We start from the raw sequence: 56256 nt of genomic DNA on the forward strand, positions 1-56256 counted from the left end.
TGCGCCATGCGCCCATGTACCATTGAGCTAGTACAAAAGAACCCGTCCCCCAGGAGCACGCATGTCTACGGACACCATCCAGAAGCTGGCCCGCCCTTCCGTCCTCGGCGGCGCGATGATCATTGCCGGAACCGCCGTTGGCGCCGGCATGTTTTCCATTCCGATCGTCACTTCCGGTGTCTGGTTCAGCGGCTCCGTCGCGCTACTGGTGTATACCTGGGCCTGCATGTTACTTTCCGGCCTGATGATCCTCGAAGCCACGCTGCACTACCCGAGCGGCGCCAGCTTCAACACCATGGTCAAGGATCTGCTGGGCAAAGGCTGGAACGCCGTGAACGGCCTGTCGGTGGCGTTCGTGCTGTACATCCTGACCTACGCCTATATCTCCGCCGGCGGCTCGATCATCGCCCACACGCTGGAGGGCATCGTCGGCGTCGGCCAGACCACCGCCGGCCTGGTGTTCGCGCTGGTCGTGGCGTTTATCGTCTGGCTCTCCACCCGCGCGGTCGACCGCCTGAGCACCATTTTAATCGGCGGTATGGTGATCACCTTCGTGATGTCGGTGGGCGACATGTTCACCCACGTGCAGCCCGCGGTGCTGTTCAACACCGGCGATGACCAGGCCAGCTATCTGCCTTACGCCCTGGCGGCGCTGCCTTACCTGCTGACCTCGTTCGGCTACCACGGCAACATTCCCGGGCTGGTGAAGTATTACCACAAGGACAGCGGCTCCGTGGTGCGCAGCTTGGTGTACGGCACCCTGCTGGCATTGGCTATCTACATCCTTTGGCAGTACGTGATTCAGGGCAATATCGCGCGCGACGCCTTTAAGCAAGTGATCGCCGAGGGCGGCAACATCGGCAGCCTGCTCAAGCAAATGGGCAACGTCTCCAGCAGCCAGACCGTCAGCCAACTGCTGAACGCCTTCTCCTATATGGCGCTGGCCAGCTCGTTCCTCGGCGTGTCGCTAGGCCTGTTCGACTACCTGGCAGACTTCTGCAAGTTCAAGGACGACGCCGTCGGACGCAGCAAGACCGCGCTGGTGACCTTTGTGCCGCCGACCTTGGCCGCGCTGCTGTTCCCGAACGGTTTCCTGTACGCCATCGGTTTCGCCGGGCTGGCGGCCACCGTCTGGGCGGTGATCGTGCCGGCGCTGATGGCGCGCGCCAGCCGCCGCCGCCACCCGCAGGCCGGTTACCGTGCACCGGGCGGCAACGGCGTGATCCTGTTCGTTATCCTGTTCGGCCTGATCAACGCCGCCGCGCATATTCTTTCGCTGTTCGGCCTGCTGCCGGTCTTCCGCTAATCCCCGACGGGAGGGCGAGCGCCCTCCCTTTCCCGCACTGTTTTTACGCCGGGCTATTGCCTGAAATCGGCGGCGCGAGTACCTTGTCGCAACTTCACTAATACTCTTCATTGCGGATGAATTGAAATGGCAAGAGCTAACGAAATTAAGCGCGGCATGGCGATCAGCTACAACGGCAAGCTGCTGCTGGTAAAAGATATCGACGTGCAGAGCCCGAGCGCCCGCGGCGCCAGCACCCTGTACAAAATGCGCTTCTCCGACGTGCGCACCGGCTTGAAAGTGGAAGAACGCTTCAAGGGCGACGATATCCTGGACACCATTTCCCTGTCGCGCCGCAAGGTGAACTTCTCGTATATCGACGGCGAAGAATACGTGTTCATGGATGACGAAGACTACACCCCGTACATCTTCAAGAAAGACCAGATCGAAGACGAGCTGCTGTTCATTCCGGAAGGCGGCCTGCCGGGCATGCAGGTGCTGACGCTGGACGGCCAGGTGCTGGCGCTGGAGCTGCCGCAGACCGTGGATATGGAAATCGTCGAGACCGCGCCGGGCATCAAAGGCGCTTCCGCCAGCGCCCGCAACAAACCGGCCACCATGGCGACCGGCCTGGTGATCCACGTGCCGGAATACCTCAGCGCCGGCGACAAAATTCGCATTCATATCGCCGAACGCCGCTACATGAGCCGCGCCGACTAGTCGACGCCAGCGGGGCCGGAACGCGGCCCCGTTTCATTTTCCGCTACGGCAACTCCGGGAAAAAACGCCGCTTGAGCGCCAGCTCGACGCCGCGCAGCTCCGCCAGCCCTTTCAACCGCCCGATGGCCGAATAGCCCGGATTGGTTTTCTTTTTCAAGTCGTCCAGCATCTGATGCCCATGATCGGGGCGCATCGGGATCGGCCGCCGATCGCCCGCCCGCTGCCGACGCAACTCTTCGGTCAGGATCGCTTCGATCACCGCCACCATGTCCACATCGCCCTGCAGGTGCGCCCCTTCGTGGAAGCTTTTCGGGTTCTCCTCGCGGCAGGTGGCGCGCAGGTGGGTAAAGTGAATGCGATCGCCAAAGGTTTCAATCATCCGCACCAGATCGTTGTCGGCGCGCACGCCGTAGGAACCGGTGCATAGGGTGAAGCCGTTATAGATGCTGTCGACGGTCTGCTTCAGCCATTGCATGTCTTCAATCGTGGAGACGATGCGCGGCAGGCCGAGGATCGGCCGCGGCGGATCGTCGGGGTGCACCGCCAGCCGGATGCCGACCTCTTCCGCCACCGGCACGATGGCGCGCAGAAAGACCGCCATGTTCTCGCGCAGCCGCGCCTTGTCGATGCCGTCGTACTCCGCCAACCGGCGGCGGAACTGTTCCAGCGTGTAGCCCTCTTCCGCCCCCGGCAGCCCGGCGATGATGTTGCCGGTCAGCCGGTTTTTTTCCTCCTCGCTCATGGCGGCGAAATAGGCCGCCGCCTGACTGCGCTCTTGCGGCGTATAGTCGGCCTCGGCGCCGGCGCGCTGCAGGATATGCAGCTCGAACGCGGCGAAGGCGATCTGATCGAAGCGCAGCGCTTTGGAACCGTCCGGCAGCGGATAGGCCAGATCGGTGCGCGTCCAGTCGAGGATCGGCATGAAGTTGTAGCAGACGGTGTCGATGCCGCAGGCCGCCAGGTTGCGCAGCGACTGTTGATAATTGGCGATGTACCGCCGCCAGTCGCCGCTGTGGGTTTTGATCTCCTCATGCACCGGCACGCTCTCCACCACCGACCACACCAGCCCCTTTTCCGCCAACAGCGCCTGTCGCGCGCGGATCTCATCGATCGGCCAGACGTCGCCGTTCGCGATATGATGCAGCGCCGTCACCACCCCGGTCGCCCCGGCCTGACGCACGTCGTCCAAAGAGACCGGATCGTTCGGGCCATACCAACGCCATGTTTGTTCCATGTTTTGTCCTTATGCCTGTCTCGCACCGCGATGCTGTTATACCAGTTTAATTTAGATGTCAGTTACCTTTAACTTACTCTTTCGCCCTGCGCTGTCAAAACCGAACCCCTCATTGGTTGATCCACTTCACGATTCTGGCTTATTTTGGACTGACCAATTCCTTTATCTGGCCGACATCCCTACACTGATCGCAGTTTTTTATCGCCGGCGCCACCCTGCCGATGTGGCAGAAAACTGGTCTGCTAACTTGGCGCAACTGGCCCGCCAGCTGTCTTACATGCTTTGGAGATGAGATGAAAACGATCGCCAACACCCCATTGCCGGGCGCCGTCCGGCAGCCGGGCTATGACCGCCGGGATCTGCGCAGCCGCATCGCGCACCTTGGCTTCGGCGCGTTCCACCGCGCGCATCAGGCGCTGCTGACCGATCGGGTGCTGAACGCCCACGGCGGCGACTGGGGCATCTGCGAGATCAGCCTGTCCGGCGGCGTGCCGCTGTTTGAGGCGCTGCGGCAACAGGATCATCTGTACAGCGTGCTGGAGAAAGGCGCGGACGGCCATCAGGCCATCGTGATCGGCGCGGTGCATGAGAGCCTGCACCGCAAGCTGGAAGGCATCGCCGCAGTGCTGGAGAAACTGGCCGAGCCGCAGGTGGCGATCGTCTCGATGACCATCACCGAAAAAGGCTACTGCATCGAGCCCGGCAGCGGGCGATTGGATCGGCAGCATCCGGGGATCGTCGCCGATCTGGCGTGGCCGCATCAGCCGCAGACCGTGCCCGGCATTTTGGTGGAGGCGCTGCGGCTGCGGCGCGAACGCGGCCTGCCCGCCTTCTCCCTGCTCTCCTGCGACAATATTCCGGAGAACGGCCACGTGCTGCGCCGGGCGGTGCTCGATCTGGCGCAGGCGCGGGATCCGTCGCTCGCCGATTGGATCGCCACCGCCGCCACCTTCCCCTGCACCATGGTGGATCGCATCGTGCCGGCCGCCACGCCGGCCACGCTGGATGAGATTGCCGCCGCGCTGGGCGGCGTGCGCGACGACTGCGCCATCGCCTGCGAGCCCTTTATTCAATGGGTGGTGGAAGACAACTTCGCCGCCGGACGCCCGGCGTGGGAGCTGGCCGGCGCCCAGCTGGTCAGCGATGTGCTGCCGTTTGAGCACATGAAACTGCGCATGCTGAACGGCAGCCACTCGTTCCTGGCTTACCTCGGCTACCTGGGCGGCTACCGCTATATCAACGAGTGCATGGCGGATGAACACTACCGTCGCGCCGCCCTGCGGTTGATGCTGGACGAACAGGCGCCCACCCTGAGCGTTACCGGCATCAGTCTGACCGACTACGCCGCACAGCTTATCGCGCGCTTCAGCAACCCGGCGCTGCAACACCTCACCTGGCAGATCGCCATGGACGGTTCGCAGAAGCTGCCGCAGCGCATGCTGGACGCGGTGCGCTGGCATCTGCGGCACGGCGGCGACTATAGCGGGCTGGCGCTGGGCGTGGCGGGCTGGATGCGTTACGTCGGCGGCGTCGATGACGCCGGTCAGCCGATCGACATTCGCGATCCGCTGGCAGACGCGCTGCAACAGACTATTGCCGCTACGCCGGACGATCGGCGGCGCGTAACGGCGCTGCTGGCGCTGAAATCGGTGTTCGGCGAATCGCTGGCAACGCATGCGGCGTTTGCCGACGCGGTGACGCAAGCCTATTTGTCGCTGCGCGATCGCGGTGCGCGTGAAACGGTGAAGGAGTGGGTGCTGCGGTGAAAAGCCTGCAGGGCCGAGAATAACCATGCCGGCGTAACGTTACGCCGGCATGGCGGAACGACTTAACGATAAACGACCGTCATAACAGCGAGTTTCTTCTGTTGGTCTACCCACTTCATTTCGGTTGTGCCTAGATTTAGCGGAAGTTCTTTGCGTGTAGTATCAAAACCTGACAACGCTTGCTGGGCCTGATAACGCTGGCCGTTGCGGTAACATTGCGTATTCGCCTTAGAATCTGCAATATTGACCGTGCAAGGACTTTCAACGATAGAACCGACGAAGCGAATTACCCCGCCGGCCACTCCTGCATGACTCACTGCCGTCCATGAAAACAACATTCCTACGATCAAAAATAACCGAAAGGTATTCATGGCAACCTCATTTTTAGTTAAGCCAATTTAACCATAGAGGATCTTGTTAGGAATAATCGCAAGGAAAGGGACGAGATTTGATCGTTAATCGCGTCATTAACAATGTAAAAACAAGCTACTAACAAAAGTTAACCGCATCTAATACAGGGTTTTATCTAAGAATTTTCTTGTTATGAACGGTGGATTTTGTCGGTTGAAAAGCGCATGGTGACGTGCAAAATTTGCGAGATAGAGCACAAATTAAATCGCGGCGGTTTCACCGATAAGGCTGCGTAACTCATTTATTAAGCAGGTTAATTTTTGCTCCAGGAATTATTAATGACCAAAACCAATTTGATTACCGGTTTCCTCGGCAGCGGTAAAACCACCACTATCCGCCATTTGCTGGCTCATAAGCCCGAACATGAGCGCTGGGCGGTATTGGTCAATGAATTCGGCGAGATCGGCATCGACGGCGCGCTGCTGGCAGACAGCGGCGCGGTGCTCAAAGAGATCCCCGGTGGCTGCATGTGCTGCGTCAACGGCCTGCCGATGCAGGTGGGCTTGAATATGCTGTTACAGCAGGCCAAACCGGATCGGCTGCTGATCGAGCCGACCGGGCTCGGGCATCCGAAACAAATTCTGTCGCTGCTGACCCAGGAGAGCTATGCCGGCTGGATCGATCTGCAGGCCACCCTGTGCCTGCTGGATGCCCGCCAGCTCAGCCAGCCCCGCTACCGCGACAACGAAAACTTCCGCGATCAGTTGGCCGCGGCCGACGTTATTTTGGCCAGCAAAAGCGATACCTATCAGCCGGAAGACAGGCGGGCGCTGGAGGCCTGGAGGGCGCAAGATCCGCTGCGGCGGCCCTGTTATGCCATCGCGCAAGGCGAAGCGGATGTCGCGCTGTTGTCACTTCCGCGCACGAATCGTACAGAATTGCCGGACGCGCAGCATCATCATGGTCAGGCGAAAACGCAGGGGCTGGCGGCGCTGCGGCTGCCGGAGCACGCCCGCTGGCGGCGAGCGTTGAACGAGGGGCAAGGCTTCACCAGCTGCGGCTGGATTTTTGACGGCGACACCCAATTCGACACCGTCGGCTTTATGGAATGGGTGCGACTCGCGCCGGTAGAACGCGCCAAAGGCGCGGTGCGCATCCCCGAAGGCACATTGCTGATCAATCGTCAGGGACAGGATCTCAACATCGAAACCCGCCCGGTCGCGCCGCTCGACAGCCGAATTGAGCTTATCCACAGCGAAAATGCCGATTGGAACGCCCTGCAATCCGCCTTGTTTAAGATTCGTTTAAGTTAGACCCCGTACCGTTGCCCCCCGGTTGCCGCAGGGCGGCCGGGTTTTATTTCGTTTTCATTTTGCCAACAGGTTATGTCATGACACGCCGCAATTTACCCCTCATTCTCCTCTTCAACTTACTGGGCGTTGCGCTGTTTTTGTCCTGGTTCCTGCCGGCCAATCACGGCGGCTGGTATACCCTGGACTCGGCGATCTTTTTCTTCTTTAACCGCCATCTGGCCACCGACCCGGCGTTTTTGCACCTGGTCGCCATCACCAACAACCGCGCGTTCGACGTGATTTCGCTGCTCGCCATGGGCCTGCTGTATTTGTACTTCTACCTGAAGCAGGACGCCGCCGGCCGCCGACGCCTGGTGATCACCGGCGTGGTGATGCTGCTGACCGCCGTGGTGCTGAACCAGCTTGGCCACCTGCTGCCGGTGAAGCATCCGAGCCCCACCCTGACCTTCGACAATATCTATCGCGTCAGCGAGCTGACCGGCATCCCCACCAAGGACGCTTCCAGCGACAGCTTCCCCGGCGACCACGGCATGATGCTGATTATTTTTTCCTGCTTTATGCTGCGCTATTTCGGCCGCCGCGCCTTCGCCGTCGCCCTGCTGATTACGCTGCTCTTCTCATTGCCACGCGTGATGATTGGCGCCCACTGGTTTACCGATATTGCCGTCGGCTCTCTGTCCGTGGTGCTGGTTGGCGCCAGCTGGGTGCTGATGACGCCTTGCAGCGACTGGATCGTCGATCGGTTGAATCGCCTGTTGCCCGGCAAGCATCGCCCCGGCCAACCATAACTTGCGTCTATGACTCATGCCGGGAGGCGCTCGCCTTCCGGCCTTAATCCCTTCGCTGAGCGCAAAATATCGTCACCGCCCGTTAACGCTTTTGCAACCTGATTTCACGCCAGATTCATACATCGGACAATTGGCGTTTTTTATATGAAGATTTACATTATGTTACATCACAAATTCATATAAAAAAGACGGGAAAAAGGCTCGCAATCCCCTATTTGTTCCGGTAATCTCAGATGCGTTTGTGCCTGGTTTAAGTCGAATCAGTATGGAATCCGATAAAAATGTGCGTTCTCGCACGTTTTCAACGGTAACTGGTTGTCGATGCAACAGGTGCGGACTAGGCTCGTTTCGTTTGGCATTTTTCAGGTAGCGACTTTCGTCGTTAAGGACTTCAAGGGAAAACAACAACAATGGTCAAATCTCAACCGTTTCTGAGATATTTTTTGCGGGTAGTCCCTGCAATTGCCGCTGCGGTTATGCTCTCCGCATGCAGCTCGACTCACACTTCGAACTTGAATAACGCACAAACTGAGATGCGTGCAGTTAATGACAAAGACGGTCTTTTACTGCAAGCCTCTCAGGATGAATTCGAAGCGATGGTCCGCAACGTTGACGTCAAGTCAAAGATTATGGATCAGTACGCGGACTGGAAAGGCGTTCGCTACCGTTTAGGCGGTGACAGCAAGCGCGGCATCGATTGCTCGGCGTTTGTTCAACGCACCTTCCGCGAACAGTTCGGCATGGATTTACCGCGTTCTACCTATGAACAGGAAGATCTCGGCAAGAAAATCCAGCGCACCAAGCTGCGCGTCGGCGATTTGGTGCTGTTCCGCGCCGGTTCTACCGGGCGCCATGTCGGCATCTATTTAGGCAACGATCAGTTCGTTCACGCCTCCACCAGCAGTGGGGTCATGATTTCCAAGCTGACCGATAACTATTGGAATAAACGTTATCGAGAAGCGCGCCGGGTGTTGACCAACGGTTAACGGCGCAATGCCTTGAAGATCCTGAATACCAAACGAGCGATAAGCGCCGCCTACGGGCGGCGTTTTTTTTGGTTGTCTAACAGATATCATCAAGATTGCTCCCTGCCTTATCGCCATCTTTCTCCGCTTAACGCTGCCGCACGCCATTATTTTGATAAACTGTTGGCAGGAAATCGCGCCATCGAGGAAAAACTCGCCTATTATCGTCAGATGACGGCAACGGCGCCCCGGCGTTATTTAAAACGTTTCCGCTTAAAATAGGCGCATTATATTTCTGTCGGCGACGCCGCATATTTAAACAACGCCGCCGGTTGGTACGGGATAAAAAGGCAAAAATGAAAAAAAAGCCGTTGGCACAATCCATTAAATGGCTGCGCGACACCCCTGACGCCCTGTTGCAGAGGACTCGGTTATGGGCTTGAAAAGAGCTTTTGCCCGCAGCGTGTCTCACCGACAGCGCAGCCTGGCTAAAAGCGGCGTCGCCGCCCTGGTATTTTTTACGCTCTTCACCGCGGTCACGCTTTCTTTGATTAACCACCAGCGCACGCAATATCAACATAAGGTCGAAGCGCGCACGCAAAAGTTCACGCTGGGTTATATCTCGCACCTGAAGACGGTGATGCAGCAAATGATGCCGCTGCTGGCCAAGCCTTGCCTCTCAAGCCAGTCGGACATTACCTACCAAGCGGCCTTTACCAGTGGCGTGCGCACCTTCCTGTTGGTGAAAGACGGCTACGCCTATTGCTCTTCCGCCACCGGCGACATGATGTTGCCGATGAAAAATCTCTACCAGGATATCGACTGGAATCTGGCCCTGGATCTCAAGCTGCAGCAGGGCACGCCGATCGTGCCGAACAAACCGGCGGTTGCGGTTTGGCTGCGGCATCCCGACGAAAAGGCCACCGGCATCCTCGCTACGCTGGACATCGATCTGATGCCTTATCTGCTGTTCACCTCGCACGACGAACAGGCGCCGGGCATCGCCATCGTGATGGGCAACCGCGCGCTGACCACCTTCAGCCCGAACCTGATGCCGGTCGATCAGTTGCCGAAGGGCAAGGCGGATAAACTGACGCTGCCCAATCTGCCGCTGACCATCCTGTTCTACAACGAGAAACTGACCCCCAACGACATTCGCCTGACGCTGCTGGGCAGCCTGGTGCTGTCATTGATGATCGGCGTACTCTGCTATTACATGCTGCTGCTGCGGCAAAGCCCGGAACGCGCACTGCTGCGCGGCATCAAACGCAACGAGTTCTTTATCGAATACCAGCCGGTGTTCCATACCGACAGCAACAGCATCGGCGGGCTGGAAGCGCTGATCCGCTGGCAGCATCCGATCGAAGGCCGCATCCCGCCCGACGTCTTTATCCCCTACGCCGAAAGCAACGGGCTGATCGTGCCGCTCACCCGCCACCTGTTCAGGCTGATCGCCGAAGATGCGCCGCAGCTCGCCAAAGCGCTGCCGCGGGGAGGCAAGGTCGGGCTCAACATCTCCCCCGCCCACCTGAGCGCGCCGTCGTTCCACCAGGACGTGTATGAACTGTTGACGCAGCTGCCGGGCGATTACTTTACGCTGGTGTTTGAAATCACCGAGCGCGGCATGGTGGAAGAAGAGAGTGCGCTGGCGGAGTTTGACTGGCTGCACAAACAGGGCATCGAGATCGCGGTGGACGATTTTGGCACCGGGCACAGCGCGTTGATCTATCTTGAGCGCTTCACCATGGATTACCTGAAGATCGATCGTGGCTTCGTCAACACCATCGGCCAGGACACGGTCACCGCGCCGGTGCTGGATGCGGTGATCTCGTTGGCGAAAAAGCTGAAAATGCTGACGGTGGCCGAGGGCGTGGAAACCGCCGAGCAGATGCAGTTCCTGCAAGAACACGGCGTTAACTTCATGCAGGGCTACTACTTCAGCAAGCCGCTGAGCATCGACAATTTCGTCGCTTACTGCAATGCTCATCAGGTCTTTGATTATCAGGCAAATAAATAGTTAGTCTTTAAGCATCTTTACCCTGCGCCCGCCCGAAGAATGTTATGCTGGGCGCAGGTTGTACTTTATTCCACAGCAGGAGCTTACCGTCTGATGTCCGTGCGCATTTTCGCTGCTCTGGTGCTCTCGGCACTGAGTTTCGGTCTGCGGGCCGAAGCCCTCAACGAAAGCTACGCTTTCGCCCTTCTCGGTGAACCGAAATACGCCACCGACTTCAGCCATTTCGACTACGTCAACCCGGCGGCACCCAAAGGCGGCGACGTGCGGCTGGCGGCCATCGGCACCTACGACAACTTCAACCGCTTCGCTACCCGCGGCGTGCCCGGCGAACGTACGATGGAGTTGTACGATACGCTGTTCACCAACTCCGACGACGAACCCGGCAGCTATTATCCGCTGATTGCCGAATCGGCCCGTTTCCCGGCCGACATGCGCTGGATGGAGTTGGATATCAACGCCCGCGCCCGCTTCCAGGACGGCAGCCCGATCACCGCCGCCGATGTGGCCTTTACCTTCAATAAATTCATGACCGAAGGCGTACCGCAGTTTCGCTCCTATTACAAAGGCGTCACGGTCAAGGCCATTTCCCGGCTGACGGTGCGCATCGAGCTGCCTAAAGCCAACCGTGAGCAAATCCTCAGCCTGCTCAGCCTGCGCGTATTGCCGGAAAGCTTCTGGAAAAACCATAAGCTCAACGAACCGCTCAGCACCCCGCCGCTCGCCAGCGGCCCGTATAAAATCGCCGATTACCGCCTCGGCCAGTACATCACCTACCAGCGAGTGCGCGACTACTGGGCCGCCAACCTGCCGGTGAACCGCGGCCGCTACAACTTCGACAGCATTCGCTACGATTATTACCTGGACGATAAAGTATCGCTGGAAGCCTTCAAGGCCGGCGCTTACGATTTCCGCATCGAGCCGTCGCCCAAAAGCTGGGCCACCCAGTATCAGGGCGGCAACTTCGCGCGCAACTACATCATCAAGCAGGATGAGACCAATCAGGCGGCGCAGAATACCCGCTGGCTGGCGTTCAACCTGCAAAAACCGCTGTTCGCCGATCGTCGGGTACGGGAAGCGATCGGCCTGGCTTTCGACTTCAACTGGATGAACAAGGCGCTGTATTACAACGCCTATCAGCGCGCCGACAGCTATTTCCAAAACACCGCCTACGCCGCCCGCGGCTACCCGGACGCCGCCGAACTGGCCTTGCTGGCGCCGCTCAAAGGCCAGATACCGCCGGAGGTGTTTACCAGCATCTACCAGCCGCCCTCCTCCGACGGCAGCGGCAACGATCGGCAAAACCTGCTGAAGGCGACCCAATTGCTGAAAGAAGCCGGTTGGGTGGTCAAAAATCAAAAGCTGGTCAACGCCAAAACCGGCCAGCCGTTCACCTTCGAACTGATGCTGCTGAGCGGCAGCAACTTCCAGTACGTATTACCCTTCCGCCACAACCTGCAGCGGCTGGGCATCGAGATGCAAATTCGCGAAATTGACGCCTCGCAGTACACCCGTCGCATGCGTGAACGCGATTTCGACATGATGTCGACCGTATATATGGCGATGCCGTTCCCCAGCGCCGATCTGCAAATCCTGTGGGATTCGCAGTACATCGATTCCAGCTACAACACGGCCGGCGTCAAAGATCCGGCGGTCGACAGCCTGGTGAGGCAAATCGCCGCCCATCAGGGCGACGAAAAGGCCCTGTTGCCGCTCGGCCGCGCGCTGGATCGGGTGCTGACCTGGAACAACTACATGCTGCCGATGTGGTACTCCAACCACGATCGCTACGCCTATTGGGACAAGTTCTCCACGCCGTCGATCCGCCCGGCCTATGCGATCGGCTTCGATAACTGGTGGTACGACGTCAACAAGGCGGCGCGTTTACCGGCTCAACGGCAATAAGGAGTCGGAATGGCGGCCTATCTGATACGCAGACTGTTACTGGTGATCCCCACGCTGTGGGCGATCATCACCATCAACTTTTTTATCGTGCAAATTGCGCCCGGCGGCCCGGTCGATCAGGCCATTGCCGCCATTGAGCTGGGGCACGGCAGCGGTTTTGGCAGCGGCGGCGTCAGCGAAGGCCTGGGCCATGCCCGGGCGGGCATCGCGGCAAGCGACAGCCAATACCGCGGTTCGCGCGGTCTGGATCCGGAGGTGATCGCCGAGATCACCCAACGTTACGGTTTCGATAAACCGCTGCACGAGCGCTACTTCACTATGCTGTGGAACTATATGCGCTTCGACTTCGGCGACAGCCTGTTTCGCGGCGCCTCGGTGATGCAGCTGATCGGCCAAAGCCTGCCAGTCTCCATCACGCTGGGCCTTTGGAGCACGCTGATCATCTACCTGGTGTCGATCCCGCTCGGCATCCGCAAGGCCGTCTACAACGGCAGCGCGTTCGATACCTGGAGCAGCACGCTGATCATCATCGGCTACGCCATTCCGGCTTTCCTGTTCGCCATCCTGATGATTGTGCTGTTCGCCGGCGGCAGCTACCTCGACTGGTTCCCGCTGCGCGGCCTGGTCTCCAGCAACTTCGACACCCTCTCGTGGCCGGCGAAGATCGCCGACTACCTGTGGCACATCACGTTGCCGGTGCTGGCGACGGTGATCGGCGGCTTCGCCACCCTGACCATGCTGACCAAAAACTCGTTCCTCGACGAGATCCGCAAACAGTACGTCACCACCGCCCGCGCCAAGGGGCTGGATGAGAAAAAGATCCTGTACCGCCACGTGTTCCGCAACGCCATGCTGCTGGTGATCGCCGGTTTTCCGGCCACCTTTATCAGCATGTTCTTCACCGGCTCGCTGCTGATTGAGGTGATGTTCTCGCTCAACGGCCTGGGGCTGCTGGGCTACGACGCCACGCTGCAGCGCGACTACCCGGTGATGTTCGGCACGCTGTATATCTTCACCCTGATCGGCCTGCTGTTGAATATCCTCAGCGATATCACCTACACCCTGGTCGATCCGCGCATTGACTTCGAGGCCCGCCAATGAGCCGCCTTAGCCCGATCAACCAGGCGCGCTGGGCGCGCTTTCGCCGCAACCGCCGCGGCTACTGGTCGCTGTGGATCTTTTTGGTGCTGTTCACCCTGAGCCTGGCCGCCGATCTGATCGCCAATGACAAACCGCTATTGGTGCGTTATGAAGGCCGGCTGTACCTGCCGTTTATGATTAGCTACAGCGAAACCGCCTTCGGCGGCGAACTGAATACCGAAGCCGACTATCAGGATCCGTTCGTGCAGCGGCAGATCGAACGGCACGGCTGGGCGGTGTGGGCGCCGATCCGCTTCAGTTACGACACCATCAACTTCGCCACCGAAGTGCCCTTCCCCTCGCCGCCTTCCCACCAAAACCTGCTGGGCACCGACAGCAACGGCGGCGACGTGCTGGCCCGGGTGCTGTACGGTTTTCGCATCTCGATGCTGTTCGGCCTGGCGCTGACGCTGTTTTCCAGCCTGATCGGCGTGTGCGTCGGCGCGACGCAAGGGTATTACGGCGGGCGTTTCGATCTGTGGGGGCAGCGCTTTATCGAAGTGTGGTCGGGCATGCCGACGCTGTTTCTGATCATTCTGCTGTCGAGCATCGTCCAGCCCAATTTCTGGTGGCTGCTCGGCATCACCATCCTGTTCGGCTGGATGAGCCTGGTGGGGGTGGTGCGCGCCGAATTCCTGCGCACCCGCAATTTTGACTACATCCGCGCCGCGCGCGCCATGGGCGTGCCGGATCGCGTTATCATGTCCCGCCATATGCTGCCCAACGCCATGGTGGCGACGCTGACCTTCCTGCCGTTTATCCTGTGCGGCTCGATCACCACCCTGACGTCGCTCGATTTCCTCGGTTTCGGTCTGCCGATCGGTTCGCCGTCGCTCGGTGAGTTGCTGCTGCAAGGCAAAAACAATCTGCAGGCGCCGTGGCTCGGCATCACCGCCTTCCTGGTCTTGGCGGTGCTGCTGTCGTTATTAATCTTTATCGGCGAAGCGGTGCGCGACGCCTTTGACCCCAGCAAGGCGCATTGATATGGCCACTCCTTTGCTCGCTATTCAGGATCTCAGCATCGCCTTCCGCCAGGGCGACACCGTCACGCCGGTGGTCAACGAACTCTCGCTGCAAATCGCGCCGGCGGAAACGCTGGCGCTGGTAGGGGAATCCGGCTCCGGCAAAAGCGTCACCGCCCTGTCGATACTGCGCCTGCTCCCCGCGCCGCCGGTGGTTTACCCTGCCGGCGACATTCTGTTCAACGGCGACTCGTTGCTGCATGCGCCGGAAACGGCGCTGCGCAAGGTGCGCGGCAATCAGATCGCGATGATCTTTCAGGAACCGATGGTGTCGCTTAACCCGCTGCACACCATCGAGAAACAGCTGGCGGAAGTGCTGATGCTGCACCGCGGCCTGCGGCGCGATGCCGCGCGCGCGGAGATCGTCGAGTGCCTGGAGCGCGTCGGCATCCGCCAGGCCAAAAGCCGGCTGCAGGACTATCCGCATCAGCTGTCCGGCGGCGAACGCCAGCGGGTGATGATCGCCATGGCGGTGTTGACCCGACCGAAACTGCTGATCGCCGACGAACCCACCACCGCGCTCGACGTCACTATCCAGGCGCAGATCCTGACGCTGCTGCAAGAATTGAAACGAGAGATGGACATGGGGCTGCTGTTCATCACCCATAACCTGAATATCGTGCGCCGCCTGGCGGACAACGTGGCGGTGATGCGCCAGGGGCGCTGCGTGGAGCAAAACGCCCGCGCGCGGCTGTTCAGCCGGCCGCAGCATCCTTACACGCAGCAGCTGCTGGCCGCCGAAGACGTCGGTGAACCGCTGCCGTTGCCTGCCGCGGCCAACGGGCGCCCCGGCGACGAGCGGCCGCTGCTCAAGGTGGAGAACCTGCAGGTGCGCTTCCCCATTCGCCGCGGCCTGCTGCGCCGCACGGTGGATTATCACTATGCATTGAAATCATTGAGTTTCGAGCTGCGGGCCGGGGAAAGCGTGGGGCTGGTGGGGGAATCCGGCTCGGGCAAAAGCACCACCGGGCTGGCGCTGCTGCGCCTGTTGGCCTCACAAGGCGCCATCTGGTTCGACGGCGAACCGCTGCATCCGCTCACGATGAAGCAGATGCTGCCCTACCGCAGCCGGATGCAAATCGTCTTCCAGGATCCCTATTCCGCCCTGAACCCGCGCCTTAACGTGCAGCAAATCATCGCCGAGGGGCTGGAAGTGCACCAGCAGCTTAGCGCCGAGCAGCGGGAACAGCGCGTGATCGAGGTGTTGCAGGAGGTCGGCCTGGATCCGCAGCTGCGCCACCGCTATCCCACCGAGTTTTCCGGCGGGCAGCGCCAGCGTATCGCCATCGCGCGCGCGCTGATCCTGCAGCCGCAGCTGCTGATCCTCGACGAGCCGACCTCTTCGCTGGATAAATCGGTGCAGGCGCAGATCCTGGCGCTGCTGAAATCGCTGCAGCAACGTCACCGGCTGGCTTATCTGTTCATCAGCCATGACCTGCAGGTGGTGCGTTCGCTATGCCACCAGGTCATCGTGCTGCGACAGGGAGAAGTGGTTGAACAGGGAGACTGCCGGGCGATTTTCGCGGCGCCCGCCGCCGACTATACCCGTCAACTGCTGCAGTTGGCGGATTAGCGGCGAATTCAGAAGGGGTACTGCGCGCTGAGCGGTTCGGCGATCGCGGCGCCGACGTTTTTGAGGCGGCACATGGTGGCGCTCTCGTCGCTGCGCTGCACGAACAGGCAAGGCTCTCCTTCCCATTCGACAATCGCGCAGTCGACCTGAATCTCCTGCAGCGACAGATTGAGCTGTTGCATTACCTGCCAGGCCTCGGCCCCTTCATGGCTGAGCAACTTCAGCCCAATCAGGTTGTTATCTTCGTCTATTCCGTTAAACGGAATCGGTTCGACCTTCACGCCGGTGAAACCGGATAGCCAACGATAACTTTGCGGCAAGCGATGCACTACCGAAAGTTGGATACTCTCCACATGAAATCCCTAGTTTGAAAAGGTGAAACACTTTTACCTGACAGGGTTACTAAGTTATAGCCGTTGACTCCCGACTCTGCCGCGCACAAATGTTATTTAAATGTAAATTTTGCCGCAAACCATTAACCTGACCCCGTGCTTGCCGATGCCGCGCCATTTTTTGGCGCGCCGTGCGGTGTTATTTCACGGCATTTTGCGACTCAGCTCGCATTTTTGCGTTATATGTAACCCTTTCCCGCAGCGATCTCAACTCTTTTTTCTTGCAATGCGACTACTTTTCCGTCGCCATATTTTTACATTGAAGAAACATTTCACCCGCCACGTTAGCGCAGCCTCTCCTGCTAATGCCTTGATTTACATCAATCCTAATACAAACCACTCGCGCGGCGCAGCCGACAGAACGCCGCGCCTCCCGGGGAATATCGGGCGGCACGATGGCGGAGTTTTTTAACAAAAAGCACACAGATGGGAAAATGACCGGTTAATTAGCAGGCATATATTTAGCAACAAATTATTCATTGCCGGTTGCACCCTGAAATGGCAGGGCGCAACCCCATGACGCTGCGGGGCGGAACGCCCCGAGTCGGGAGAACGTCAGGCTGCGCGATCGCGCGGCCGGCTGGCGTAAACGTAGAACAGCACCGCCACGATGCTGCACAGCGCCATCGAGGTGACCATTGGCCAGGCGCTTTTGCCCGGCGCCATCGACAGCACCGCCCCCACCAGCGCGCCGATGCTGAAGCGCAACGTGCCGGCCAGGGAAGACGCGGTGCCTGCCATATGCGGAAAATCATCCAGGATCACCGCCATGGCGTTGGAGGAAATCATCGCGATGCACCCCAGGTAGACCGCTACGCCGATCACCAGCGCCCAGAAGCCCAGGCCGACGGCGCTTACCGCCAGCAGCCACAACCCCATCGCCAGCTGCACCAGCAGCCCCAGCTTGAACATCTTGACCGCGCCGAACCGCCGCACGTTGCGGCTGTTGATCAGCGTCGTCAGGAACAGGAAGACGATGTTCAGCGCAAAATAGTAGCCGAAGTGCTGCGGCGAAACGTGGTTCAGTTCGATGTAGACGAACGGCCCGGCGCTGAGGAACGAGAACATGCCAGCAAACGAGAAGGCGCTGGCCAACATGTAGCTCAGCACCCGCTTGTGGCGGAACAGCGAACCGAAGTTGCCCAGCGTGGTGCGCAGGTGGAACCGCTGACGCCGCTCTTTCGGCAGCGTCTCCTTGATGAACAAGGCCACCAGCAGTGAACCGATCAGCGCCGCGGCACCCATGGTCCAGAAGATGGCGTGCCAGCTGAACCACAGCAGCAGCGCACCGCCGATCATCGGCGCCAGCAGCGGCGCGATGGTCATCACCAGAATGACGAACGACATCATGCGCGAGAACTCATCCTTGGTGAACATGTCGCGCATCAGGGCGTTAATCACCACGCTGGCGGCGGCGGCGGCCAGACCGTGCAGGAAACGCAGCCCGATCAGCTGATCGATAGACTGCGCCATGGCGCAGGCGCAGCCGGCGATGGCGAAGATCAGCGTTCCCCACAGGATCACCGGCTTGCGGCCGATGCTGTCCGACATCGGCCCATAGAACAGCTGCCCGAAGGCAAAGCCGAGCATATAGGCGCTGAGCGTCATCTGCACGCTGCCGGACTCGACGCCAAACTGGGCGGCGATCACCGGCATACTGGGCAGGTACATGTCGATCGCCAACGGCATCAACATGGACAACAGGCCCAGAATGAAAATCAAACCGAGATGAGAGGTTCGGTTCTGTTGCACGTTCCACGACTCCTTAATCGGCCGCAATCAATGATCGGTTATCAGTCCTGCAGGTGCGGCGCGCCCACGCTGGCGATCTCTTCTTCGGTCAGTGGGCGGTATTCGCCCGGCGCCAGATCGCCATCCAGCACGATGGCGCCGATGCGCTCACGGTGCAACTCGATCACCCGGTTGCCGACGGCGGCGAACATCCGCTTCACCTGGTGGTAGCGCCCTTCGCTGATGGTCAGGCGCACCACGCGCTCGTCGACCTGCTCCAACGTCGCCGGCCGCGTCAGATCTTTCTCGTTGTGCAGTTGCACCCCTTCGGCGAAACGCTGCGCGGTGTCTTCCGCCAACGGGTGCTCCAGCGTGACCAAATAGGTTTTCTCGCAGTGGTGGCGCGGCGACGTGACGCGGTGCGACCACTGGCCGTCGTCGGTCATCAGCACCAGCCCGGTGGTGTCGATATCCAACCGCCCGGCGGCGTGCAGCTTGTACGCGACCGGCTCATCGAGGAAATACAGCACCGTCGGATGATCGGGATCGTCGGTGGAGCAGACGTAGCCCTGCGGTTTGTTGAGCATGAAATAGCGCGGGCCGTTCTGCTGCTGCAGCGGATTGCCGTCGAACGCCACTTCTTGCTCCGGGGTCAGTTTGATCGCCCCGCTCTTCACCACCTCACCGTCAACGGTGACGCGTTTAGCCCGAAGTTCGCGCGCGACCAGCGCACGGCTGATGCCTAACTGCTGAGATAAAAACTTGTCCAATCGCATGGGATCTGCTTTGCCTGTCGTTATTATGATCGCATTGATCGTATTGCCAAAATATGACGCCCGCCGTTGCACCGGGTGCAAATGGCAGGTTCAGGGGGGAAATCGCGTGGGGGAACAGCGATTGCTGTCACACGAGTATAGCGGCACAACGCGTTGCCCGACAGGGGTAATTTTCACGCTTCTCGCACCGCGCGCGCGCAGAAGGCATAATAATGGAAATTTTTCGGCCGCCCGGACGTAAAATGTCACGCTTTCTGTGGGAACAGAGGTGACAAAACCGCTTCCCGGCGGCCCATTCCAACCTACGGCGTTCATTTATGGCCTTTACCCTACGCCCCTACCAACTGGAAGCGGTCGAAGCCACCATCAATCATTTCCGGCGGCACCCCGAACCGGCGCTGATCGTGCTGCCGACCGGTGCCGGCAAAAGCCTGGTGATCGCCGAACTGGCGAAGCGCGCCCGCGGGCGGGTGCTGGTGCTGGCGCACGTCAAGGAACTGGTGGCGCAAAACCACGCCAAATACTGCGCCTACGGCCTGGAAGCGGACATCTTCGCCGCCGGCCTGCAACAAAAAGAGAGCGCCGGCAAGGTGGTGTTCGGCAGCGTGCAGTCGGTGGCGCGCAACCTGCCGCTGTTCGACGGTGCCTTCTCGCTGCTGATCGTCGATGAATGCCACCGCATCAGCGACGACGACGACAGCCAGTACCAGCAAATCATCCAACATTTGCAGAAAACCAACCCGCAGCTGCGGCTGCTGGGGCTGACCGCCACGCCCTATCGCCTGGGCAAGGGCTGGATTTACCAGTATCACTACCACGGCTTCACCCGCGGCGACGGCGCCAGCCTGTTTCGCGACTGCATCTACGAGCTGCCGCTGCGCTACATGATTAAGAACGGCTTCCTGGTGCCGCCTGAGCGGCTGGACATGCCGATCGTGCAGTACGATTTCAGCCGGCTGGAGGCCAGAAGCAACGGCCTGTTCAGCGAAGCGGATCTGAACCGTGAGCTGAAGCGGCAAAACCGCGTCACGCCGCATATCATCAGCCAGATTGTAGAGTACGCCCAAGATCGTAAAGGGGTGATGATCTTCGCCGCCACCGTCGAGCACGCCCGCGAGATCCACGGCCTGCTGCCGAACGGCGAGGCCGCGCTGGTCAGCGCCGAAACGCCGCCCGCCGAGCGCGATGCGCTGATCGAGGCGTTCAAACAGCAGCAGCTGCGCTATCTGGTCAACGTAGCGGTATTGACCACCGGCTTCGACGCGCCGCACGTCGATCTGATCGCTATTCTGCGCCCGACCGAGTCCGTCAGCCTGTATCAGCAGATCGTCGGCCGCGGTCTGCGGCTGGCGCCCGGCAAGGAGGATTGCCTGATCCTCGACTACGCCGGCAACCCGCACGATCTGTTCACGCCGGAGGTCGGCGTCAGCAAGCCGCACGGCGACAGCCAGCCGGTGCAGGTGTTCTGCCCGGCCTGCGGCTTCGCCAACCTGTTCTGGGGCAAGTGCACCGAGAATGGCGACATCATCGAGCACTACGGCCGCCGCTGTCAGGGCTGGCTGGAAGACGACGACGGCCACCGCGAACAGTGCGATTACCGCTTCCGGTTCAAGAGCTGCCCGCACTGCGGCGCGGAGAACGACATCGCCGCGCGCCGCTGCCATCAGTGCCAGGAGGTGCTGGTCGATCCCGATGACATGCTGAAGGCGGCGCTGAAGCTGAAAGACGCGCTGGTGCTACGCTGCGGCGGCATGGAATTGCAAAGCGGCCGCGACGACAAAGGCGAATGGCTGAAGGCCACCTATTACGACGAGGACGGCACCAGCACCAGCGAGCGCTTCCGCCTGCAGACGCCGGCGCAGCGCAAAGCGTTCGAAATGCTGTTCCTGCGCCCGCACCAGCGCGCGCCGGGCGTGCCGTTCGCCTGGCACACCGCCGCCGACGTGCTGGCGCAACAGCAGGCGCTGCGCCATCCGGATTTCGTGGTGGCGCGCAAACGCGGGCAGTTTTGGCAGGTGCGCGAGAAAGTGTTCGATTATCAAGGCCGTTTCCGCCGCGCCAATCAGTTGGCCTGAGCGAACGGCCCTCAATCTGGGCAGGTTTTCGTTGCCCTGCAGGCGGCTTTCCGTTAAAATGCCGCGCGCTTTACCTGGGCCTGCCCAGCGTTAAAGCGGAATTCCGAACTTGCTACTTGGGTCGCCTGTAGCAGGGTAAATTTTCTTTTAAGAGAAAAAACAATGTTCACTATCAATGCAGAAGTACGTAAAGACCAGGGTAAAGGTGCGAGCCGCCGCCTGCGTGCAGCAAACAAATTCCCAGCTATCGTTTACGGTGGCAAAGAAGCTGCAGTTTCCATCGAATTGGACCATGATTCTGTCAAGAACATGGAAGCTAAACCAGAATTCTACAGCGAAGCAGTAACTCTGGTTATCGACGGTAAAGAAACCAAAGTTAAGGTTCAGGCTGTACAGCGTCACCCGTTCAAGCCAAAACTGGCTCACATCGACTTCGTTCGCGTTTAATCGCTACGTTTTCGAACCTTTCGGGACGCCGAAATAAAGAACGCCGCAATTGCGGCGTTTTTTATTGTCTGCGATTCGGCGCGCTTACTTGCCGCTGCCGGTCCGGCGCTGCAGCTGATCGCGCAGATTCGGCGGCGTGCCTCTGATGGTCAGCGTGTCGGTGGCCGCATCCCAGAAAATGCGCTCGCCCAGCAGCATGGCGTCGAAGTTCAGGCTGATGCCGCCGCCGCTGCCGGCGAATTTGGTTAGTTGGCGCAGCGTGCCGCGATCCGCCGGGAAGCTTTCTTCCAGCTCATACCCTTGCTCGCTTGAGAACTGCATGAAGTCTTTCTCGCCGAGCGGCGACAGCTCCTGCGACAGCGCCTGCAGCTCAATCTCTTCGCCCGCCTGCAGCTGTTCGTTGCAGTAGCTGTACACCTGCTGGCGCACTGACTGGCGCTCGTTCTTGTCCAGCTGCGCATCGGCGCAGTAGTCGTCCACCGCCTGCAGCAGCCCACGGTTTTGCGCCTTGGCGTCCAACCCTTCGGACGCCGCCAGGAAATCCATGAAGAAGTCGGCGACCTTGCGGCCCACGCGCCCGCGCAGGAAGGTCAGGTAGCGGGTCGATTCCGGGTTGGTTTCCCATTCGGTCAGATCGATGCGCGCGACGATATCGGCGTTGTTGATGTCCAGATAGTGCGTGGTGTTGATATCCAGCTCTTCGTTGACGCGCATGCTGTTACGGCTGTTCAACACCGCGATCAGCAGATACTCCACCGCCAGATAACGGTATTGGCCAAACAGCACCACGCCGCCTTCGGCGAACGGATACTTCGCCAGTTCGTCGCGCAGGCGGCCAGTCGCCGCGCGGCTGAAGGCCAGAAAGTCCTTATCGTCCTTGCGGCAGGTGCGCAGCGCTTCCGCCAGCTCGCTGCCTTCGTTGAACAGGCCCAAGGCCTTGCTCTTGGCGCTATAGACGCGATGCAGTTCCGTCATCATTTCTTCCACCGCCGCGTTGGTGGGAAGCAAGGAATCGCGCAGCACCACGTCCAGCGTTTGCTCGTCGCGTTTCACCAACTGGTGCAGAGCGATCTGGTCGATATCCAGACTCATGGTAAATCCTCCTGTTCTTTAGGCGCGTATTCAAACACTGAAGGCCCCGCCCTGCAATACTAAAAACCGCGGCAAACCGGAAAGGCGCTGCGAGGGGCAGCCCCGGCGCGGGCGAACAATTTCCCGAATGACAGGAAGTGATAAAAGAGCGGAAAATCACTGCCCTATACGGTAAGATAGGGCACTTTGCAGATTACTAAGCGCAATTTTATGCCACAATCATCCCGTTACAGTGACGAACACGTTGAACAACTGCTCTCAGAGCTGGTCAATGTTCTGGAAAAACACCATACCCCCACCGATCTTTCCCTGATGGTGCTGGGCAATATGGTCACTAATTTGATCAACACCAGCGTTGCCCCCGCGCAGCGGAAAACCCTGGCGAGATCGTTCGCGGAAGCCCTGCAGGCTTCTGTCCGTGAAGATAAAGCACATTAATATTGACTTATGGTGACAAACCGTCAGCGTTATCGTGAAAAAGTCTCCCAGATGATCAGCTGGGGGCACTGGTTCGCCTTATTCAACATTTTGCTCGCCCTTGGGCTGGGCAGCCGTTACCTGTTTGTCACCGACTGGCCCGCATCCCTGCTGGGCCGGGTTTATGCCTTTGTCAGCCTGCTGGGGCATTTCAGCTTTATCGTGTTCGCCGGCTATTTGCTGGTGATCTTCCCGCTCACCTTCGTGGTGATGTCGCAGCGGCTGCTGCGATTTATTTCCGCCGCGCTGGCCACCATCGGGCTCACGCTGTTGCTGGTCGACAGCGAAGTGTTCTCCCATTTCCACCTGCACCTCAATCCGGTGGTGTGGGATCTGGTGGTCAACCCGGACCAAAGCGAGCTTTCGCGCGACTGGCAACTGATGTTCATCTGCGTGCCGGCGATCTTCCTGGTGGAGATGCTGTTCGCCACCTGGAGCTGGCAGAAGCTGCGCAGCCTGAACCGCCGCCGCTTCGGCAAACCGCTGGCGGCGCTGTTTATCAGCGCCTTTTTTGCTTCGCACCTGATTTACATCTGGGCCGACGCCAACTTCTATCGCCCGATCACCATGCAGCGAGCCAACCTGCCGCTCTCGTACCCGATGACCGCGCGCAAGTTCCTCGAAAAACACGGCCTGCTCGACCAGCAAGAGTATGAGCGCCGCCTGATGCAACAGGGCAATCCGGAAGCGGTGGCAGTAGAGTATCCGCTCAGCGATCTCAGCTACGGCGATAAAGGCAGCGGCTATAACCTGCTGATGATCGTGGTGGACGGCATTCGCGCCAAAGACGTGGCGCAGGATATGCCGGCGCTGACGCGCTTCGCCCAGGAAAACGTGCGTTTCAGCGATCATTACAGTTCGGGCAACCATGCCGATACCGGGCTGTTCGGCCTGTTCTACGGCATTTCTCCGACCTATCTGGACAGCGTGCTCGCCGGCCGCAAGCCGTCGGCGCTGATCGCTGCGCTCGGCGATCGGGGCTACCAGCTGGGGCTGTTCTCCTCCGATGGCTTCAACGCCAGCCTGTACCGTCAGGCGCTGTTGACCGACTTCTCGCTGCCGACGCCGGCGCCGCAAAGCGACGCGCAAACCACACAGCAATGGCAGCGTTGGCTGGCGGATCAGGGTAGCAAAGAGCCGTGGTTCTCCTATATCAGCTTCAGCGGCGCCGAGGCTGTCGAAGGCGACAAAACCCCGACGCCGGCCGACTTTATTCGGCGCTATCGCACCGGCGCGCAAGACGTGGACGCCCAGATAGCCCAGGTGCTGGACACCCTGAAACAGCGCGGCCTGCTGGATAAAACCGTGGTGGTGATCACCGCCGAGCACGGCGTCGAGTTCAACGACAGCGGCAAAGGCCAATGGGGCGCCGGCACCGGCTTCAACCAGGCGCAGCTGCAGGTGCCGTTGGTGATCCACTGGCCGGGCACCCCGGCGCAGACCATCAGCAAGCTGACCGGCCATAACGACGTGATGCGCACCCTGATGCAACGATTGCTGCACGTGAAGACCGCGCCGAAAGACTATTCGCAGGGCGAAGATCTGTTCACCGCCCAGCGCCGCAACGACTGGATCGCTACCGGCGATGGCAATCAGCTGGTGATCATCACGCCGACGCAGACGCTGATGCTGGACAACAGCGGCAACTATCGCGTCTACGATCAGAACGGCGATGAAATAAAAGACGAGAAACCGCAGCTTGCTCTGCTGTTGCAGGTGCTGACCGATGTAAAACGCTTTATCGCCAACTAACTGCTTAAAACTAAAGCAATCAAGAGGCGAGGCGCTTGCATTAACATCGGGAATCGGTAGTATGATTTTTCATAGCGTCGGCATGTAGCGCAGCCTGGTAGCGCACCGTCATGGGGTGTCGGGGGTCGGAGGTTCGAATCCTCTCATGCCGACCAAATTCAAAAAAACCTGCTGTTACAGCAGGTTTTTTTTCGTCCGTCGTTTACGCGGAAAGTTTGACGATCGCCGCTGGAATCCCCTGTCGCACTGCCGCACCGGTCACCCAGTCCAGCCAAGTGTTCGGCACTTCGCGCGTCGGATCGGCAAACCCCAGATCGTTGAGATTGATGCCGGCGGCAATGCGCTTATCCATCGCCAGCGGCTCGCCGTCCAGGTAGTGCTGGCTGGCGCCCATCTCCCGGTGGCCGTAGCCGTGTTCCACCGCGATCACGCCGGGCATCACCCCCGCCAGCAGACTGATCTGCGCCTCCCGGCTGCCGCCCGGGGTGCTGATGCTCACCCAATCACCGTGTTGAATGCCGAAACGCGCCCCGTCCGCCGGGTTCAGCGCCACCAGGTTCACCGGCTTCACGTCGTGCAGGCGCCGGATCACCGCGGTGGAGCTGCTCATCACATTGGATTTGAAGGACATCAGCCGCAGCGGCCACTGCCGCTCAGGGTAGAGTTCTTCCACCGCACGGCCGTCAGACAAACGCGCCGGGTAGCAGGTTGGGCAGCCGCTGAAACGCTCGCCGGTAATCGCATGCCGGTGCTTCGCCACTTCCGCATTCCAGATCTGCAGCGGCTTCTCCCAGCGGTTGCCCACGCTGCCGTCGCGGCGGCCGCTGTCATGACCGGCGAAGCGGCCGCCGCGGCTGTAGATAAACGCCACGCGGCCGATCTCATCGGCGCGCAGCGTCTGCGCAAGCTGCGGCAACAAGCGATCGACGCCGCTCAGCGCCAGCTCTTCCTCCCTCACGGCCGGCACCGGCGCCTTGCCGGCAAACGCCACGTTGGCGGCGGCGCGCAGATAATAATCCTCGGCGCGGTTGAGCGGCAGCAGCCCGCCCCGGCCGTCGCCGATAGCGCGATCGCCGAACCCCGGCAGCGCCAGGCGTTTGGCGACGGCGATGCAAAACGCCTCCATGGAGATCGGCTGCCCTTGCGCCGTTTTCGCGGTCGCCGGCGTCACTATCGGCCAGCGCGCAGTGGTGGCCTTGCTGGCGACGCCGCCCCAGGGGGCGCTGAATCCCCAGCTCTCAAAGTTATGGGTGTCCGGGACGATATAGTCGGCCAATGCCGTCGTTTCGTTGATAAACGCATCGATGGCGATAAACAGCGGCAAACGCGCCGGATCTTTCAGCCGCTCTTCCGCCACGCCGCGCAACCCGGCGATACCGTACAGGGGGTTGGTCATGTTCGAGATCCAGGCTTTCAGCCCGTACGGATATCCCGCCAGCGCCGACGTCAGCAGCTCGGTCAACTGCCCGGCGACGAACGGATACCAGGGCGCCCTGGCCGGCCAGGGCGAAACGCCCGCCGCCACTTTTTCGCGGTATTCGTCGGAGGTTTCATAGGCGGCCTTGCTGCGCGCGATATTCAACCCCTTCGGTTTTACCAGGCCGGGAAACTCGACCAGGTTATAGCGCGGCCCCTCGGCGAAACCGTTGAATTTGCCGCCGCCGACGAACACCCCGCCCGCCAGGCTCAGGTTACCGATCAACACATTGAGCATCATCACCGACCAGGTATTGTAAAACCCGTTCGCCGCCATCATCCCGCCATGGGCGATCACCGCCGCCTTGCGCCCGTGGGCGGTAAAGGCCTCGGCCAGCGCCGCGATGCGCGCCACCGGTACGCCGCATTCCCGGCTGTAGGCTTCCGGCGACAGCTTGTCGGCCGCCTCTTTCAGACACTGAAAGCCGCTCTTCACCGCCACCTGCGCGCCGTCGTGCAGCGTCACCGTGCGGGTTACCCACAGCTCGGCGCTGTCGCACGTCTCGGCCGCCACCAGTTCCCCCGCACCGTTGACCACCAGCGGCGACGCCGACTCCGCGCCGTTCAGATGGGCCAGCGTCAGATGCTGCCCCGCCAACGGGTGCTCGCTCTCGGCGATCACCAGATGCGTGGCGTTGGTCCAGCTCTTCTCGCCGGCGCGTTGCATGGCGGCCTCCGACGGGATGGCGAGATAACCGGCCTGATAACGCCGATTGTCGAGGATCCAACGGATCATCGCCATCGCCAGCGCCGAGTCGGTGCCCGGCAGTATCGGGATCCAATGGCCATGATCGTCCGCCAGCGTGGTGGTCAACGGCAGCGCCGGCGCCACTACCGCGTAGCGGAATTCGCTGCGCAATCTGGCGCTGGCCAACTGCCGGGCCTGACGCTTGAACGGGTTGCCGGACTGCGCCGGCGAGGTGCCCATAAACAGCGCGAATTCGACCTGTTCCCAGTCCGGTTTCACGTGCGGATTCTTGTCCAGATCGTTCATCAACGCGCCGGAACCGGCGCGGTAGGCCAGCCCGCAGTAAGCGCCGTGCGCGCCGAAATTTTTGCTGCCGAAGCTGTTCTGGGCGAAGCGCCGCAGGAAGCTGTCGCGCCCGTCATCACCGGCGTTGGTCACCAGCAGCTGGTTGGCTTTCGGCCCCAGCCCCGGCTGTCGGGCATCGATCGGCGTTTCCAGATCGCGGATCGCCCGCAGGCCGTCCACATGCCCCTCGCCGAACAGATCGCCGCCCTCCACCACTTCGGCGATCAACTGCTCGAAGCTGATGCGCTGCCACTTGCCCTCGCCGCGTTTGCCGACGCGTTTCATTGGCTCCAGCACGCGCAGCGGGCTGTAAAGCCCCTCCAGCAGCGTAGCGCCCCGCGCGCAGGCGGTGGAACGCGCGTCGAGGCCGCTCTCCCCGCCCAGCTGCGCCAACGCGTCCTGCAGCGGCAACGCAGAGTCGAGGTGCCGCTCCTGAGACAGCGGATGATACGGGTTGCCGGCGATACGCAGTACCCGGTCGGTCTGCCTGTCCACCCGCACCCGCACGCCGCATTGCGTCCAGCAACCGAAGCACTGGGTCATCGAGATGGCCTGCTGCGGATTGCCTTGCCATTCCGGCACCGCCCGCCCTTCGGGCAGCAGAGAGTTGCCGTTGATGCGATCCAGAGTCACGCGCCCTGAGGTGCCGTGAATCAAGCCGTCGATCGCCCGTTTGGCGACCTCGCGATAGCTCAGGCCGAAAGCGGAAAGCCCGCCGAAGGCCAGGCCCACTTTCAACCACTGACGCCGGGTGAGTTTAGCCATGTTGTTTTCTCCGCAGTAAAAACGCCTGTGCTTCACGCACCATGATCATTAACGCCAGCCACAGCCCGAAGGTGCCGACGATCGCCAGCAAGCCATCGGTACCAAGCGGCAGACTATAGGGGGAATAAGACGCGTTGTATTTCGGGATGGTTTGCACCTCAATCAACAGCGTCCAGCGCATCAGCCAGCTCAGCCCCAGCGCGCCGGCCACCAGCAGCGGTGCGCCGCCGCGCGGCAAACGTCGATAGGTCGCCCAGGCGGCGCACGCCAGCGCCAACCCCCACAGCGCGATCCAGCCGGCAGCATACTGACGCGCCGTCGCCTGCGTCTGCAGCCAGTGGCGTACCGCCGCGCCGGATAGCGTATCGCCGCATACCCACAGCAGGATCGCCCCGCCGAGCGGCAGCAGCGTCAGCAGCATCCCGCGCGCCAACGGCGCCTGCAGGCCGGGCCGTTCGCGCATCGCCAACAGCAACAGAGCCAAGAGCGCCTGCAGCGCGCTGAGGAACATCACGATCGGAAATGCGTAGCTGAACCAGATTGGGCGCGCACGCACGACGGAAACCTCGCGCCCGGTGTACAACAGCAGGCCGATAGCCACCAGCGCGCAGGCGGGCGTGATCCCACGCAGCAGCGCAACCGGTCTGCCCGTCAGTCGCGTAAATTCAATCGCGATAAACCACAGGCCGATCAGCAAGGTAAACAGCGGCAAGAACAGCGCGCCCCACGGCATCCACGACCAGGGCGTCGGGTAGGCGTAAAAATGCCAGAAACGGGCGGTTTGATGCAGATCGGCGGTCAACGCCAGCGGCGCGGTGATGGCGCACGTCAGCCCGATAAACAGCGCCGCGCGCTCCAAATGTGCGGCGTTGTCTCCACCGCGCCAGCGCCACACGCAGGCCAGCAACGCGGCGCAGGCGGCAATGCCGATAAAGAAGAAATATTGCACGGCCCACGGCAGCCAGCTCACCGCCTGCGGCTGGCTCAAAACCTCTGCGATCATCAGTTGGCGGCTCATCGTCCCTCCCCCCATAAAGCGACCTGCGCCCGCCCCGGCAGCGGCGTGACGAAGGCGTCATCCAGCCCCAGATAAAACACGTGGGGCGCGGTTTGGTTCTCCGGCTTGAGGACTTTGATCTCGGCCTCGTGACGCCGCAGCAGCTCGCTCAGCGTGCTGTGCGGATCGCGCATATCGCCGATGATCCGCGCCCCGCCCACGCACGACTCCACGCATGCCGGCAGCAATCCCGCCTCCAGCCGGTGTACGCAGAAGGTGCATTTGTCCGCCGTTTGGGTGGCGTGATTGATAAAACGGGCATCGTACGGGCAGGCCTGCACGCAATAGGCGCAACCCACGCAGCGTTTGTTGTCGACCACCACGATCCCGTCCTCGCGCTGGAAGGTGGCCTGCACCGGGCACACCGGTACGCAGGGCGGGTTGTCGCAGTGGTTGCACAGCCTGGGCAGCAGCACGTTGGTCGCCACCGCTTCGCCTGCGAGACTGACCTGGTACTGGTTTACCGTAGTGCGAAACTCCCCGTGCGGGGTCTGGTTTTCAATGGCGCAGCTCACGGTACAGGCCTGGCACCCGACGCAGCGCCGTAGGTCGATCAGCATCGCGTAGCGGCGGCGAATATCCCCCTCGCGCCGCGTCGGCGCACACGTCAGCCCGGCCTCCGCCACGGGGATCAGCGAAGCCCCCGCCGTCAACACGCCCAGCCGCTGCAAAAACTGCCGTTTACCGAAATCCATGCGCCTCTCCCACACCCTGGGCATCACCCCGATCACGCTATTGATGCCCGTTAGATGAATAAACAATGTCGATGATTTACAGTGTAAAAATGGCATTGGGCTCAGCTCTATTGTGGTTAACCACATACCGAACCTAACGTTGATCTAAAACAAGTGACGGCAGGCAGATTGCCCATCAGGAGGGGCCGTGAGGGTCGTGTTATTACTGCTGCTCAGTCTCGGCTGGGGGATGGCGGCACAGGCGGGCGAGTGGTCGGTCGGCGTGCTGGCGATGCGCGGCGATGCGGCGACCGAGCGTGACTGGCAGCCGCTGATCGACAGGCTCAACGGCAGCGTCGGCGGTGAACGCTTCCGCCTGCGGCCGCTCGATCTGGCGCAGATGCGCGAAGCGGTCAATCGGGGCAGCGTGCAGTTCGTGGTCACTAATCCGGCGCAGTTTGTGCAGCTGAACAGCCACTATCATCTGCGCTGGCTGGCGTCGTTGCGCGCCGCCAACGGCGATCGGGCAACGGGCAACATCATCGGCAGCGTGATTCTGGTGCGGCGCGACAGCGGCATTACGACGCCGCAGGCACTGATGGGCAAAACGGTGGGCGCCATCGATCCGCAGGCCTTCGGCGGCTATCTGACCGGCTATAAGGCGCTCAGCGACGCCGGCATACGGCCCGAGCGCGATTTTCACCTGCGCTTTACCGGTTTCCCTGCCGACGCCCTGCTCTATCTGTTGCGCGAGCGCGCCATTCAGGCCGCCATCGTCCCGGTCTGCCTGCTGGAGAAAATGGGCAAGGAAGGCCTGATCAACCCGGCGGATTTTCGCCCGCTGCTGCAACAGGCCACGTCGGCTCCCTGCGTCACCAGCACGCCGCTTTACCCCAACTGGTCGTTCGCCGCCCTGCCCGGCCTGGATAACTCACTGGTGGATGCGGTGGCGAGAGCCTTGCTGACCGCACCGCCCCAGTATCCCTTCCTGTGGGGCGCACCGGCCTCGACCAGCGAGGTGGAAGCGCTGCTGCGCGCCGTCAATCAGCACCCGGAACAGCGGCGGCTATGGCTGGATATCAAGAGCTGGCTGATCCAGCATCAGACGGCCGTCGGCCTGTCGCTGGCGCTGCTGGCGCTGTTGATCGTCAACCATATCTGGATCGCGCTGCTGGTGCGCCGACGCGGGCGACAGCTGCTCCGCGCCGACGAGCAACTGCGGCGGCAGGAACGGGCGCTGGAAAACGCCAGGCAGCTGAACGTGCTGGGGGAGATGGCCTCCGGCTTCGCGCACGAGCTCAACCAGCCGCTGGCGGCCATTCGCCACTATGCGCAGGGGTGCCTGATCCAACTGCGCAACACGGACGCCGGGCATCCGCTGCTGGGGCCGCTGGAAAATATCGACCGACAGGCGCAGCGCGGCGGCGAGACGATTCATAACCTGCGCCAGTGGGTGCAGCCCACCGCGGAGGCGATAGACCAAACGCGCTGGCGCCCCACCGCGGTAAGCGAAACCGCCGAGCGGGTGTGGACGCTGCTGCGCCTGACGCAACGCTATCCCGACCTGACGTTGTTCAATAACGTGGCGCCTTCGCTGACGCTAACCCTGCCGCCGGCGCTGCTGGAACAGTTGCTGGCGAACCTGCTGCTGAATGCGGCGCAGGCCGGGGCCAATGCCGTCTGGCTTTCCGCCGCCAAGAGCGAACGGGCGATGGAGTTGCATCTGCAGGACAACGCGGGCGGCATGACAACGGCCGGGCTGGAACAGGCTTTTCGCCCCTTCAACACCACCAAGGCCGGCGGCATGGGGCTGGGGTTAGCCATTTGCCGGCGCCTGGCCCGCTATGGCGGCGGCGAAATCCGCCTGGCTAACCGCCCGGCTCCCGACAGCCGCAACGGGCTGTGCGTAACGCTGCATTTCATATTGGATAACGAGGAAAACCATGTCGCTAATTTATCTGGTGGATGATGACGTCGCCGTCACCGACGCCTGCCATTTTTTGCTGACCAGCCTCGGCCACGGCGTGCAATGCTGGAATGACAGCGCCGATTTTCTGGCGCAGGCGGACCTGTTTCAGACCGGGATCGTCTTGCTGGACATGCGGATGCCGAAGCTCGATGGTCACCAGGTTTACGGGGTGCTGCGCCGCCGCGGCAGCACGCTGGCGGTGGTGTTCCTGTCCGGCCATGGCGACGTGCCGATGGCGGTGGAGCAGATGAAGTACGGCGCGGTGGACTTCCTGCAAAAACCGATCGCCGCTGAACCGCTGATCGCCGCCCTCGAACGGGCGCAGCAGGTCGCCGCCGAGGCCTGGCAACGCCATGAAACTTGCGGCCGCTACCGCACGCTCACGCCGAAAGAACGCGACATTGCGCAGCTGGTGGTGCGGGGCATGATGAACAGGGAAATGGCTGAGCGGTTGAATATCGCCCTGCGCACCGTGGAGGTTCACCGGGCAAAAGTGATGGAGAAAATGCAGGCCGCCAGCCTGGCGGAATTGGTGATTCAGCTGCAGGATTTACCGCACACCGCGCAAGAATGAACGCATCATGCAAAATTCCGCGCCCCCTCTTGCCAACCGGCCTTCCTCAGGCCAGAATACTGTACATTAAATCAGTATTTACAGGTGAGACATGTTTGTAGAATTGGTGTACGACAAACGCAACGTCGCTGGGTTACCCAACGCCGCCGAGATTATTCGCAACGAGCTGGAAAAACGCGTGCATGCGCTGTTCCCGGAAGCTGACGTGCGCGTGAAGCCGATGCAGGCCAACGGCCTGAACTCCGACGCCAGCAAAAGCGATCGTGAGAAGCTGAACCGAATGTTGGAAGAGATGTTCGAAGAAGCGGATCAGTGGCTGGTCACTGAAAATTGACGGGCAGTAACGGTACTGACTCCCACTCAGCGGGAACCTTGCCTGGCGGAACGGGCCGCGTGTCTGCCCGAGCCTATCGGTGATAGTGCCGGCGCCGATGCAATAGACGGCCAATAACCTACTGCACCGGCATTTTACCTGGCATCCACTTTATTTATGAAACCGCGTTGGTTTCCGATGACGTTTCATCGTTTGATACCAGCGCCTCCGGCGGCTGCACTTCCACCTCTTCACGCGCTGGCATGGCGAGGCGCAGATCGATCCAGCGCCCTTCGGGGATATCCATCGCTTCGCCGGCCACGACCGTTGCGGTATCGATGTCGAAACGGCGTTTGCTGATTTTCACCGTGATGCCACCGTCGCTATCGGTAGCGGTTTCCACAAAGCACAGGCGGTTACCGTTGATATCCTGCGGCACCTCGATGGTCCAGCCCTCCTTTGCCAACCCCAGTGAGCCATTCAGCTGATAAACGCCGACGGAGATTCGCTCTGCGCTCACCCCGTCCGCCTCACCGTTAACCGCTGCGCACCCGGCCAGAGCAAAGCCGCCTTCCAGATAGTCAGCCTGCATATGCTCGGGCGCCGCGGACAATCTCGCTATCGGTGAGGCTTTCTTGATAAAACCGTTGCCGTCAACCGTGGTGTTGGCTTCCGACCATATCCAAACCCAGGGGGTAAACGCGGTGCCATTCCAGCTGCGCACGGCAATTTTCCCCGTCTGCGCGGCACTCACGCCATAGCCGTAACAGGTCTGTACCGTTCGATAGCTGTCGTCGGTTCCCGTCTGCGTCACCGCCCATGAGCGCGTATCGAGGAAATATGTGCCAACGTCTTTAAAGGGGTTGCCAATAGGATCCGTGCCTACATAACCGCGCCGGCTTTGCATTTGCGCATTGAAATTGCCTTTATTCGCCGCAGTCACGCCTTTACTCAATCCCCAGTCTTTCAGGTTTGGAATGTCTGCGACGGTGGGTTGATCGGACGAGCTGAATAACCTCGACCAGGTGATGGTCGAAGGCAATGCGGTAGATGAACTCCCCACCCAAGCCTGCCGCGAAACCGATGTGGCAAAATACGCGCACGAAGGTCCGCCATCCACCGGCAGCGTTAATAGCCCGCCGGACACATTGCCCGGCCGATTGGCCGTCGCCACCGTGTAGCGCTGGATGGAAGATTTATTATCCTTCGCGAATGCATCCTCAGTATGAACCGGCCCGCTCCCAAAACCGGCGATAGCAGATTGGGCGACCGTGGCATATTCGGGCAACGCCTGGGATTGCGAGAACGAAACGCCCGTACGCATGTCAATTTTCATCACCCCAACCGGTTCCACCGATTGTTTTACCGCCTTATGCTCCCAGCGTAGGCCGGCGGCGTTCGCGTAGGTGATTTGCTCAACCGTATACCAGCAGTTGAGGGTAAACGCATTCACTTTCAAATAGATATCATAATTATCACGACTGGATTCAATAACCTGAATATCCAGGATCGCCGTTCCGGTATCGTTAATAAAAGTGCCGCCGATTCGGTTGACCTTATTGGTCGAATCGCTGGCGCCAAGATTGCCCGTTCTCAACATCAGACGCGACATGCCCGCGTTATAAGTAAAACCGTTAAAACCATTTGAACCATAAAAATTGAGGGCGATTCCTACGCCATTTTGCCCCGCATTTTTAAACTGCCCCAGCAGGAACCAGGCAGAGGTATTGGTGTTGTTCTCCGGCAACTTAAACCGCACATTATCAAAGGCGGTCACCACCTGAGCGGCGCTCTTTGCCGCATTCTGCTCGCTAACTTTTGCCGCAGCAGCAGAGGAAGAAGCCTTGCCGGCGGACGCTGCCGCTTCGGCACGCAGACGATCGACAGTTTGCACAATCTCCGGCGTGATATCGCTTTCCCCTGGCCGTCTAAGGAAATCATTGAGCGTACCAGGCAAGGAATCGTTATAAACCTCGATAGCCCCCACTCGCTCCGGCTGCGCGCCATACACAGAGATGATGACCTCGTAAGCGCCCGGCTCCACGGCCAAAGCGTATTTACCGCCGTCATCCGTCACCGACTGGGATTTAGCCAGGCTCAAGACCGCTGACGAGGTTTTGACTGCGCGCATGGTAATGGTTACGCCGGAGCGAGGATCGCCATAAGGGCCCTTTAATACGCCGCTGATTAATGTCATTGTACTTTCTCCATGAGTTCTTTGATTAATTCATCCTGGCGATCGATTCTATCCAGAGCCTGATTCAGTGCAGCCAGGGCCACATATCCCAGCGTTGAATAATCGACGGATTTTACTCGTTCAACCATTTCACCGTTTTGCAACTCTAAAGAACCGCCTTCAGCAACGACCTGAGGAAGGTTCTTTTCAATTTCTTGTGCGATACCACCGATAAAGGGCTTGCCATCGCGCTTGCCGGTATAGAGTTTTAGACCGCGAATGAGTGTTATAGGGTCTTCAATTTCTTTTACTTCAGTTTTAATTCTAAGGTCTGAGCCAGTCACCCAATTTCCGGTTAAGTTATTAAAATCTCCGTTATTCTGCAGACGAACCTCATGCCAGACATTGGCATAATCCTTAAATGAAATCGCGCCATAATCAGTTACGCCAATTTCGCGACGGCAAAACATTTGCATGGCAGTGACAACGCCACCTGCAGTTGTCATGACAGAGAGTAATGTGGGGCCATCTACAGTTCCGGTAGATCTGGTAAAAGTCTTTTCAGCACGGACATTAGACGACCCCGTATCACCAGAGTTCAAATGAATGCCATTTCGCCCCATCATGGTATCATCAAATGTCGTTGACTTACGGAAGCGTGAATATCCCCCCACATCAAGATTTGCCGTTTGCCCTGTCACCACAGAGCCCTGTAAAGACAGTGAACCTTTAATTTCCTGATTAGCGCTAATCGTCTTGTCTAACTTATTATTGAGTGAAGCTGAAATATTATTCCAGGCCGGGCCGCTAAAGGTACCACCATCCGGCAACTTAACGGTCATATTTCCGGTATTACTGAAGACCTGCTGCCAGTTATCTTTATCGAGGTTCAGCCCACGCAGGGCTTTGGCCGTTTCGGCGGCCAGTTGGGCGGTGATGGCGTTCATCGCGTCGCGCGGGACGGCATACCATGCTGCGCCCGCCTGCGTTGGGCCGTCATAGGCTTTAATCAGGGTCGCCTGCGTGGCGCTATCAACGATTTTTACCGGCAACGTATAGGTTACGCCACCAACAACGCTCACGATGAAATCACCGGCTTTCAACTCGGTATTAAAGGCCGTACCGGTTCCTTTTACTACGGCGGAATTGTTCGTTAGAGTAAGAGTGCCTGTTGGCATGGTGTTCTCCTGAATTTTGGCAACAAAAAAACCGGTACGATGACCGGAATTTTCATTATTAAATGATAATCACCTTACATCGAAAGATATAAAATAATATTATCAATTTAAATTTAACCCTGTGATATTAATAAAAGTAAAACATCCAATAAATTTTTAGCAATAGATCCCACCAATGAATATGAAAACCTCTTCATCAGCGAAAGCCAACTCTGTAAATGGAATTCATTATTCACTAAGAATATGTCTAAGATGGGTTAAGCGGTAAACCCTGGTACTATTTTGGCATCATAATAATTTGTCGGAAATCCATCAACATCAATAATCATGACTTGAGATCTAGTGTTTGGGTTTGCCCAACCGGCATTTGGCGGTGTCCATAAGTACTCACCACGAGGTACAAGTGAGATCGTAATTTTGTTATCCCAGTCAGAGAAGTGGAAACATTCATACATCATCCAACCTTCTCCTCTCCAGTTTGTGGTAACCCAGCCCCTCGGATTCGGCATCGCCATTGCCAGATTACCCGGGCCAGCAGCGCCTATCATAGTCCAGTTTTGTTCATTTTCTGGGTTTCCTCCATTAGGATCTCCGTGTCCGTGGTTAGGATATCCTGGATCAAGCCACATTACATTCCGGATTTTCATGAAGTTCCAACCACTATCAAAAATGATATTTCCAGAACTATCAAAAAGCTGCATTCCATGTGAAGACCTCTCTGGCGGAACCCATCTGTCAAAGATGTAATATTGAATACTACCAATATCCTTATTCCCCCACTTCATGACCTTGAACATCTTTTTTGTTGGCCCTAACTGAGATGCGTGCCAATCCCTTTCGTCGCCCGTCATGCATCCTATACGCTGATCGTTCCACATTGGCTTAAAGAACATGAGCGGAGAGTTGTACGGTGATAAGTCGACACCGCAAAACGCTGCAACACTGAGAACATTAGGCGGGTTGAACTGCCAATTATGAATCTGACCAGCGCTCCTTAAGGTATAATTTACGTCGTTGGCATTAGCGACAACGTAATTCCTATTATTAAAAAGCTCTACCCCATAACTATTAGGCATTATAAACTCCCCAATGAACTGTAAGCATGCCCAACAAAAGACCTATACCCAGGTCATCAGGGTAACTCCTTATGGTGTCATTATAAGAGAGATCGATATAGTTAGGGCCACAATAAATATCAGGAGGAGCATAAGCTGTTCCCCAACCTTCTGGCATTACGATGCCAGGTCTTGGTACAGTGTAACTGTATGGTGTCCCACCATTGAATGGTATATTTTCTATTCTGTGGCTCCAGTAATGTGGAGGGTTCCCCCACCATTGAATCATTCCAATATCATAAGAGCCAAGCCAACGTGACATAATAACAGTGTGATCGGCCACCATATTTCCTCTGGAGTCTGATATCTGCCATCCATACTGTTCGCTCATTAATAAAGCCTCCCCATACGTACGCGAACGACATTATTTTCATCCGTAAATATCATATTATTGTCAGGCTTGCTTATTCGCCACCCACCGTTTACCCCAAAGTTGTTAGATTGTATATAGTTACCAATCTTGGCATTACTGATTGTTCCATCCTGAATAAAGGCATTATTCATAAACACCTGCCCATCCACCACGGCAAACGGTGAATACTGATTGCTGTTGTTGCCGCTCATCAACACGAACTGGTTGGCGTTAAAGCCCACGCGGGTGGTGACCGGCCTGCCGTTTTGCGCCAATACTGCAATCGACATGCCGGCGTTGTAGAAGGTGCCGTTCACCCGCACGCCCGCTTTCAACGTATGGATGGCCGTGGCGCCGTCGGCGTCTACCGTTGCCGTCAGTTTGTCTTCCAGCACCGCCGCGACGTCGTCAATCTGCGCCTGCACCTGGGTTTTCATCTCGGCCAGCCCGCGATCGACCTCCGCGATGGTGGTTTTCACCACCATGATATCGGCGCGCACCGTGCCGTACTGCGCCCACTGGTGATCCACCGTCGCGTTGTTGGCCAGCGCATTCTGCAAGATGGCGTCGATGTTGGTGTCGATATCGCCCACCAGCCGCTCGCCGTCTTTCGCGGTCAAGAGATCGTCGCCGATATTCTCGAGATAATCGCCGGCGTCCGCGTTCGCCTGCCCGGCGGTCCAGACTGTCCAGTCGCCCTGATTGCCGGTGCGGTCTTGCAACCGCGCACGGAACCAGAAGGCCTGGCCCGCCTTCAACCCGGTCATGGCGTGGGTATGCTGCGGATACGGGATATCGGCCAACAGCATCGCGTTATTCCCGGCAGCGTTGTCCGCATACTGAATTTCGGTTTTCAGCGTATCTTCAGCGCCGATAGGGAACGCCCAGTCAAGCTGGATGCCCCACAGCAAAGGCGATGCCTTGAAGCCGACCGGCATCGGCGGTTTACCCTCTTTGCCCTTGAGGTAGGTTTCCATCGACGTCGCCCAGATAGACGATACGTCACTGGCGTTGATGGCCCGCACCCGCACCCGATAACGGCCGGCGTATATACCCGGCACTTCAAAGCCGAGCGCCGAAGTGCGCAGCACCGACACCCAGTTGCCGTTATCTTTGCGCCATTCCGCCTCATAGGCGATGGCATTTTCAACCGCGCCCCAGGCAGCGCGCAGGGTGGTAATGGCGATGCCCTGGCTCACCGAGGAGTAGCTGTCGATAGTGATGTTTTTCGGCGGCGCCTGCACGCCGGGCGGAATGATGGAAATCGGACGATCGTCGATGCGTGCGCCGGTATCGATGCGAGCGTACTTATTCGGATCATGTTCCGCGGCGTTGACGGTATAGGTGTTGTCGCCGTTATCGGCGATGCCCACCACGCGGTAAAGTTGCACCGCCAGATCGTCCGCGTCGATGGACCAGGCCGCTTCCGGCACCGGCGTCTCACTGTAGGCGGTGGTGACGGTCACTACGCGTTCATTCACCGCCTGCACGGTGCGCGCCTGCGCCCGGCCGGATGGCAGGTTGACGATCAGGCGATCTCCGGCTTTGGCGCCCGGCTTCCTGTCCAACGTCAGCTTACGGCCATCCACGCCGCTGAGGCGCCCGCCAATCACCCGCCCAGCCAGCATCTGGTCGGCCACGCCGATGATGTGCCCCGGCATGGGGATCATGCCGTCCAACCCCACGGAGAAACTGACCGTGCGATCCTTGCTGTTGGTCAACAACGCCCAGCGGCCGCGGCGGTTTGCTTCACTCGGCGTGGTGCAACCGATGGCCGTCAGCTCGGTCTGGTTCACGTCGTAGCGGCGCACCAGATCGCTGTCGAATACCGCCTCTATCGCATCGGCGTAATGGTTGCCCGGATCGGACCAACTGACCATCGCGGTGCTGTAGCGGGTGCGTTCGCTGGCGGACGAGTAGGTAAACTTGCCGTCGATAACATTGGCGCGGGTGAAGGTGAAGTCCATATCGCGCGGCATATCCGCCAGGGCGACCATTTGGTTTTGCCCCCAATAGGTCATGCCGCGGAAGATGCCGGCCAAATCGCTCAGCACCGTCCAGGCCTCTTCCCGCGACTGCAGATAAACGTTGCAGGTAAAGCGCGGCTCCATGCCTTCGCCGCCGCGCCCGTCCGGCACCAGCTGGTCGCAATACTGCGCGATGCGATACAGCTCGGACTCGGAGACCTGGGAAGCGTCGATGCGATCGCCCAGGCCAAAGCGCTCGGCCAAAATAATGTCGTAAAACACCCATGCCGGGTTATCGCTGTAGGCCCACTTAAAGCCGCCGCTCCAGATGCCGGTATAGCTGCGCGTTTGCGGATCGTAGTTGTCCGGCACGCGGATCAGGCGGCCGCGCGGTTTGCAGCTGATCTTCGGGATGTTGGGGAACTGCTTCGAGTCGAACTCCACGTAAAGCAGCGCAGTGTTCGGGTAGCGCAGCTTGGCATCGATGATTTCGGTCAACGCCTCGATGTTCATGCGGTCGGCGATCCGGGCGCTGTTGGCGTTAGGCGTCAACCGGCGCACGCGCAGCTGCCAGCCCGTGGTGGCCTTCGGCAAGTTGATGCGGTGCGAGCGTTCATACAGCGAGGTGGTTTTATCGTCGATCGCCGCCGTTAACACCTCCTGGTAACTGCCGCCGTCGGTCGCCACGTCGATGGCGTACTCGATGCGATAGCCGTTGACATCGCCGTTGTCCGCCTGCTTTTGCAGCATGGGCCACCCCAGACGCAGACGTACAGCGGAAAGTTGCAGGTTCGATACAGACCGTACCCACGGGGTGCCGCTTTTCAGTTCGCTGCCGACCGAGATCTCATTCTCAACGGCGGGAATGCCCTGGATATATTCCTGCGCCTGCGAACCAGGGCGGAATTCCCAGCGGAAACCGGGAAAGTTTTCCGTTCCGTCGCTGCTCAGTACCGGCGTACCATCAACAAAAATGTTCGTGCCATCCAGCCCGCCGGCAAACTCCCCTTCGCCCAATGCGAATAGCATCTTCGCTCTGGCGATCGACTGAATGCTGTCCGGCGATTCTACCGGCGTGTGGCCGCCACCGCCGCCGCCTTTTCGCCCACGGATAATGTTCTGTGCCATATTTCGCCCATAAAAAAAGCCGCTATTGCGGCTGTCTGTTCAAACGGATGTCGTTATTGCTGGTCTTCGGTATAAATGCCTGCGGAGATAATCGCCCCGCCAATTTCACGCGTGCCGTACAGCACGCCGACGGGGTTGCCCTGCGCCGTGGTGTTGACCGGCCCGCCAAAGGCATAGCTCGGTTTATTTTCCGGGCCTTGCCGCATGCGCAGCCCGCCCATTTGCGGGGAGAGCATTTGGACGACGCCGCCGAGGGCAAGGGAAGCGCCAACTAATGAAGCAGACCCCCATGCTCCAGCACTGGAAAACCCCGCCCCCATTCCAATAGCAGCACCCCCAGTGAAATATGCAGCAGTGGCAACCAGTGCCACCCCCAATATTGTTTGAAATAGCCCGGCTCTCTTACTTCCAATAACCACCGGAACAATATGAATATCATCAGTACCTTGGGTTAACTCCAACTCATCTTGGCTTACATTTCGCTTCCCAACAAATATAGAGAATGTTAATCCGCGATTATGAGCTTCAAGCATGTAGCGTTCAAACCCTGGAAGTAAATTCCTCATTGCATCAATTGCTTTCGGAACCGTTATGGCTCGATACTTAAACTCTCTCCCAAACAGTTTAACCATCGGCCCGTGGAATTTAACCGTTCTTATTGAGACGTTAACGAAGGCCATAATCACTCCATAAAAAAACCCGCCTGTTCGCGGGTCAGTCTTACATTCATTAAATTACAAACACGAATTAATGTCCGAAATCACATCGCTCTTCCTGTTTGTAAGCTTACCCCACGGGGTTTCTGCGGCTTCACCTCTATAAATAACCTGACGGTACATTCCTTTATCAATAATATCAATATATCCACCTCCATTAATCAGAGCCAAAGAAACACCTCCGTCTCTAGCGGGCTTTTCTGTTGTTTCAATGCGCATACCATTAAACGTTCTCATGTCTGATTTCTCAGCGATGCAAACGGATAAATTCTTTACATCCTTTTTAGATGTAAACTCAGCAGTAACCTTTTTTGTTAGTTCTGGATTTGCGCAACCTGTCAGCATCAGCAACGTAATGGACAAGAGTATTTTTTTCATCAGTAATCCCTCTGTTATTTTTTTCATCTTAACAGAGAATTACATCATTTCTCTATGCCGCAACACCTTCACCGTTCGCTCTTTCCAATACCCGCCGTAAGGCACCCGCTGGCTGAGCATACCGTACATATGGTGCAGCAACAGACCATCTGCCAGCAAAATGCCGGCGTGGTTGGCCACCGGCGCCGCAACCTGCATGATCGCCATATCCCCCGGCTGCGGCGGGCCATCGAACTCGCGAAAGCCACAGGCATGCCAGTTATCCAGATAGCGGTTTTCACCCCGCTCCCACCACGGATAATCAACGCGGTAATCCTGGAGCGTTATGCCGTGCTCCTGCCGGAAGTAGCTCATGACCAACCCCCAACAGTCGGTATGCCCCAGCACGAACTGGCGGCCCACCAACGGCAGTTCGCCGCGCGGCAAGAGGATACGTAAATCCCCCTCCGGCCAGCTGGCTATCGCCCAGGGCAACTCCATCGCGTCGCACTGCGCCTTGTCCAGCTCACTCGGCTGCGTGGTGGCGTCTGGGTGGCTGTGCACAATGAGGGTGATGGTGCCCCATTCGGCGGCGGCCACGTAGTCTTCCGGCGCCAGATGAAACTGCTCGGTGGGGTTGTCCGCCAGGTTACGGCACGGGAAATAGCGCTCCACGCGGGATTTTTGCGCCACTACGCCACAGCATTCGCGCGGATACTCGGCCCTGGCGTGCGCCATAATGGCCGCCGCGGTTTTTTCTTTCATGTTTGCCCCCTACTGCCGGATCAACGCCGCGCCGGGGAAGCCGCCGAACGGCAGCGGCTCGTGCTCGCCAAAACGTTTTTGGCAGTCGCTCAGCAGCCCGCCGCAGCGATCCTGGCTCGGGTCATCCACCGGGTTGCCCTTGTCGTCAAAGTAACGGCTACCGGCGTAATCGCAGCCCTTGCCGGTGCGATAGCCACCGCGCGAACACCAGGTACACAGGCTGTGGATTTGCCGGGTCGGAATGCGCAATCCCCGCAGGTCTGCCGGGCTGGAGAGCTCGAATTCCACCGCCTCGTCGCTTTCCGTCGCCTTGCGATCGATGTAGAACACCTGCAGCTTTTCCTGCAGCGGATCGGCCGCGGGATTCCCCTGCGGGAAGTTGAGGGCATCAAGGTAGTGCACCAGCGTGTCGTGGATCCGCACCTTGGCCTGCGCCATGTCCTCAAACTGCAGGCAGAGCGCGCTAATCAGGCCATTGATATTGGCGACCGACAGCTTCGGCGCGTTGCCTTGGCTGTCGGCGGAGATCTCCAGCCCTTCAACGCTAAACGGCCACGGGCCGTACTCCTGTCCCTGCCACCAAACCGATTTCGCCGGCAATTTGGTTTCATCACCCCCGGCGGCGGCCAGCTCTTGCGGCGTAAAAGGCAGGGTATCGCAATGAAAGCGCAGAATATCGGCGCCAAATCGGGTGCCGTCTACCTCAATCAGGCGGATGCGGTTGCCCGGCTCCAGCTTTTGCAAATCTGAATTCAGCATCATCTCCCCCCGGTTAAACGTGGAAGGCCTCGGTAAACGTGGCCGTCAGTGAATAGTTGTCCCCGCCCATGGCGACCGGCTTATAACCCTCGCAGCGGTACAGGCCAGGAACCTGCGTCGGTGGCGTCCATTGGAAGGACTTCACCCCGTGATGGTTTTCCAGAAAGACGATGATCGGCGTGATGTAGTCATACTTGCCGACAAAGGTCAGATCCCAGGAGCGCACGATCGGGTTAATGCCGTCGCCGGAGACCTGCGCATAGCCGTCGCCGAACTGCGCCTTTCTGACGCGAAAACGCATATCGCCGGCGGCATTGACGCGCGCCGGAAATTCAAATGTCTGAATGCCCATTACATCCCCTTGATTGCTTTCCAAATCGGCTGGCCCGGCATCAGGTTACGGTTGATCACCTTTTGGCTTTCCTGCGCGGCGATATTCCCCATCCGTTTACCGAACTCGCCCCATCCCGGATCGGCCTGCGAACTGACGTTGCCGCCGTTCTCGATGGTGATGTAGACATTCGGCGCCGCCGCAGACTGCTGGCCGCCACCGCCGATCGCCCGCACGCCGAGCGAACCATCCGCGCCGCGCTTGAGCGGCATGATGGCCTCCGGCCCGGCTTCGCCCATCAAACCGGCGCCTCTGGCGAACGCGAATAACGTGGGATTGCTGACGATCTCACCGCTGAATGCGCTCAGCGAAGGCGAGGCGTATACGCCGCCCTTGGCGTTGGGGACATAGCCTTGCCAACCGGTCGGCATGCCCATCGCGCCTGAGCCGGCCGCGCCCGCGCCGGCGCTTGCAGCGCCGCCCAGCAAACCGCCGCCTATGCTCATAAAGGTAGAGAGAAAGGTTCTGGTCAACAGCGCCTGCATCGCCAGATCGATCAGTTGCTGAACGATGGACTGCGTCATGGAGGTCATCAAACCGAGCATGCTTTGCTTAAAGTTTTGCGTCCCGGTCAGCAGATCGAACATCATGCCGGAGGTCCGTTCCCGCGTCATGTCCACCAGCCCCAGCGCCATCTTGTGCACGCGGCTCTGCCCGCCGAACAGACTCAGCGCCTGCTGATACTGAGCGTCCGACGATTCTTGCGTCGCCGCCTGCATCAGCTGTTCATAGCGCTGTTTATCCAGCAAGCCTTGCTGGTAGTAGGCCTGGTATTGCGCCTGCTGCTGCACCAATTGGTTGTTAAGCCGAGCGGCAGGATCCACATCACCGGCAATGTTCATGCGCGGCGCAGCGAGCGCGTCAGTTTCGGCCTTCAGCCGTTGGCGCGCCGTTTCTTGCTGCTGCATCCGGCTGGCGGTCTGGTACTCGCGTTCGGTCAGCAGCCGCCCGTCATATAGCGCCTTCAGCTCCTTGCCGACCTCCTGCTCTTTACGCACCGCCGCCTGCCCCGGCGCGTATTGTTCAGCCAGCTGTTGCCGCTGCCGCTGGTACTTCTCGGCGTTCAGCGCCATCGCACGCTGCACATCGGCTTGCCCGGCACCGGCCGCCTTGGCCGCTGACGCCAGCTTGGCCTGTGCGCTTTGTTCACCTTGGGTGATTTTGTCGAGGCTGCTCAGATGCGCCTGCTCGATTTCCTGCCGCAGCAGTTGGTACTTATCAAGAGCCAGCTGCTTGCCGTTATCGTTGAAAATACGACCGACAGGAAGGGCACTTGTTTGATGGCCCTTAGGCTTAACAGGTTTGGCCTCAACATGGCTGTCGTTGCCATTTTGTGCATTAACGGCATTGCTTCGCCGAAGCCGGATCGCTTTCTCGCCCTTAATGACATCTTCCAACTGTGCTTGCAAGGCGTTCCGCTCTTTCTTCACCTCTTTGGGATCAGAATAGAGGAATCCCAACAACCCTTTGCTTCGGCGCTCTAAGCCAGCAATTAGGATATCGCTCCTACGCGCCAGTTGGTTTTCGATCTTGGCTTTTTCCTCACTGAGCGTCCTTAACTGATCGTCGAAGGTATCAATTTTGACGGCGAGCTTTGCCCTGGAGAGTTTGCTGAGATCTTCGGCCGTCTCGACTGCCGCATCTTTCAATGCCAAAGCCGATTGACGAGCTAATTGGTTTTGCTCATGGAAGTACAACAGCGCCAATCCCGCCTGGATGGCGACACCGATCGGGCCGCCCAGCGCCCCCAGCGCAACGTTGGCGACACGAGACGCCGCGCCGACGCCCGATGTCGCCTGAGCCGCCCCGCGCGCCGCCGCAGCCTGATCGCGCCAGGCCGCCGCGCTGTCATTCAGGCCGCCGGCCAGTTTCAGCATCTCCTCCGCCCGGCTGCCGCCTTCGCCGGAAGCGCTGCTCGCCTGGCGGGCCGCGTCGTCCAACTGCCTCATCTGCACCGTCGCGGCAACGGTGATGGACGCAAGTTCGGTAAGCGCCTGCCCATAGTGGCGCGAGGTGGTGGCGAGGCCCTGCAGCGACAGCTCAACGCCGGCCAGCCCCGCCAGTTTCCCCGCCAGGCCGCCAAGCGTGCCGCCGATGCGTTGATACGACTCGTCGGTCTTCTTCGCGTCCTGCTGAGCCTGGCGGTTAAATTTGGCGGATTGTTCCCCGGCAGTACGGTAAGCCGCCGTCAGTTTGTTTTTAAAGTTGGTGTCATTCAGTTGCAACCCGACGACCAACAGTGCGGTATCAGCCATTTCCCAGCACTCGCATAACGTCAGCACACTGCATATCAATACTGCTTTGCGCGGGCTGACCGGATTGATGAACGGGGGCACTCTCCGCCGCATCGGCCGTCATGCCTTGCAGTTTGAAGTATGCCCGCCAGTGATTCAGGATGTGCGCCGGCATCGCGGCGATCTTGCGAGGATCCGACTCACCCCAGCGATCGGCCAGTTGGAACACCAACATCAGCCAGGGCGAGTCAGTCAGTTTTTTTCCGCTTCCTCCAGGCTGCCGACCGCATGGCGCTTGACGGCGCCGATGGCTTCGACCAGCGTTGGGTTGTCGTGCGCCGCCAGCAGATCGTCAACGCTCGGCAAGGCGCCGGCCGGGATACGTTTGCCGTCCGGCGTCATCAGGCATGACAGCAGCAGTTGCACGTTAAGCTGCGCGGCTTTGTTCATGTCACCGCTGTCGATGGCGGCCTTCATGCCGTCTTCGTTTTCCTGCAGTTCCGCCGCTTTCAGGCGTCGGATAAAGGCTTTGGTGCCAAAGATCTGCGTTTCAATCACGTGATCGTCGGATTTCAGCAGCGCCGCTTTCAGCGCTTTCAGATCGTATTTCTCTGTCATCAGTTTTTCCTTGTTCAATTCGGTTTACTCTGTACATAAGCGAGTTGCCGCAGGCCACATGGCCCGCGGCGGAAGCGTTCGCGCCGAACGCCATAAGACGTTAAGCCAGCGCGAACCGTCGGTTTGTCACACTTTTGGGGTGACCGTACCCCAGGTGTTGCTGTTTTGCTTGCCCTGAACGGTAATCTGAATGACTTCGCTCGCCGGGGCGGTGATCTCATTCATTTTCCAGCCGGACAGCGACAGGATGGAGGTGGAGGTACGGCCGTTCGGCAGCTCGACGTAGAACTGCACCGTTTCGCGCTTGTCCGCCGCATTCAGCAGCGCCGCAAAATCGGCGTTGGACGGATCGTCGATGAAACCGATGGATTTCTCCGCGCCTTCCGGCAGGTCGGAAATAAACTGCTTGGCGGTATCCAGCAGCGTGGTGCAATCGACAAAACCGCCGGTTTGCCCCATTTCACCTACCGCTTTACAGTTGGTCAGCGCCTTCATGGCCGTGGTTGCAGCTCCGACGGTGCCCCATTTGACGATAGTGCCGGCAGGCAGCATGGCGTATTCTGGCGAAGTTTTATCAGCCATAGTTTTTCTCTCTCTTTTTGATGAAGGATGGTAGCGGTCGCTACCGGTTTTCGATGCCATAGCGGACGTGAGCCGCCAGGATGCGTAACACTTGGTGCTTGTGGTGATCCAGCGCAGGGCGAATAAACGGGGCGGCGGCTTGCGTTGCCGTGCCGTACTCCTGCTCCAGGGCTCTGCGGTAATGCTGTTTACTGGGGCCGACGCGCAATGTCACCGCGTTCCATGCGGTAACGGCCGGGCGTATCGCGATGCCGGCGCTCAGCGAGGGTTCGCTGTTTGGCGCCCCTCGTTCGGCGCACTGCCGCATGGTGCCAAGAACCGGGGCCAACGCGGCGTGGCCGGCCTCCGGCAGAATGTGACTGGTGACCTCGCGCCGAATCGCTTCCAAACGGCGAGTCAATTCCGCCATGCCGGAAACGTTTATGGCGATCACGCCGCCACCTCGGAATGGGTGATGAGGTAATCGCGCGCCATCCGATACTGAACGCGGTTATCCGCCAGCGACGTAGCGCTCTGCAAAAGAGTGCTGCGCGTGACCGCCTGTACCGGCCATTGGCCGATATGGCCATGCCGAACCCCTTCCCAGGCATTCAAAACCGCCTTATCCAGAGCGATCAGCCGGGAATAATCGTCGATCACGTACAGCACAATCTGAAAACGGCTCTGCACCAGCGAGCTGTCGACCAGACCGGTGTTCACTTTCAGATCGCTGATCTTCTGATAGGTCACGCCTTCTTGCTGCGGATCCGGCAAGATCAGCGGATAAACCGCCAGATGGGTTAGCGCGGCCAGCGAGCGTTGGATTTCATCTTCAATCATTTGGGCAAAGTCTCCGTCGTTTTGAGGGGGGAATCGTTCTGCAGACGATTTCGGGTATCAGGAAAGGAACAGCGCGCGTTCCGCCGCGCGCCGGGCAACCAGCCCATCGAGCCGCACGCCGCCTGCATTCACCCATCGACCGAACTCGTCGGCCGCTCCCTGCCGATCGCCGGCGTTCAGTCGGCGCAGCAGCGTCGAGTTCTCCAGCGCGCGCAGGCCCAGGTTATAGGCAAAGCTCACCAGCGCATCGAACTGCCCCTGCGTGATCGGCACCGTCACCCGCCGTTCGACGCCCTGTTCGAATTGGCCGACGCCGCACACCAGCAAACGCTCGGCCGTTGTGGCATCGATCACCATGCCGGCCCCTATTTTTCGTCCCGCTACCGGCTGGGTCCACCCGTAGCCGATGGTCCAAACGCCGACCGAATCCTGATAAGCCTGCAACCGCAGGCCTTCGAAACGCTTAATCAGCGCCATGCCATCGTCACTTATCTTCATGGTTTCCTCCTGACGCTTTATTGAGAAATCGACGTTCCAATGCCTTGATCAGAGATGCTCCCGACCACCCCGCCATGCCGCATACGCCGCCCATCACCTCCGAAGGCCAGTCGTAATGCAGGGCAATCATCACCATGGTCAAACCGGCGAAAATAGAGACGAACAGCTGCAAAAACAGCGTCCTCCAGCTAAAGGTTTCGCCGTTCAAAACCTTGAAGGAATAGCTGGCGACCGCTCCCAGCAGTGTCATACCGAAAGCAAGCAGCATTGAAAGGATGTTTGGTTCATTTTTCCAAGGCATAGTCATCACCCTCCCCTTACCGGGGCATAGCCCGATCGTCGGGAGTCATGGAAAAGAGCGGCGAAATGCGGCCCCTATCCGTCATTCCTGTTCCATTTAAAAAGCGGCCATTTACGCTGTCGAAAATGGCTTATCCGTTCTGCTCAACCTGAGCAGATAAATAAGGATTGCGCCGTTTTATAAAGGAGAAGGATTAGCCTCCCGTCGTGGCCATTCAACGACAGTCATTTTTCAGTGAGTGATTGACCGTTTTGACAAAGAGGCAAAAAATGAAAAACCCCGCCGAAGCGAGGTTTATTTGTCGTGCGACGATGCCGGCAACGACTCAGTTTTATCAGATTACTCGCTTATTTGCGTACGCGTGAGTCTTTTATGATAAAAAAACAAAACCCCGCCGGAGCGGGGTTTATCTATCGTGCGGCGGCGCCGGCAACGACTCAGTTTTATCAGATTACTCGCTTATTTGCGTACGCGTGAGTCTTTTATGATAAAAAAACAAAACCCCGCCGAAGCGGGGTTTATCTATCGTGCGGCGGCGCCGGCAACGACTCAGTTTTATCAGATTACTCGCTTATTTGCGTACGCGTGAGCTCTTTTTAAATTATTAAATATCCTACTCACCATGATTATTCCTGATGTCATTATGTTACAAGAAATAAACCATCTTCAATTTCAACGGCAGCCGTTTCAGCGATCCATGCTCAGCTTTATATCCAGCATCGCCAGGCATCCACCAATAAATCCCTCCGCCGTTTGCATCTCTTTACGTATCGTACCGTCTGAACACTTCCTTTTCAGGGCAATCTTGCGCAGGGATATGCCATAAACATGGTGGGCAATGATGAGATCGAACTCTTCGGGTTTGTATTTCTTCAATCTGCCCACGCAACCGTCGATCACCAGGCCGTCATCATCGCAGCAGGAAAGCTCGCCATTCGATTTATAGGACAACAGCCCTTTGAACCCGGCGGCAATGGGGGAATAATCAATGCCGCTGTTATCCCTGGCCCATACGCCCCATCGCTCCAACACTTCATTCATATCTCTCATGCTTCCACCTCCTTTGGGCGTTTGCCACATCGCCAGGGCTCCATGTCGCTTACCGACGTCGGTCGAGCCGTTGTGCTGCTCGGCGTGCTCGCCGGGGGATGTCGCACTAAGTACTGTATAAATAAACAGTATTAAGTATACCCAGAGGTATCTTTTTTTCAATAGCGAAAAGCCATTTACCTGCAGGTAAATTTAGGTACGATGGCCTGATGAAAAACGAGCAAAAAATGCACCTGCAGGAGATGCGGCGAGAGCGCCTGATCATCCTGATCGATAACCTCGGCATCGGGGGCCAAAAGCGCCTTGCCGAGGCGCTCGGCATTGCCGCAGACTATGTCTCTCGCCTGCTCTACCCGCCAGGCAAGAAAGGAAAAAAAGGCATCAGTGGCGATATGGCGCGAAGGATTGAACAGTACTTCGCCGTGCAAATCGGCTGGCTGGACGGCCTGGAGCAAACCGGGCAACGCCCCGTCAGGCAGAAAGCCGCTCAGGCCTTGGGTAAAACGCTGCCGCTGCTGGCGTGGACATTGCCGTTGTCTCACGAACAGCTGAACAAAAGGACAACCGTCCACTACCCGGCGATGGTGCAGTGCAGCGCGCAGGCCTACTGGCTACCCGTACGGGATGACACGATGAGCGGCTCTGCCGGCGCCAATTACCCGAAGGGCGCCTTGATACTTGTCGAACCCGTTACTGCCGGCATAACCGAGCTCGTGTCTGGCGACAAGGTGATAGCGAAACGCTGCGACAACGCCGAGCTCACCTTTAAAAGGTACGTCGAGGAGGCCGGGCATCGATGGCTTAAGGGGATTATGCCGGGTTGCCCGGCGCTGAATGCCGATGAGTACGTGATTGTCGGGGTGGTGCTTGGCGCCTGGCTGCCTTAGCCCCGTGCGTGCCGCGTTGCGAACCGCATAAAGCAAAAAACCGCCAACCTTGCGGCTGACGGTTTTTTTGGCACTCAGGGTGCCGGTACTGCTTTATCATGGTGCCGGCTACCGGAATCGAACTGGTGACCTACTGATTACAAGTCAGTTGCTCTACCTACTGAGCTAAGCCGGCTGAATTTGGCGGAAGGACAGAGATTCGAACTCTGGGAGCTGTTACACTCGACGGTTTTCAAGACCGTTGCCTTAAACCACTCGGCCATCCTTCCAATGGGCGCTGATATTAGCGATACCGTTATGAAATGTCTATCGTTTTGATGCAAAAAAATGGCATGGGCGGCGCAGTTGCCTAAACTTCAGGCCTTAAACGCCTAAAAAATGAAAAGCCCCGCGCAAGCGAGGCTTTTTTGGTCGGCCGAAACGCGATTATTTCGGCTGAGAATCGTAGTCTGAACAGGTTTGATAGCCCTTGTTCATGACATGGCCCGTGTCGTTGTAGCTGACAAAGTACGTCTGCACCTTGCCGTCGCGCGGCGCCACCGCATAGGTGTCGCAGGTGCCCTGCGCATGGATCAGCGTAGCGGACGTCGACGGCGGACCGGCGATAGCCCGCACCTGCTGCTTGGTCATCCCTACTTTGACATCGCTGACCACCGGCTCATTGACATAACTGGCTGCGCGATCATAGGTGGTGCAACCGGCAAGAATGGAAAATACCGCCGCGGTGCCGACGGCCAAAACCAACTTCTTCGTCATAGCTTGTCCTCTTGGAGTGCATTTGTTGTTCCCTAAGTCTAGAAGCGGGAAGGCTTTTCTACAAATTCCCCTTTGTCGATCGGTGCGCTTTTGCACTCAAGAGGCCATCGCCGGCGCGCCAGCAGATTCAAAAACCGAAATCGCTCAGCGCTGGAACATCGTCCGGGCGCCGGCCGAGCGGCCAATGAAAACGCCGATCCTGTTCGCGAATCGGCATGTCGTTGATGCAGGCATGGCGGTTGATCATCAGCCCCTCCTGATTGAACTCCCAGTTTTCATTGCCGAAGCTGCGATACCAGTTGCCGGAATCGTCGCGCCATTCATAGGCGAAACGCACCGCGATGCGCGCGCCGTCAAACGCCCACAGCTCCTTAATCAGCCGATACTCCAGTTCTTTCGCCCATTTGCGTTGCAAAAAGCCGACCACCGCCGCGCGGCCGTCGACAAACTCCGCGCGGTTACGCCAGTGGGTATCGAGGGAATACACCTGCGATACGCGTTCGGGATCGCGACTGTTCCAGGCATCCTCCGCCAGCCGCACCTTCTCGATGGCGGATTCGCGGGTAAAAGGCGGCAATGGGGGTTTAATGCTCATGTTCATCTCCTGAGTGAAGGCATGTAGACAACTCTGTCTACACCTTTACGCTAGCGCAAGTAGACAGAGTTGTCTACAATCACTCGAAAATCGCCCCGGAGAAAATGATGACCGCCGATCTCAACGCCTTGCCCGCCCGCCAGCGCATCCTGCTGACGGCGCACGATCTGTTTTATCAAGAAGGGATCCGCGCCACCGGTATCGATCGCATCATCAAGGAATCGGGCGTGACCAAAGTGACCTTCTACCGCCACTTTCCCAGCAAGAACGATTTGATTACGGCGTTTTTGACCTATCGCCATCAGCAGTGGCTCAGCTGGTTCAGCACATCACTGGCCCGCCATGTGGCGCAGACCGGCGGGTTGCTGCCGGCGCTGGCGCCCTGCCTGGCGGAATGGTTCGACGATCCGCGCTTTCGCGGCTGCGCGTTTATCAATACTGCGGTGGAGATAGCCGATCTGCTGCCGGAAAGCCTGCACATCGCCGGCCGGCATAAGCGGCAGATGGCGGATGAACTGGCGCGCCACCTGCCCGCCGGGCCGCAGCGGGAACAGCGGGCGGCAATGCTGGCGATGCTGATCGACGGCGCCATCGTCAGAGTGCAGATAGAGCGGCAACCGCAGGCCGCGCTGCAGGTGCTGAATGCCGCGTTGGACATGTTGGCGCAAGGCGGGTTCGATCAGTAATTGGCCCAGATGCCCGGCGTCACCAGTTCCAGCAGGTGGGCGTCGGGATCGCGAAAATAAATGCTCTCCCCGCCGTGTTCCCAACGCATTCGCCCCTCAATCTCCACGCCGTTGGCCACCAGATGCCGTTCCCAGTGCGGCAGTTGCTCTTTCGCCACCGCCAGCCCGATATGCGCCGGCCCCACGCCATCGTGCGCGGGAATAAACCCGGTCGGATACTGCGCCCCGCGCAGCGAATCGCCCTCGATAAACAGCAACAGTACGCTCCGATCGCCGACGTTATAGGCGCGAAACCGTTCATTGGCGACCATTGCCGGCAGCTTCAGCACCTGCCGGTAAAAAGCGTCCGCGCGTTCAATGTCGCTGACGTACAGCACCGTTTCGATCACCTTATCGATCTTGAGTTCCATATCACCTCCGTTCTGTTTGCTGTACTCACAGCGTAGGCCGAGCGGAGGCGATCCGAAGCGCTTCCCATGCCGACAACGGATCAATCCGTGCTTTTTACCGGCAAAAAAAAACGCGGCCCGGAGGCCGCGCTGTGTCATTCACACGCTGGTGCTTAGAACTGGTAAACCAGGCCCACGGCAACCACGTTGTCGGTGTTGATGCCGGCAGCGTCGGTGAAATCGTTGTTGTCCACCAGGTTGATTTTGTAATCAACATAGGTAGACATGTTTTTGTTGAAGAAGTAGGTCGCACCCAGGTCGACGAATTTGACCAGATCTTGATCGCCGTAGTCCTTGCCGTTGCCGGCGCGGCCCAGGTCTTTACCTTTGGTCTGGTTATAGCCCACGAACGGACGCAGACCGAAGTCGAACTGGTAGTGCGCGTAGGCTTCGAAGCTCTGCGCCTTGTTGGCGTAGCCATAAACGCTGCTGTCGGAACTGCCGAAACGCGCCGCGTTGTAGGACTGGGTGAACATCACCGCCAGGTAGACGTCGTTGGCGTCATATTTCAGACCGCCGGAGTAACCTTCCGCCTTGTCGCCGCGGCCCATAATATTGCGGTACGCGCCGGCGCCGTTCTGCTCGCTGGTGCGGCGAGAGTTGAAGAAGGCGCCCGCGGCGCTGATGCCGTAGCCCATGTCATAGCTCATGGACATACCGTAGCCTTCGCCGTTTTGGCCCAGGACGTCACGACCGTTGTTGGTCTCTTCGCCGTTGCCGTTTTTACCCTGGTACTGCAGGGCAAAGTTCAGGCCGTCAACCAGACCGAAGAAGTCGTTGTTACGGTAGGTCGCCAGGCCGCTGGAACGCTGGAACATGAACTGGTCGGCGCCGTAGGTCATACCGTCGAACTCAGGCTGCAAGTCGGTATACGCCGCGACGTCGTACAGCACGCCGGTGTTACGGCCGTAGTCGAAGGAGCCATAGTCGCCGAATTTCAGACCGGCGAAGCCGTAACGGGTGAAGTTCTTGTTGTCCTGGTTTTCAGCGTGGTTCAGGTTCGCCTGATATTCCCACTGGCCGTACCCGGTCAGCTGATCGCTGATTTGCGTTTCGCCGCGCAGGCCAAAACGCATATAAGACTGATCGCCGTCTACGCCGTTGTTGCTGGAGAAATAGTGAAGACCGTCGACTTTACCGTACAAATCCAGTTTATTACCGTCTTTGTTGTAGATTTCCGCCGCGCCTGCTGTGCCTGCAACCAGCAGTGCGGGTACCATCAGAGAGAGTACTCGAAGTTTCATCGTTATTATCCTCGTTAATTATGTCGAGCTACGGCCACTGCCCTTTTCGAGCATTATTAGCACGACTGTGCATTACCATTCTGGTAACAAGGGTTATATTAATCCAGAAAGAAAATGATACCAAGTATCCGATAGTGTTTCAGTGTAATTAATAAAGGTTTCAAAATGTAAATACGCGCGAACTTTCACAAAACCTTACAGACAAACAAAATAAAGCACTTAAAGACAAAGAATAGATTAATTGATAAAAAATCATGTAGTTATACGTATCTTTAAGAAAAAAAAGCCAACCATACAATTGAGACGGGCAATAAGCACATTGTGCCAAAACTCTCCCCACACACAGCCGCTATAATCACTTCGCTATCATCATTATTTTCATTATTACCTTCATTATCGGAAGATAATTTCTGCATTCCTTTTAACCGGCTTCTGGCCGGTTTTTTTATTTCCCTCCATACTCCCCTCACAATTTCGACTCGCACAAATAGCAAGCAAATAAATAACCCAATGATATAGTTTCACTAATTTACCGCCGCACTAATTGCTAATCTTTTTCCTTATTTTAGCCTACAAATTGAACTTGTTTTTCATTTCGTGCTTTATCTTGCCGATTATTTCCCGCCGCAGGCACAATTAGCCGCAGAGTTTCAGTTCTGGTAATCTGAAAAAAGCGCACCTTCAGCGAGTAAAATTCATGATGCCCTTTCAACCCGACGTGCTGTGGCGGCGGCTGCAAAGTTCCCCCTTCCGCGCTCGCTTCCGTTTAAATGCCAAAGACCAGGCTTATCTGGAGGGCAAGGGATTACCCCTTATCCTCAGCCATGCCCGCGATTTTATCGATCGCCGCCTGGCCGCCGCCCACCCTAAAAACGACGGCAAGCAAACGCCGATGCGTGGCCACCCGGTGTTCGTCGCCCAGCACGCCACCGCCACCTGCTGCCGCGGCTGCCTGGAAAAGTGGCACGGCATACCGCAGGGCGTCACACTGGACGAGCGGCAAAAGGACTATATTGTCCAGGCTATCGCGCTGTGGCTGGTGCGCAGAGGCGGCGCCAGGGATGTGTCAGGCACGAATATTTTCGACCCGGATCGCGGATTGTGATAAAAACTGTCAGTAACTTTCACCATTCTTTTGACCCAAGATCCTGACGCTTACATGACAGCCACCTTGTGCAATGAACAGCAAACGCCCGGCGTTCCTCAACAGATCGCCACCCGTCTGGCCTTTTTCGTCGCCGGTCTCGGCATGGCCGCCTGGGCGCCGCTGGTCCCCTTCGCCAAAGCGCGCATCGGCATCGACGACGGCTCGCTCGGCCTGTTGCTGCTCTGTATCGGCGCCGGCTCCATGCTGGCGATGCCGCTGACCGGTTTCCTGACCGGCAAATTGGGCTGCCGCTCGGTGATTTTGATGGCGGGGCTGGGATTGTGCATCGATCTGCCGCTGCTGGCGCTGATGGACTCTCTCGGCGGCATGGCCGTGGCGCTGCTGCTGTTCGGTGCGGCGATCGGCATGATCGACGTAGCGATGAACGTTCAGGCGGTGATCGTCGAACGCGCCAGCGGCAAGGCGATGATGTCCGGCTTTCACGGTTTCTTCAGCATCGGCGGCATTGCCGGTGCCGGCGGCGTCAGCGCGCTGTTGTGGCTGGGGCTGACGCCGCTGCAATCCACCCTGCTTACCGTATTGGCGGTGATAGTGCTGCTGGCGCTCGCCAGCCGCCATCTGCTGCGTGAGAGCGGCGCCGACGACGGCGGGCCGATGTTCGTCTTGCCGCGCGGCTGGGTGATGTTCATCGGCATTCTTTGCTTCATCATGTTCCTGGCGGAAGGATCGATGCTCGACTGGAGCGCGCTGTTCCTCACCACATTGCGCGGCGTCGAACACAGCCAGGCCGGTCTAGGTTATGCGCTGTTTTCCATCACCATGACGCTCGGCCGGCTCAATGGCGAT

General features: G+C 58.7%; 55 protein-coding genes and 3 tRNA genes (1 of these 58 cut by a window edge). 24 read left to right on the forward strand and 34 right to left on the reverse strand.

Annotated features, from left to right (window positions below):
• Positions 1-61 precede the first annotated feature (61 nt).
• Positions 62-1306 (forward strand): tryptophan permease, encoded by a 1245-nt coding sequence (mtr, locus tag ACF8MC_RS10005; protein ID WP_033648004.1) that lies wholly within the window; start codon positions 62-64, stop codon positions 1304-1306.
• A 126-nt stretch (positions 1307-1432) separates the two neighbouring features.
• A complete protein-coding gene (yeiP, locus tag ACF8MC_RS10010; protein WP_004935725.1) occupies positions 1433-2005 on the forward strand; it encodes an elongation factor P-like protein YeiP in 573 nt (190 codons plus the stop codon).
• A 43-nt stretch (positions 2006-2048) separates the two neighbouring features.
• Here the strand turns inward: yeiP and uxuA are convergent, their stop codons facing one another.
• Complete coding sequence (uxuA, locus tag ACF8MC_RS10015) at positions 2049-3239, reverse strand: mannonate dehydratase (RefSeq protein ID WP_033635272.1); 1191 nt, start codon at positions 3237-3239, stop codon at positions 2049-2051.
• Positions 3240-3532: 293 nt separating this feature from the next.
• On the opposite strand from uxuA, the gene ACF8MC_RS10020 reads away from it, so the two are divergent.
• On the forward strand, positions 3533-5005 hold the full coding sequence (locus ACF8MC_RS10020) for a mannitol dehydrogenase family protein (protein WP_164105227.1): 1473 nt from the start codon (positions 3533-3535) through the stop codon (positions 5003-5005).
• Between the two features lie 62 nt (positions 5006-5067).
• Here ACF8MC_RS10020 and ACF8MC_RS10025 read toward each other — a convergent pair whose 3' ends face one another.
• Positions 5068-5376 carry a type 1 fimbrial protein gene (locus tag ACF8MC_RS10025; RefSeq protein ID WP_033635274.1) on the reverse strand — a complete coding sequence of 103 codons (309 nt, stop codon included), beginning with the start codon at positions 5374-5376 and terminating at the stop codon, positions 5068-5070.
• A 318-nt stretch (positions 5377-5694) separates the two neighbouring features.
• On the opposite strand from ACF8MC_RS10025, the gene ACF8MC_RS10030 reads away from it, so the two are divergent.
• The 9 genes from ACF8MC_RS10030 (at position 5695) to yejF (ending at position 16076) form a co-directional block, all read left to right on the forward strand.
• Positions 5695-6669: a GTP-binding protein gene (locus ACF8MC_RS10030; RefSeq protein ID WP_033648007.1), complete on the forward strand. Its 975-nt coding sequence runs from the start codon at positions 5695-5697 to the stop codon at positions 6667-6669.
• Between the two features lie 77 nt (positions 6670-6746).
• Positions 6747-7457, forward strand: a complete 711-nt coding sequence (locus tag ACF8MC_RS10035) for a phosphatase PAP2 family protein (protein ID WP_033648008.1) — start codon at positions 6747-6749, stop codon at positions 7455-7457.
• 410 nt (positions 7458-7867) lie between these two features.
• Positions 7868-8443, forward strand: a complete 576-nt coding sequence (gene mepS, locus ACF8MC_RS10040) for a bifunctional murein DD-endopeptidase/murein LD-carboxypeptidase (RefSeq protein ID WP_033635277.1) — start codon at positions 7868-7870, stop codon at positions 8441-8443.
• A gap of 12 nt (positions 8444-8455) precedes the next feature.
• Positions 8456-8704 carry a hypothetical protein gene (locus ACF8MC_RS10045; protein ID WP_125460721.1) on the forward strand — a complete coding sequence of 83 codons (249 nt, stop codon included), beginning with the start codon at positions 8456-8458 and terminating at the stop codon, positions 8702-8704.
• Positions 8705-8855: 151 nt separating this feature from the next.
• Entirely contained in the window at positions 8856-10439 is a 1584-nt protein-coding gene (locus ACF8MC_RS10050) for a cyclic di-GMP phosphodiesterase (protein WP_164105226.1), read from the forward strand.
• A 93-nt stretch (positions 10440-10532) separates the two neighbouring features.
• The gene (locus tag ACF8MC_RS10055) at positions 10533-12341 is read left to right on the forward strand and encodes an extracellular solute-binding protein (RefSeq protein WP_039565061.1); all 1809 of its coding nucleotides are present in this window, start codon (positions 10533-10535) and stop codon (positions 12339-12341) included.
• Between the two features lie 9 nt (positions 12342-12350).
• Positions 12351-13442: a microcin C ABC transporter permease YejB gene (locus ACF8MC_RS10060; RefSeq protein ID WP_049213403.1), complete on the forward strand. Its 1092-nt coding sequence runs from the start codon at positions 12351-12353 to the stop codon at positions 13440-13442.
• Positions 13439-14464 (forward strand): ABC transporter permease, encoded by a 1026-nt coding sequence (locus tag ACF8MC_RS10065; protein WP_164105225.1) that lies wholly within the window; start codon positions 13439-13441, stop codon positions 14462-14464. Before ACF8MC_RS10060 ends, ACF8MC_RS10065 begins: the two co-directional genes overlap by 4 nt.
• A 1-nt stretch (position 14465) precedes the next feature.
• Entirely contained in the window at positions 14466-16076 is a 1611-nt protein-coding gene (gene yejF, locus ACF8MC_RS10070; RefSeq protein WP_060427718.1) for a microcin C ABC transporter ATP-binding protein YejF, read from the forward strand.
• Positions 16077-16084: 8 nt separating this feature from the next.
• Here yejF and ACF8MC_RS10075 read toward each other — a convergent pair whose 3' ends face one another.
• The 3 genes from ACF8MC_RS10075 to rsuA all read right to left on the reverse strand — a co-directional run bounded on the left by ACF8MC_RS10075 (position 16085) and on the right by rsuA (position 18975).
• Positions 16085-16429: a YejG family protein gene (locus ACF8MC_RS10075; RefSeq protein WP_004935763.1), complete on the reverse strand. Its 345-nt coding sequence runs from the start codon at positions 16427-16429 to the stop codon at positions 16085-16087.
• 594 nt (positions 16430-17023) lie between these two features.
• Positions 17024-18220, reverse strand: a complete 1197-nt coding sequence (locus ACF8MC_RS10080) for a Bcr/CflA family multidrug efflux MFS transporter (RefSeq protein ID WP_025303559.1) — start codon at positions 18218-18220, stop codon at positions 17024-17026.
• Positions 18221-18261: 41 nt separating this feature from the next.
• Positions 18262-18975, reverse strand: coding sequence for a 16S rRNA pseudouridine(516) synthase RsuA (gene rsuA / locus ACF8MC_RS10085; RefSeq protein WP_164105224.1), 714 nt, complete (start codon positions 18973-18975; stop codon positions 18262-18264).
• A gap of 317 nt (positions 18976-19292) precedes the next feature.
• On the opposite strand from rsuA, the gene ACF8MC_RS10090 reads away from it, so the two are divergent.
• A complete protein-coding gene (locus ACF8MC_RS10090) occupies positions 19293-21050 on the forward strand; it encodes a DEAD/DEAH box helicase (RefSeq protein ID WP_033635283.1) in 1758 nt (585 codons plus the stop codon).
• 162 nt (positions 21051-21212) lie between these two features.
• Positions 21213-21497, forward strand: a complete 285-nt coding sequence (gene rplY / locus ACF8MC_RS10095; protein ID WP_004935776.1) for a 50S ribosomal protein L25 — start codon at positions 21213-21215, stop codon at positions 21495-21497.
• An 84-nt stretch (positions 21498-21581) separates the two neighbouring features.
• On the opposite strand, the gene yejK is transcribed toward rplY, so the two are convergent.
• Positions 21582-22589 carry a nucleoid-associated protein YejK gene (gene yejK / locus ACF8MC_RS10100; RefSeq protein ID WP_164105223.1) on the reverse strand — a complete coding sequence of 336 codons (1008 nt, stop codon included), beginning with the start codon at positions 22587-22589 and terminating at the stop codon, positions 21582-21584.
• A gap of 210 nt (positions 22590-22799) precedes the next feature.
• Between yejK and ACF8MC_RS10105 the strand changes: the two genes are divergently transcribed.
• The 3 genes from ACF8MC_RS10105 (at position 22800) to ACF8MC_RS10115 (ending at position 24973) form a co-directional block, all read left to right on the forward strand.
• Positions 22800-23027, forward strand: a complete 228-nt coding sequence (locus tag ACF8MC_RS10105; RefSeq protein ID WP_004935782.1) for a YejL family protein — start codon at positions 22800-22802, stop codon at positions 23025-23027.
• 9 nt (positions 23028-23036) lie between these two features.
• A complete protein-coding gene (yejM, locus tag ACF8MC_RS10110) occupies positions 23037-24818 on the forward strand; it encodes an LPS biosynthesis-modulating metalloenzyme YejM (protein ID WP_126192600.1) in 1782 nt (593 codons plus the stop codon).
• 78 nt (positions 24819-24896) lie between these two features.
• A tRNA-Pro gene (locus ACF8MC_RS10115) sits at positions 24897-24973 on the forward strand.
• A 47-nt stretch (positions 24974-25020) separates the two neighbouring features.
• Here ACF8MC_RS10115 and ttrA read toward each other — a convergent pair.
• The 3 genes from ttrA to ttrB are packed head-to-tail and all read right to left on the reverse strand — an operon-like array spanning position 25021 to position 29844.
• Positions 25021-28092 carry a tetrathionate reductase subunit TtrA gene (gene ttrA, locus ACF8MC_RS10120; RefSeq protein ID WP_164039955.1) on the reverse strand — a complete coding sequence of 1024 codons (3072 nt, stop codon included), beginning with the start codon at positions 28090-28092 and terminating at the stop codon, positions 25021-25023.
• Positions 28085-29110: a tetrathionate reductase subunit TtrC gene (ttrC, locus tag ACF8MC_RS10125; protein ID WP_164105222.1), complete on the reverse strand. Its 1026-nt coding sequence runs from the start codon at positions 29108-29110 to the stop codon at positions 28085-28087. Before ttrC ends, ttrA begins: the two co-directional genes overlap by 8 nt.
• Positions 29107-29844: a tetrathionate reductase subunit TtrB gene (ttrB, locus tag ACF8MC_RS10130; RefSeq protein WP_164105221.1), complete on the reverse strand. Its 738-nt coding sequence runs from the start codon at positions 29842-29844 to the stop codon at positions 29107-29109. Before ttrB ends, ttrC begins: the two co-directional genes overlap by 4 nt.
• A 229-nt stretch (positions 29845-30073) precedes the next feature.
• Between ttrB and ttrS the strand changes: the two genes are divergently transcribed.
• The 3 genes from ttrS (at position 30074) to ACF8MC_RS10145 (ending at position 32700) form a co-directional block, all read left to right on the forward strand.
• A complete protein-coding gene (gene ttrS, locus ACF8MC_RS10135) occupies positions 30074-31792 on the forward strand; it encodes a tetrathionate respiration histidine kinase TtrS (RefSeq protein WP_239506361.1) in 1719 nt (572 codons plus the stop codon).
• Positions 31767-32366 (forward strand): tetrathionate respiration response regulator TtrR, encoded by a 600-nt coding sequence (gene ttrR / locus ACF8MC_RS10140; RefSeq protein ID WP_164105220.1) that lies wholly within the window; start codon positions 31767-31769, stop codon positions 32364-32366. Before ttrS ends, ttrR begins: the two co-directional genes overlap by 26 nt.
• A 91-nt stretch (positions 32367-32457) precedes the next feature.
• A complete protein-coding gene (locus ACF8MC_RS10145; protein ID WP_041035999.1) occupies positions 32458-32700 on the forward strand; it encodes a DinI family protein in 243 nt (80 codons plus the stop codon).
• Positions 32701-32854: 154 nt separating this feature from the next.
• Here ACF8MC_RS10145 and ACF8MC_RS10150 read toward each other — a convergent pair whose 3' ends face one another.
• From ACF8MC_RS10150 to ACF8MC_RS10240, 19 genes are all read right to left on the reverse strand, one after another.
• The gene (locus tag ACF8MC_RS10150; RefSeq protein WP_072269742.1) at positions 32855-34876 is read right to left on the reverse strand and encodes a prophage tail fiber N-terminal domain-containing protein; all 2022 of its coding nucleotides are present in this window, start codon (positions 34874-34876) and stop codon (positions 32855-32857) included.
• Entirely contained in the window at positions 34873-36033 is a 1161-nt protein-coding gene (locus ACF8MC_RS10155) for a tail fiber domain-containing protein (RefSeq protein ID WP_049213412.1), read from the reverse strand. Before ACF8MC_RS10155 ends, ACF8MC_RS10150 begins: the two co-directional genes overlap by 4 nt.
• Before the next feature lie 257 nt (positions 36034-36290).
• Positions 36291-37109 carry a hypothetical protein gene (locus tag ACF8MC_RS10160; RefSeq protein WP_133160398.1) on the reverse strand — a complete coding sequence of 273 codons (819 nt, stop codon included), beginning with the start codon at positions 37107-37109 and terminating at the stop codon, positions 36291-36293.
• Entirely contained in the window at positions 37102-37479 is a 378-nt protein-coding gene (locus tag ACF8MC_RS10165; protein WP_133160397.1) for a hypothetical protein, read from the reverse strand. Before ACF8MC_RS10165 ends, ACF8MC_RS10160 begins: the two co-directional genes overlap by 8 nt.
• A complete protein-coding gene (locus ACF8MC_RS10170; protein ID WP_239506359.1) occupies positions 37479-40595 on the reverse strand; it encodes a host specificity protein J in 3117 nt (1038 codons plus the stop codon). The genes ACF8MC_RS10165 and ACF8MC_RS10170 overlap by 1 nt, the downstream gene beginning before the upstream one ends.
• 53 nt (positions 40596-40648) lie before the next feature.
• Positions 40649-41275 carry a tail assembly protein gene (locus ACF8MC_RS10175; RefSeq protein ID WP_049195161.1) on the reverse strand — a complete coding sequence of 209 codons (627 nt, stop codon included), beginning with the start codon at positions 41273-41275 and terminating at the stop codon, positions 40649-40651.
• Between the two features lie 54 nt (positions 41276-41329).
• Positions 41330-41689 carry a hypothetical protein gene (locus ACF8MC_RS10180; RefSeq protein ID WP_152692930.1) on the reverse strand — a complete coding sequence of 120 codons (360 nt, stop codon included), beginning with the start codon at positions 41687-41689 and terminating at the stop codon, positions 41330-41332.
• Positions 41690-41728: 39 nt separating this feature from the next.
• Positions 41729-42433 carry a C40 family peptidase gene (locus ACF8MC_RS10185; protein WP_049195163.1) on the reverse strand — a complete coding sequence of 235 codons (705 nt, stop codon included), beginning with the start codon at positions 42431-42433 and terminating at the stop codon, positions 41729-41731.
• Between the two features lie 9 nt (positions 42434-42442).
• Positions 42443-43195 carry a phage minor tail protein L gene (locus ACF8MC_RS10190; RefSeq protein WP_197807854.1) on the reverse strand — a complete coding sequence of 251 codons (753 nt, stop codon included), beginning with the start codon at positions 43193-43195 and terminating at the stop codon, positions 42443-42445.
• A 10-nt stretch (positions 43196-43205) separates the two neighbouring features.
• Complete coding sequence (locus tag ACF8MC_RS10195; protein WP_004935824.1) at positions 43206-43544, reverse strand: phage tail protein; 339 nt, start codon at positions 43542-43544, stop codon at positions 43206-43208.
• A complete protein-coding gene (locus ACF8MC_RS10200) occupies positions 43544-45838 on the reverse strand; it encodes a phage tail tape measure protein (RefSeq protein ID WP_164105219.1) in 2295 nt (764 codons plus the stop codon). The genes ACF8MC_RS10195 and ACF8MC_RS10200 overlap by 1 nt, the downstream gene beginning before the upstream one ends.
• A complete protein-coding gene (locus ACF8MC_RS10205; protein ID WP_004935830.1) occupies positions 45831-46052 on the reverse strand; it encodes a hypothetical protein in 222 nt (73 codons plus the stop codon). Before ACF8MC_RS10205 ends, ACF8MC_RS10200 begins: the two co-directional genes overlap by 8 nt.
• Positions 46053-46069: 17 nt before the next feature.
• Entirely contained in the window at positions 46070-46435 is a 366-nt protein-coding gene (locus tag ACF8MC_RS10210) for a phage tail protein (RefSeq protein ID WP_049195166.1), read from the reverse strand.
• A 126-nt stretch (positions 46436-46561) separates the two neighbouring features.
• Positions 46562-47017, reverse strand: coding sequence for a major tail shaft subunit (locus ACF8MC_RS10215; RefSeq protein ID WP_033652513.1), 456 nt, complete (start codon positions 47015-47017; stop codon positions 46562-46564).
• A gap of 40 nt (positions 47018-47057) precedes the next feature.
• Complete coding sequence (locus tag ACF8MC_RS10220; protein WP_049195167.1) at positions 47058-47450, reverse strand: HK97-gp10 family putative phage morphogenesis protein; 393 nt, start codon at positions 47448-47450, stop codon at positions 47058-47060.
• Positions 47447-47836: a hypothetical protein gene (locus ACF8MC_RS10225; protein ID WP_049195168.1), complete on the reverse strand. Its 390-nt coding sequence runs from the start codon at positions 47834-47836 to the stop codon at positions 47447-47449. The genes ACF8MC_RS10220 and ACF8MC_RS10225 overlap by 4 nt, the downstream gene beginning before the upstream one ends.
• 57 nt (positions 47837-47893) lie before the next feature.
• On the reverse strand, positions 47894-48334 hold the full coding sequence (locus tag ACF8MC_RS10230) for a lysozyme (protein ID WP_049195170.1): 441 nt from the start codon (positions 48332-48334) through the stop codon (positions 47894-47896).
• Complete coding sequence (locus tag ACF8MC_RS10235) at positions 48321-48641, reverse strand: phage holin family protein (protein WP_041036019.1); 321 nt, start codon at positions 48639-48641, stop codon at positions 48321-48323. The genes ACF8MC_RS10230 and ACF8MC_RS10235 overlap by 14 nt, the downstream gene beginning before the upstream one ends.
• A 681-nt stretch (positions 48642-49322) precedes the next feature.
• Positions 49323-49685 carry an antiterminator Q family protein gene (locus tag ACF8MC_RS10240; protein ID WP_019453679.1) on the reverse strand — a complete coding sequence of 121 codons (363 nt, stop codon included), beginning with the start codon at positions 49683-49685 and terminating at the stop codon, positions 49323-49325.
• 209 nt (positions 49686-49894) lie between these two features.
• Here ACF8MC_RS10240 and ACF8MC_RS10245 point away from each other — a divergent pair, with 209 nt between their 5' ends.
• Positions 49895-50572, forward strand: coding sequence for a LexA family transcriptional regulator (locus ACF8MC_RS10245; protein WP_041036021.1), 678 nt, complete (start codon positions 49895-49897; stop codon positions 50570-50572).
• A 99-nt stretch (positions 50573-50671) separates the two neighbouring features.
• Here the strand turns inward: ACF8MC_RS10245 and ACF8MC_RS10250 are convergent.
• The 4 genes from ACF8MC_RS10250 to ACF8MC_RS10265 all read right to left on the reverse strand — a co-directional run bounded on the left by ACF8MC_RS10250 (position 50672) and on the right by ACF8MC_RS10265 (position 51923).
• A tRNA-Thr gene (locus tag ACF8MC_RS10250) sits at positions 50672-50747 on the reverse strand.
• Positions 50748-50753: 6 nt separating this feature from the next.
• Positions 50754-50841, reverse strand: a tRNA-Ser gene (locus ACF8MC_RS10255).
• A 157-nt stretch (positions 50842-50998) separates the two neighbouring features.
• Positions 50999-51328, reverse strand: a complete 330-nt coding sequence (osmE, locus tag ACF8MC_RS10260; protein WP_033635291.1) for an osmotically-inducible lipoprotein OsmE — start codon at positions 51326-51328, stop codon at positions 50999-51001.
• Between the two features lie 127 nt (positions 51329-51455).
• Entirely contained in the window at positions 51456-51923 is a 468-nt protein-coding gene (locus ACF8MC_RS10265) for a nuclear transport factor 2 family protein (protein WP_025303631.1), read from the reverse strand.
• 107 nt (positions 51924-52030) lie between these two features.
• Here ACF8MC_RS10265 and ACF8MC_RS10270 point away from each other — a divergent pair, with 107 nt between their 5' ends.
• Positions 52031-52609, forward strand: a complete 579-nt coding sequence (locus ACF8MC_RS10270; protein WP_164105238.1) for a TetR/AcrR family transcriptional regulator — start codon at positions 52031-52033, stop codon at positions 52607-52609.
• On the opposite strand, the gene ACF8MC_RS10275 is transcribed toward ACF8MC_RS10270, so the two are convergent.
• Both ACF8MC_RS10275 and ompC read right to left on the reverse strand, forming a co-directional pair.
• The gene (locus tag ACF8MC_RS10275; RefSeq protein ID WP_033635296.1) at positions 52603-53019 is read right to left on the reverse strand and encodes a VOC family protein; all 417 of its coding nucleotides are present in this window, start codon (positions 53017-53019) and stop codon (positions 52603-52605) included. The two genes, ACF8MC_RS10270 and ACF8MC_RS10275, sit on opposite strands and share 7 nt — an antisense overlap.
• A gap of 152 nt (positions 53020-53171) precedes the next feature.
• Positions 53172-54302 (reverse strand): porin OmpC, encoded by a 1131-nt coding sequence (gene ompC, locus ACF8MC_RS10280; RefSeq protein WP_033635297.1) that lies wholly within the window; start codon positions 54300-54302, stop codon positions 53172-53174.
• Positions 54303-54999: 697 nt separating this feature from the next.
• On the opposite strand from ompC, the gene ACF8MC_RS10285 reads away from it, so the two are divergent.
• Both ACF8MC_RS10285 and ACF8MC_RS10290 read left to right on the forward strand, forming a co-directional pair.
• A complete protein-coding gene (locus ACF8MC_RS10285; RefSeq protein WP_103774204.1) occupies positions 55000-55407 on the forward strand; it encodes a DUF4186 domain-containing protein in 408 nt (135 codons plus the stop codon).
• A gap of 54 nt (positions 55408-55461) precedes the next feature.
• Positions 55462-56256, forward strand: partial view of an MFS transporter gene (locus ACF8MC_RS10290; protein ID WP_033648025.1) — the 5' portion only. 360 nt of this gene lie beyond the right edge of the window; only the first 795 of its 1155 coding nucleotides appear in the window; it begins with the start codon at positions 55462-55464; its stop codon lies beyond the right edge, outside the window.

The organism is Serratia sp. LACPHL-BACT-2024-00286, assembly GCF_043109535.1.
GTDB lineage: Bacteria > Pseudomonadota > Gammaproteobacteria > Enterobacterales > Enterobacteriaceae > Serratia > Serratia sarumanii.

What these genes read in the sequence shown, in the direction of transcription:
- ACF8MC_RS10195 (WP_004935824.1), bottom strand. Translation starts at nt 43,544, where the DNA reads ATGGGCATTCAGACATTTGAATTTCCGGCGCGCGTCAATGCCGCCGGC.
- ACF8MC_RS10105 (WP_004935782.1), top strand. Translation starts at nt 22,800, where the DNA reads ATGCCACAATCATCCCGTTACAGTGACGAACACGTTGAACAACTGCTC.
- ACF8MC_RS10185 (WP_049195163.1), bottom strand. Translation starts at nt 42,433, where the DNA reads ATGAAAGAAAAAACCGCGGCGGCCATTATGGCGCACGCCAGGGCCGAG.
- ACF8MC_RS10275 (WP_033635296.1), bottom strand. Translation starts at nt 53,019, where the DNA reads ATGGAACTCAAGATCGATAAGGTGATCGAAACGGTGCTGTACGTCAGC.
- ACF8MC_RS10190 (WP_197807854.1), bottom strand. Translation starts at nt 43,195, where the DNA reads ATGATGCTGAATTCAGATTTGCAAAAGCTGGAGCCGGGCAACCGCATC.
- ACF8MC_RS10210 (WP_049195166.1), bottom strand. Translation starts at nt 46,435, where the DNA reads ATGACAGAGAAATACGATCTGAAAGCGCTGAAAGCGGCGCTGCTGAAA.
- ompC (WP_033635297.1), bottom strand. Translation starts at nt 54,302, where the DNA reads ATGAAACTTCGAGTACTCTCTCTGATGGTACCCGCACTGCTGGTTGCA.
- ACF8MC_RS10235 (WP_041036019.1), bottom strand. Translation starts at nt 48,641, where the DNA reads ATGACTATGCCTTGGAAAAATGAACCAAACATCCTTTCAATGCTGCTT.
- mepS (WP_033635277.1), top strand. Translation starts at nt 7,868, where the DNA reads ATGGTCAAATCTCAACCGTTTCTGAGATATTTTTTGCGGGTAGTCCCT.
- ACF8MC_RS10265 (WP_025303631.1), bottom strand. Translation starts at nt 51,923, where the DNA reads ATGAGCATTAAACCCCCATTGCCGCCTTTTACCCGCGAATCCGCCATC.
- ACF8MC_RS10230 (WP_049195170.1), bottom strand. Translation starts at nt 48,334, where the DNA reads ATGAAGATAAGTGACGATGGCATGGCGCTGATTAAGCGTTTCGAAGGC.
- ACF8MC_RS10055 (WP_039565061.1), top strand. Translation starts at nt 10,533, where the DNA reads ATGTCCGTGCGCATTTTCGCTGCTCTGGTGCTCTCGGCACTGAGTTTC.
- ttrS (WP_239506361.1), top strand. Translation starts at nt 30,074, where the DNA reads ATGGCGGCACAGGCGGGCGAGTGGTCGGTCGGCGTGCTGGCGATGCGC.
- ACF8MC_RS10030 (WP_033648007.1), top strand. Translation starts at nt 5,695, where the DNA reads ATGACCAAAACCAATTTGATTACCGGTTTCCTCGGCAGCGGTAAAACC.
- rplY (WP_004935776.1), top strand. Translation starts at nt 21,213, where the DNA reads ATGTTCACTATCAATGCAGAAGTACGTAAAGACCAGGGTAAAGGTGCG.
- ttrB (WP_164105221.1), bottom strand. Translation starts at nt 29,844, where the DNA reads ATGGATTTCGGTAAACGGCAGTTTTTGCAGCGGCTGGGCGTGTTGACG.
- osmE (WP_033635291.1), bottom strand. Translation starts at nt 51,328, where the DNA reads ATGACGAAGAAGTTGGTTTTGGCCGTCGGCACCGCGGCGGTATTTTCC.
- ACF8MC_RS10270 (WP_164105238.1), top strand. Translation starts at nt 52,031, where the DNA reads ATGACCGCCGATCTCAACGCCTTGCCCGCCCGCCAGCGCATCCTGCTG.
- yeiP (WP_004935725.1), top strand. Translation starts at nt 1,433, where the DNA reads ATGGCAAGAGCTAACGAAATTAAGCGCGGCATGGCGATCAGCTACAAC.
- yejM (WP_126192600.1), top strand. Translation starts at nt 23,037, where the DNA reads ATGGTGACAAACCGTCAGCGTTATCGTGAAAAAGTCTCCCAGATGATC.
- ttrA (WP_164039955.1), bottom strand. Translation starts at nt 28,092, where the DNA reads ATGGCTAAACTCACCCGGCGTCAGTGGTTGAAAGTGGGCCTGGCCTTC.
- ACF8MC_RS10035 (WP_033648008.1), top strand. Translation starts at nt 6,747, where the DNA reads ATGACACGCCGCAATTTACCCCTCATTCTCCTCTTCAACTTACTGGGC.
- ACF8MC_RS10050 (WP_164105226.1), top strand. Translation starts at nt 8,856, where the DNA reads ATGGGCTTGAAAAGAGCTTTTGCCCGCAGCGTGTCTCACCGACAGCGC.
- ACF8MC_RS10240 (WP_019453679.1), bottom strand. Translation starts at nt 49,685, where the DNA reads ATGAGAGATATGAATGAAGTGTTGGAGCGATGGGGCGTATGGGCCAGG.
- ACF8MC_RS10200 (WP_164105219.1), bottom strand. Translation starts at nt 45,838, where the DNA reads ATGGCTGATACCGCACTGTTGGTCGTCGGGTTGCAACTGAATGACACC.
- ACF8MC_RS10205 (WP_004935830.1), bottom strand. Translation starts at nt 46,052, where the DNA reads ATGTTGGTGTTCCAACTGGCCGATCGCTGGGGTGAGTCGGATCCTCGC.
- ACF8MC_RS10180 (WP_152692930.1), bottom strand. Translation starts at nt 41,689, where the DNA reads ATGAAAAAAATACTCTTGTCCATTACGTTGCTGATGCTGACAGGTTGC.
- ACF8MC_RS10025 (WP_033635274.1), bottom strand. Translation starts at nt 5,376, where the DNA reads ATGAATACCTTTCGGTTATTTTTGATCGTAGGAATGTTGTTTTCATGG.
- ACF8MC_RS10285 (WP_103774204.1), top strand. Translation starts at nt 55,000, where the DNA reads ATGATGCCCTTTCAACCCGACGTGCTGTGGCGGCGGCTGCAAAGTTCC.
- ACF8MC_RS10090 (WP_033635283.1), top strand. Translation starts at nt 19,293, where the DNA reads ATGGCCTTTACCCTACGCCCCTACCAACTGGAAGCGGTCGAAGCCACC.
- uxuA (WP_033635272.1), bottom strand. Translation starts at nt 3,239, where the DNA reads ATGGAACAAACATGGCGTTGGTATGGCCCGAACGATCCGGTCTCTTTG.
- yejF (WP_060427718.1), top strand. Translation starts at nt 14,466, where the DNA reads ATGGCCACTCCTTTGCTCGCTATTCAGGATCTCAGCATCGCCTTCCGC.
- ACF8MC_RS10020 (WP_164105227.1), top strand. Translation starts at nt 3,533, where the DNA reads ATGAAAACGATCGCCAACACCCCATTGCCGGGCGCCGTCCGGCAGCCG.
- ttrR (WP_164105220.1), top strand. Translation starts at nt 31,767, where the DNA reads ATGTCGCTAATTTATCTGGTGGATGATGACGTCGCCGTCACCGACGCC.
- ACF8MC_RS10145 (WP_041035999.1), top strand. Translation starts at nt 32,458, where the DNA reads ATGTTTGTAGAATTGGTGTACGACAAACGCAACGTCGCTGGGTTACCC.
- rsuA (WP_164105224.1), bottom strand. Translation starts at nt 18,975, where the DNA reads ATGCGATTGGACAAGTTTTTATCTCAGCAGTTAGGCATCAGCCGTGCG.
- ACF8MC_RS10165 (WP_133160397.1), bottom strand. Translation starts at nt 37,479, where the DNA reads ATGAGCGAACAGTATGGATGGCAGATATCAGACTCCAGAGGAAATATG.
- yejK (WP_164105223.1), bottom strand. Translation starts at nt 22,589, where the DNA reads ATGAGTCTGGATATCGACCAGATCGCTCTGCACCAGTTGGTGAAACGC.
- ACF8MC_RS10155 (WP_049213412.1), bottom strand. Translation starts at nt 36,033, where the DNA reads ATGCCAACAGGCACTCTTACTCTAACGAACAATTCCGCCGTAGTAAAA.
- ACF8MC_RS10060 (WP_049213403.1), top strand. Translation starts at nt 12,351, where the DNA reads ATGGCGGCCTATCTGATACGCAGACTGTTACTGGTGATCCCCACGCTG.
- ttrC (WP_164105222.1), bottom strand. Translation starts at nt 29,110, where the DNA reads ATGAGCCGCCAACTGATGATCGCAGAGGTTTTGAGCCAGCCGCAGGCG.
- ACF8MC_RS10170 (WP_239506359.1), bottom strand. Translation starts at nt 40,595, where the DNA reads ATGGCACAGAACATTATCCGTGGGCGAAAAGGCGGCGGCGGTGGCGGC.
- ACF8MC_RS10160 (WP_133160398.1), bottom strand. Translation starts at nt 37,109, where the DNA reads ATGCCTAATAGTTATGGGGTAGAGCTTTTTAATAATAGGAATTACGTT.
- ACF8MC_RS10245 (WP_041036021.1), top strand. Translation starts at nt 49,895, where the DNA reads ATGAAAAACGAGCAAAAAATGCACCTGCAGGAGATGCGGCGAGAGCGC.
- ACF8MC_RS10225 (WP_049195168.1), bottom strand. Translation starts at nt 47,836, where the DNA reads ATGATTGAAGATGAAATCCAACGCTCGCTGGCCGCGCTAACCCATCTG.
- ACF8MC_RS10150 (WP_072269742.1), bottom strand. Translation starts at nt 34,876, where the DNA reads ATGACATTAATCAGCGGCGTATTAAAGGGCCCTTATGGCGATCCTCGC.
- ACF8MC_RS10215 (WP_033652513.1), bottom strand. Translation starts at nt 47,017, where the DNA reads ATGGCTGATAAAACTTCGCCAGAATACGCCATGCTGCCTGCCGGCACT.
- ACF8MC_RS10175 (WP_049195161.1), bottom strand. Translation starts at nt 41,275, where the DNA reads ATGGCCTTCGTTAACGTCTCAATAAGAACGGTTAAATTCCACGGGCCG.
- ACF8MC_RS10065 (WP_164105225.1), top strand. Translation starts at nt 13,439, where the DNA reads ATGAGCCGCCTTAGCCCGATCAACCAGGCGCGCTGGGCGCGCTTTCGC.
- mtr (WP_033648004.1), top strand. Translation starts at nt 62, where the DNA reads ATGTCTACGGACACCATCCAGAAGCTGGCCCGCCCTTCCGTCCTCGGC.